The sequence below is a fragment of the Variovorax sp. GW823-FHT02B07 genome, assembly GCF_058797695.1.
On sequence record NZ_JBXAJX010000005.1, the window covers coordinates 275,407 to 330,978 of the forward strand.

A 55,572-nucleotide genomic window follows, 5' to 3' on the forward strand; every position below is an offset into this window, starting at 1 on the left:
GCTTGTCTTCGGTGCCGTAGCGCACATGCTCGATGCCCAGCGCCTCGAGCCGCACGCGCAGCGGCTTGGAGTCGCGCCCGGTGATCACGGCCGGCGTGATGCCGGCCTTGCGCAGCAGCTTGAGACCGTAGCCGTCGAGGATGCTGAAGCGCTTGAGCGTCTCGCCGTGCTCGGTGAAGTACACGCCGCCGTCGGTCAGCACGCCGTCGATGTCGAAGAAGACGATGCGCACGTCTTGCGCGGCCAGCAGGGTCTCGGCCTGGAAATCAAGCGGCATCAGATGACCTTCGCGCGCATCAGGTCGTTGGTGTTCACCGCGCCGACGATCACCCCCGCGCCGTCGATCACGAACAGGCGGGTGATGCCGCATTGCTCCATGAGTTCGGCCGCCTCCACCGCCAGCGCGTCGACGCGGATGGTGCGCGGGTCGCGGTGCATGATGTCGGCCGCCTTGGGCGTGCGCAGGTCTGCGCCGGCCTCGATCAGGCGGCGCAGGTCGCCGTCGGTGAAGATGCCCAGCGCCCGGCCATCGGGCTCGATCACCGCGGCAGCGCCGAAGCCCTTGATGCTCATCGCGCGCATCAGCTCGCTGACCGTGGCCGTCGGCGGCACGCAAGGCACTTCGTCGCCCGAGCGCATGACGTCGCTCACGTGGGTGAGCAGCTTGCGGCCCAGCGCGCCGCCGGGGTGCGAGCGCGCGAAATCTTCGGAGCCGAAGCCGCGCGCGTCGAGCAGGGCCACGGCCAGCGCGTCGCCCATGGCGATCTGTGCGGTGGTGCTCGCGGTGGGCGCGAGGTTCAGCGGGCAGGCTTCCTTGGCGACGCCGGCGTCGATCACGATGTCGGCATGGCGCGCCAGCGTGGAATCGGGGCGGCCGGTCATGGCGATCAGGGGCACGCCCTGGCGCTTGACCACCGGCAGCAGCACGGTGAGCTCGTCGACCTCGCCGCTGTTGGAGATGGCCAGCACGAGGTCGACCGCCTTGATCATGCCGAGGTCGCCGTGGCTGGCCTCGGCCGGGTGCACGAACATCGCGGGCGTGCCCGTGGAGGCGAGGGTGGCGGCGATCTTGCGGCCGACATGGCCGCTCTTGCCCATGCCCATCACGACCACGCGGCCGCGCACTTCGAGGATCTTGCGCACGGCCTCGACGAAACTCGGGCCGACGCGGGCCTTCAGGCCGAGGACGGCTTCGGCTTCGATGTCGAATGTGACGCGTGCCCGGGCCAGGATGGCGTCGGGGTCGACCACGTGGGTCGGGGCGGGGCGGGAGCTCATCGCCGGATTTTACGAGGCGGGCGCGGTCGGGGATCACATGGCCCGGGGAAGCCCGGGGCACGGACATTGCTCTAGCATCGGCGCCTATGTCTTCGTTCGATCTCACGCTGTTGTATCTGTTGGCCGCGGTGATCGGCGTGGTGGCCTGCCGGTCGCTCAAGCTGCCGCCGATGCTCGGCTACCTGACGGCCGGCGTGCTCATCGGCCCGCATGCGCTGGCGCTGGCGCAGAACTCCGAAGGCATCCGCCATCTGGGCGAATTCGGCGTGGTGTTCCTGATGTTCGTGATCGGGCTCGAGTTCAGCCTGCCCAAGCTGCGTGCCATGCGCAAGCACGTGTTCGGGCTGGGTCTGCTGCAGGTGCTGCTGACCATGGCGCTGGCCACCGTCGGCGCGCTGCTGATCGCCACGCAGCTGCCGCCGGCCTGGCAGCTGGGGTGGCAGACCACGCTGGCGCTGTCGAGCGCACTCACCATGAGCAGCACCGCCATCGTGGTCAAGCTGATGGCCGAGCGGCTCGAACTGGAGAGCGAACACGGCAAGCGCGTGATGGGCGTGCTGCTGTTTCAAGATTTGGCCGTGGTGCCGCTGCTGGTGCTGATTCCCGCGCTGGGCGCGCCGCCCGAGGCGCTGGCCAAGGCGCTGGGCTTCGCGCTGGTGAAGGCCACCTTCCTCATCGGCGTGCTGCTGTACGGCGGGCCGCGCATCATGCGCTGGTGGCTCACGCTGGTGGCGCGGCGGCGCAGCGAGGAGCTGTTCATCCTGAACGTGCTGCTGATCACGCTGGGCCTGGCCTGGCTCACCGAGCTGGCCGGCCTGAGCCTGGCGCTGGGTGCCTTCATCGCCGGCATGCTGGTGTCGGAAACCGAATACAAGCACCAGGTCGAGACCGACATCCGCCCCTTCCACGACGTGCTGCTGGGGCTGTTCTTCATCACCGTCGGCATGTCGCTCGACTGGCACATCGTGGTCGAGCGCTGGCTGCTGGTGGCGGTGCTGCTGCTGGTGCCGCTGCTGTTCAAGCTGGGGCTGGTGACGGTGCTGGCGCGGGTGCTGGGCGCGACCTCGGGCGTGTCGCTGCGCACCGGCCTGTACCTGGCGCAGGCCGGCGAGTTCGGCTTCGTGCTGCTGGCGCTCGCGCAGGACCGCAACCTGCTGCCGCCGTGGCTGGCCAACCCGGTGCTGGCGTCGATGGTGCTGTCGATGCTGGCCACGCCCTTCATCATCATGTACAGCAACGCCATCGTGCGAAAGCTGGTGGCCAGCGACTGGCTGCAGCAGTCGCTGCAGATGACGAGCATCGCGCGCAAGACCATCAACACCGCGCAGCACGTGATCATCTGCGGCTACGGGCGCTGCGGCCAGAACCTGGCGCGCATCCTGGAGCGCGAAGGCATCCCCTACATGGCGCTCGACCTCGACCCCGACCGCGTGCGCCAGGCCGCTGCGGCCGGCGATTCGGTGGTGTTCGGCGACGCGGCGCGGCTGCAGGCGCTGATGGCCGCGGGCCTGGCGCGCGCCAGCGCGGTGGTCGTCACCTACCTCGACGTGGGGGGCGCGATGAAGGTGCTGGCCAACACCCGCGCCCACGCGGCGCACGTGCCGGTGATCGTGCGCACCCAGGACGACCACGACCTCGAGAAGCTGCAGGCCGCCGGCGCGACCGAGGTGGTGCCCGAGGCCATCGAGGGGTCGCTGATGCTCGCCAGCCATGCGCTGGCGCTGGTCGGCGTGCCGATGCGGCGCGTGATCCGCGTGGTGCAGGACCAGCGCGACGCACGCTACAACCTGCTGCGCGGCTACTTCCACGGCGCCGACGACGACAACGCCGACGAGATCGACCACGAGCGCCTGAACAGCTTCACGCTCACGCCGGGCGCACGCGCCATCGGCCAGACGCTCGGACGGATTGCGCTGCCGACGCTGGGCGTGCGGGTGGCCAGCCTGCGCCGCCAGGACGGCCAGGCGCGCGTGCCGGCCGACGACACGCTGCTGTCGGACGGCGACACCCTCGTGCTGTCGGGCAAGCCCGCCGCGCTGGCGATTGCCATCGAGCGGCTGCAAAAGGGCTGAGGCCGCCGGCGCGGGCTCAGTTCAAGAGCGACGGGTTGCGCTTTTCTTCTTCGATGCGCTGCTGACGGCGCACCGCTTCGCACTGCGCGTGCGACCTGTACTCGGGCTTCACGCACTGGGCCGCCATGCATTGCGCCTTGGCGATGAAGTTGCGGTCGCCGCATTGGGCCTGCGGGTCGGCGGGAGGAGCCGGTGTCGCGGGCGCGGGTGCCGGTACGGCCGCCACGGACGCCGCGGCGGCTGGGGCCTGGGGCGCCGGTGTGGCGGGCGCCACCGGCTTGCGCGGCTTCGCGACGGGCGTCGGCTTCGGTGCGGCTTCCGCCGGCTCGGCGACCGCTTCCGCGGGTGGCGCTTCGGCCACGGGCGGCGCAGGCTCGGTCGCGGCCGGTGGTGCTTCGACCGCCGGCGGCGTCGCGGCGGGAGCCGGCGCTACGACAGAAGGCGGTGCCACGACCGGCTCGGGCGCCTTGCTGCCGGTCCCGTAGCCCAGCCAGCCCGCGACCACCAGCAGCAGCGCGACCGTGAGCAGCCCCAGCCACAGCCCGATGCCACGCGGGCGCAGCACCGGTTCGGGCGGTTTGATGCGCTTGACCTTGATCCGCGTCCGTGGCCGGTCAGCCCGCGGGGACGGAGGCAAGGCCGATGCGGCGCCCCCACGCCCCGGCGCCACGATCACGGTTTTTTCATCCGCTGCCGGCGGAGGAGGTGGTGGCGGCTCGGGCCTCCAGCCGTTGGACGCCGGCGACGACGCGCGCTTCGACTCGGCAGGATCGAACAGCGGCGCGGGAATGGTCGGCGCGCGCAACTGGGCCGGTGCGGTGGTGGCCCATTCGCGGTCGGAAGGACTGGGCGCCGGGGGCGGCACGCGGTCGGCGGCCGACAGCCGGCCACCGCAGTTCCTGCAGAAATTGGCACCCTCGCGGTTGTCCGCGTCACAGACCGGGCAGATCAAGGCCATGGCTCACCAGCAATTCTCGGGATCGGAAACGAAGACTTGTTCTTGTTGTTGTGCGGCGTCCGGCAGCGCGCGGCGAGCTGGAAGCTCAGCTCAGGTGACGGCCACCCGCTTGGAGCGGTGCGCCATGCGCTTGGCGATCACGGCACCGAGCGCCATTGCGATGTCCAGCGCCATGTTGGGCTGGCGGTTCGACATTTCGGAGAACCGCACGGCGGTGAGGCGCCACACGCGCCCCGCGCCGGTGACCACCACGTTGGCCGCATGCGGCTCGCGCGAGAAGAACGAGCCTTCGCCCACCACCGAGCCCGGCGACAGCACGGCCAGGCGCATCTGCTCCTTGCTGCTGACGCGATGCACGCTGATGGCGCCGCTTTCGACGAAGAACACCGAGCGGTCGTGCGTGCCCTGCGAGATCAGCACGTCGCCGATGGCGGTTTCGATGGGCTGCAGATAACCCGCGAGCGTGTCCCACTGCGCGACGCTCAAGGTCAGCGCGAACGCGTCGGCGCTCAGGTTCTCCGCAATGGAGCGGCTCAGGTTCTGGATGGACATGTTTTTCTCGACCCCCGCAAGTGATCCGAAGTATCCGCGAAGGCCCCGAGGTTCGGCTACAACTGTTTACGCTTTCACCAGCGAAGCGCACGCATGTGTCGCTATTTCCCGATACAGAAGCGCGAAAAGATGACCCCCAGCAGGTCGTCCGCGCCGAACTCGCCAGTGATCTCGTTGAGCGCGTTCTGCGCCAGCCGCAGCTCCTCGGCCAGCAGGTCGAGCAGTTGCGCCTGCGCCGCCAGGTGGGCGGCGGCCAGCGCGAGGTGCGTCTCGACCCGGGCCAGCGCCTGCACATGGCGCGCGCGCGCCAGGTAGACGCCCTCGGGCACGGCCTGCCAGCCGGCCATCGCCAGCAGCTGGTCGCGCAGCGCCTCGATGCCCGCGCCGGTCTTGGCCGACAGGGCGATGCCTTCGGACGGCGGCGCGACCGCCGCCGCCGCGTCCTGCTTGTTCCACACATCGAGCACCGGCACGCTCGCCGGCAGCTTGCGCTGCAGGCCGGCCAGGATCCCGGCGTCGGCGGCGGCGTAGTCGGGCTGGTCGGCGCGCGTGAGGTCGTGCAGGAACAGCACGGCATCGGCGCTTTCGATCTGCCCCCAGGCGCGCGCCACGCCGATCTGCTCGACCTCGTCGGTGCTGTCGCGCAGGCCGGCGGTGTCGGCCACATGCAGCGGCACGCCGTGGATCTGGATGGTCTGCGAGACCACGTCGCGCGTGGTGCCCGCGATGGCGCTCACGATGGCCAGCTCGGCGCCGGCCAATGCATTGAGCAGCGAACTCTTGCCGGCGTTGGGCTGGCCCGCGATCACCACCTTGATGCCTTCGCGCAGCAACGCGCCCTGTTTGGCGCGCTGTTGCACAGCGGCCAGCTGCGCCTGCAACCGTTGCAGCTGGCCGGTCGCGTCGGCTTTCTGGAGGAAGTCGATCTCTTCTTCAGGGAAGTCGAGCGTGGCCTCGACCAGCATGCGCAGGTGGATCAGCGCGTCGCGCAGCGTGTGGATCTCGCGCGAGAAGGCGCCCGACAGCGAGCGCCCGGCGCTGCGCGCGGCCGCCTCGGTGCTGGCGTCGATAAGGTCGGCGATGGCCTCGGCCTGGGCCAGGTCGATCTTGCCGTTGAGAAAGGCGCGCTGGCTGAACTCGCCCGGCTCGGCCACGCGCAGGCCGGGCAGGCGCGGGCGGCCGGTGGCCGGATCGATTTCGGCCGCGGCTTCCAGGCAGCGCGACAACAAGAGCTGCAGCACGACCGGGCCGCCGTGCGCCTGCAGCTCGAGCACGTCTTCACCGGTGTAGGAATGCGGTGTCGGGAAATGGATCGCCAGGCCGTGGTCGACCGGCTCGCCCTGCGCATCGCGAAAGGGCAGGTAGGTGGCTTCGCGCGGCTTGAGCGCGCGGGCGCACAGCGCCTCGACCAGCGGCGCCAGCCGGGCGCCCGACACGCGAACGATGCCGACCGCCCCGCGCCCCGGGGCGGTGGCGATGGCGACGATGGGATCGGTGGTGCGGGCGAGGGTCATGACAGCGCGATTCTTTCAGCAAAAAGCAAAGGGCCGCGGATGCGGCCCTTTGCGGGTGGCGGAGGCCGGCTGGCTTACTTATTTGCCCAGCACGCCCAGTCGCTTGTTGATGAACCACTGCTGCGCGATCGACAGCACGTTGTTCGTGATCCAGTACAGCACCAGGCCGGCCGGGAAGAAGATGAACATCACGCTGAACGCGAGCGGCATGATCCACATCAGCTTGGCCTGCATCGGATCGGGCGGCGTCGGGTTGAGCCAGGTCTGGAACAGCGAGGTGGCCGTCATCACGATCGGCAGGATGTACCAGGGATCGGGTGCCGACAGGTCGGTGATCCAGCCGATCCACGGGGCGTGGCGCATTTCGACCGACGACAGCAGCACCCAGTACAGCGCGATGAACACCGGGATCTGGATCACGATGGGGAAGCAGCCGCCCATCGGATTGACCTTCTCGGTCTTGTAGATCCGCATCATTTCCTGCTGCATCTCTTGCGGCTTGTCCTTCAGCCGCTCGCGCATTTCCATGATCTTGGGGTTGATGGCCTTCATCTTGGCCATGCTGGCGTAGGCCTTGGCGTTGAGCCAGTAGAAGGCCGCCTTCAGCAGCACCACCAGCGCCACGATCGCCCAGCCCCAGTTGCCCAGGATGCCGTGCAGCTGCGTGAGCAGCCAGTACAGCGGCTTGGAGATGATCGCGAAGATGCCGTAGTCCTTCACCAGGTCCAGGCCGGGGGCGATGGCTTCGAGCTTCTTTTCTTCTTCGGGGCCGGCGAACAGCGCGCTGTTCACGACCTGCGTGGCGCCCGGGGCGATCTTCGGCAGCGTGGCGACCATGGCCACGGTGAAGAGGTTGTCGCCCAGGTCCTTCACGCGGAATTCGCGGCGCAGCTGTTCGCTGGCCGGGTCGCCCTTGAGCAGCCAGGCCGACGCGAAGTAGTGCTGCACCATCGCGATCCAGCCGTCGTTGGCCGGCGGCGGCGGCTCGACCTTGCCCTTGGCGATGTCCTTGAAGTCGAGCTTGTGGAACTTCTTCTCGTTGGTGTACGCGGCCGGGCCGGTGAAGGTGTTGGTGCCGAACATGGTGCCGGCGGCCACGGTGCCGTGGCGCAGCAGCTGCATGTACAGCTGCGCGTCGCGCGGCTGGTCGCTCACGTTGACCACTTCGTGGCGCACGCCGATGACGTAGTCGTCACGCTTGAACACGTAGGTCTTGATGTACTTCAGGCCGCCGACCGGGGCGCTTTCGAAGCTCACCTCGAGCGTGTTCTGGCCGTCGGCCATCGTGCGCGGACCGGCCTTGGGCGTCATGGCCGTCAGGTGGTTGGGGAAGGCGTCGCCGGCGACGGGGTTCAGCAGGCCGGTCTGCGCCACGTAACGCGTGGCGGGCGAGCCGTTCTCGAACAGCACGACGCGCTTGGTGCGGTCGGCTTCGTCGTACTTGAGCAGCTCGAGGTGGTTGACCGTGGCGCCTTCGCTGTCGATCGTCGCCTTGAACAGGTCGGATGTCACCACGACCTGCTCGCGCGGCGCGGCCGGGGCCGCCTGCGTGGGCACGGCGCCCGCGGTGCCGCCGGCTGCGGCAGCCGCGGTCGGCACGCCGTTGTTGGCCGCGCTGCCCGTGGCCGGCGCCGTGGCGGCGGGCTTGGTCGACGGCAGGAAGGTCGGCTTGTTGCCGTTGAAGACCTGCCATTGGTCCCACAGCAGCACGAGCGAGAAACCAAAAATCACCCACAGGATCGTGCGGCGGATATCGTTCATGACGAAGACTTCTTGTCGGAGGAGAGAAGAGACGAAAACAGCGATCCTGACTTGTCAGTGCGACGCTGTGATTTCGGTGGAACCGGATCGTGGCCGCCCTGGCACCAGGGCTGGCAGCGCGCGATGCGGTGCAGCGTCAGGTAGCTGCCCTTGAGCGCGCCGTGCACTTCCAGCGCCTCGATCGAATACACCGAGCAGGTCGGCGTGAAGCGGCACGACTGCCCGAGCCAGGGGCTCAGCAGCAGGCGGTAGCCCTTCACGAGGCCGATCAGCAGGCGTTTCATGCGGAAGCAGGTGCGGGGGAGGCGGCAGCCGGTGCCGGCGGACGTCCGGCGCGCGCCAGCAATTGCTGGAGCTCGGCGCGCACGGCGGCCTTGAGCTTGTCCGAGGAGGCGCTCACGAACGCCTTGCGATCGAAACCGGCGCGCAGACGCACCACGTGCGCGGCACGCGGCAACACGACGCCGGGCGCGGCGCTCACGGCGTAGATCTGGCGCTTGATGGCGTTGCGCGTCACCGCGCGGCGTGCCCAGCGCTTGGGCACCATGGCACCCAGCCAGACCTCATCGGACGGAAACAGCGAAGCGGCGCCCGATGGAGAAACATCGAGCGCACAGCGGTGCAATGCGAAATGGGCAGTGCGCGCCACGGTGGCACCTGCGAGGACGGCCTGGAATTGCGCGCGGGTCTTGAGCCGCTGCAAGGAAGCCGGGCCGCGGACGTCGCTGCTGGCGGGGCCAGGCGCAGAGGCTGCAGGAGCCTGCGCGGACGTATCGGCGGCTGACAACGGCAGGTGGGGTGCCGTCAGACGGCCAGGCGCTTGCGGCCCTTGGCGCGGCGTGCGTTGATCACGGCGCGGCCGCCACGGGTCTTCATGCGGACCAGAAAGCCGTGGGTACGGGCGCGGCGGACTTTGGATGCTTGGTAAGTGCGTTTCATGATGGTTTCCTGATTCCCTGTTTGCGCCGGTTTCCGCATGAAGGCATGCAAAAACCCGGCGAGCGCTGGGGGAGCGAGTTTCGGATGGCCCCCGAAAGACGCTGTGAAGGCTTTTCAGGGAAACCCGCAATTATCGCAAACATTGGCCGCCGGAACAATCTTCGACTGGATTTGCGGGCCTTTCCATGTGCAGCGCAGCATGTGGATAAGGTTTTGACAAGTTAGAATGCCCGGCGCCTTCCAGCAGAGAATATCCACAATACCTATACAAGAAATGCCCGAGGGTTCCATCACTTTTTCAAGCGCCCATGTCGACTGACGGCATCGGCGAAAGCCTGTGGCAGGCCTGCGTCGACCAGCTCGCGCAGGAGCTGTCCGAGCAGCAGTTCAACACCTGGATCAAGCCCCTCACCGCGCAGGTCGCCGACGACCTTTCGCGCATGACGGTGTTCGTCGCCAACCGCTTCAAGCTCGACTGGATCCGTGCCCAGTACGCGGGCAAGATCGCGGCCATGGCCGAGAAGATGTACGGCCAGCCGGTCACCATCGAGTTAGCGCTCGCTCCGCGAGAAACCCCCGTCCGTGTTGCACCCATCGCCATCATGGCCGAAACGGATGTGCCGCGCGACGTGGCCGGCCCGGGCGAGGAACCGGCGGCCGCCGGCTTCAAGAACCGGCTCAATTCGGGGCTCACGTTCGACACCCTGGTCGAGGGCACGGCCAACCGCATGGCGCGCGCCGCGGCCATGCACGTGGCCGGCATGCCGGGCCACCTGTACAACCCGCTTTTCATCTACGGCGGCGTCGGCCTGGGCAAGACCCACCTGATGCACGCTGTGGGTAACCGGCTGCTGGCCGACCGGCCCGATTCCAAAGTTCTCTACATCCACGCCGAGCAGTTCGTGTCGGATGTGGTCAAGGCCTATCAGCGCAAGACTTTCGATGAGTTCAAGGAACGCTACCACTCGCTCGATCTGCTGCTGATCGACGACGTGCAGTTCTTCGCCAACAAGGACCGCACGCAGGAAGAGTTCTTCAACGCCTTCGAGGCCCTGCTGGCCAAGAAGTCGCACATCGTGATGACCAGCGACACCTATCCCAAGGGGCTGGCCGACATCCACGAGCGGCTGGTGTCGCGCTTCGATTCGGGCCTCACGGTGGCGATCGAGCCGCCCGAGCTCGAGATGCGCGTGGCCATTCTGATCAACAAGGCCCGCGTCGAAGGCACCGAAATGCCCGAGGAAGTCGCCTTCTTCGTGGCCAAGAACGTGCGCTCCAACGTGCGCGAGCTCGAAGGCGCCCTGCGCAAGATCCTGGCGTACTCGCGCTTCAACCAGAAGGAGATCTCGATCGCCCTGGCGCGCGAGGCGCTGCGCGACCTGCTGTCGATCCAGAATCGGCAGATCTCGGTCGAAAATATCCAGAAGACGGTGGCCGACTACTACAAGATCAAGGTCGCCGACATGTACAGCAAGAAACGCCCGGCCAGCATTGCGCGGCCGCGGCAGATCGCGATGTACCTGGCCAAGGAGCTCACGCAGAAGAGCCTGCCGGAAATCGGCGAGCTGTTCGGCGGTCGCGACCACACGACGGTGCTCCACGCAGTGCGAAAGATTTCGGGCGAGCGCCAGCAGCTCACCGAACTCAACCAGCAGCTGCACGTCCTCGAACAGACCCTCAAAGGCTGAAGCCGAATGTCATCAAGAACGCCCCTCGCGACAGCGGAGAATGGCGTCCTGAAAGCTGATTCAAAGAGATAAGAGAAGAGGAAGAAGACATGATCGTTTTGAAGGCAACCCAAGACAAAGTTCTTGCCGCGCTGCAGTCGGTGGCCGGCATCGTGGAGCGGCGTCACACCCTGCCGATCCTGGCCAATGTGCTGATCCGCAAGACCGGCGGCCAGCTGCAGCTGACCACCAGCGACCTCGAGATCCAGATCCGCACCACCGCCGAGCTCGGTGGCGACGAAGGCAACTTCACGACCACCATCGGCGCGCGCAAGCTGATCGACATCCTGCGCACCATGCCGGCCGACCAGACCGTGAGCCTCGAATCGAGCGCCAGCAAGCTCGTGCTCAAGGGCGGCAAGAGCCGCTTCACGCTGCAGTCGCTGCCCGCCGAAGACTTCCCGCTGGTGCAGGAAGCCGCCAATTTCGGCCCCGTGTTCAGCGTGCCGCAAAAGACGCTGAAAGACCTGCTCTCGCAGGTCTCGTTCGCGATGGCCGTGCACGACATCCGCTACTACCTGAACGGCATCCTGTTCGTGGCCGAAGGCAAGCAGCTGAGCCTGGTGGCCACCGACGGCCACCGCCTGGCGTTCTCCTCGGCCATGCTCGACGTCGAAGTGCCGCGCCAGGAAGTGATCCTGCCGCGCAAGACCGTGCTCGAAATGCAGCGCCTCCTGTCGGACGCCGAAGGCGCCATCGAGATGCAGTTCGCGAACAACCAGGCCAAGTTCAGCTTCGGCGGCATGGAGTTCGTCACCAAGCTGGTCGAGGGCAAGTTCCCCGACTACAACCGCGTGATTCCGAAGAACCACAAGAACACCGTCACGCTCGGCCGCGCGCCGCTCTTGGCCAGCCTGCAGCGCACCGCCATCCTGACCAGCGAGAAGTTCAAGGGCGTGCGCCTGAACATCGAGCCGGGCACGCTGCGCATCGCGTCGAACAACGCCGAGCAGGAAGAAGCCCAGGACGAGCTCGACATCGACTACGGCGGCGACAGCATCGAAATCGGCTTCAACGTCACCTACCTGATCGACGCGCTGTCGAACATGGACCAGGACATGGTCAAGCTGGACCTGGCCGACTCCAACAGCTCGGCCTTGTTAACCATCCCCGAGAACGCATCTTTCAAGTACGTCGTGATGCCGATGCGCATCTAGACCCTGGAAAACACAGCGCCTTGCGCACACGACCCGCGGCCCCCCGCGGGTTTGCGCTTTCAAGAGGCGGCGAATTGAGCTTTTGAGAGCCCGAAAAATCACGGGAAACCCGTGAGAGACAGAGGAATATCCGAATGAGTGCAGAAGAGAACAAGCCCGACGTGCCGCACACCGAGCCGGTCTATACCCCCGAAATCCAGATCGTGGCGCCCGAAGGCGTCCCCGCCGACTCCAGCTACGGCGAAGGTGCGATCACGATCCTCGAAGGTCTGGAAGCCGTGCGCAAGCGCCCGGGCATGTACATCGGCGACACCTCCGACGGCACGGGCCTGCACCACCTGGTGTTCGAAGTGGTCGACAACTCCATCGACGAAGCGCTCGCGGGCCATTGCGACGACATCGTCGTCACGATCCACTCCGACAACTCGATCTCCGTCACCGACAACGGCCGCGGCATCCCGACCGGCGTGAAGATGGACGACAAGCACGAGCCCAAGCGCTCGGCCGCCGAAATCGCGCTCACCGAACTGCACGCCGGCGGCAAGTTCAACCAGAACAGCTACAAGGTCTCGGGCGGCCTGCACGGCGTGGGCGTCTCGTGCGTGAACGCGCTGAGCGTGAAGCTGCGCCTCATCGTGCGCCGCGAAGGCAAGATCCACGAGCTCGAATTCAGCCGCGGCTTCGTGCAGAACCGCCTGCTCGAGACCGTGAACGGCTTCGAGGTCTCGCCCATGAAGGTCATCGGCGACACCGACAAGCGCGGCACCGAAGTGCACTTCCTGCCCGACACGGAAATCTTCAAGGAAAACAACGATTTCCACTACGAAATCCTGAGCAAGCGCCTGCGCGAGCTGAGCTTCCTGAACAACGGCGTGCGCATCCGCCTGCTCGACGAGCGCACCGGCAAGGAAGACGATTTCTCCGGCGCCGGCGGCGTGCGCGGCTTCGTGGAGTTCATCAACAAGGGCAAGACCGTCCTGCACCCGAACTCGTTCTACGCAGCGGGCGAGAAGCCGGCCGACACCTACGGCGGCATCCCCGGCACGCACATCGGCGTCGAAGTGGCGATGCAGTGGAACAGCGGCTACAACGAGCAGGTCCTCTGTTTCACCAACAACATCCCGCAGCGTGACGGCGGCACCCACCTCACCGGCCTGCGCGCCGCGATGACCCGTGTCATCAACAAGTACATCGAAGAAAACGAGTTCGCGAAAAAAGCGAAGGTCGAAGTCACCGGCGACGACATGCGCGAAGGCTTGTGCTGCGTGCTGAGCGTGAAGGTGCCCGAGCCCAAGTTCTCCAGCCAGACCAAGGACAAGCTGGTGTCCAGCGAAGTGCGCGCGCCGGTGGAAGACATCGTCGGCCGCCTGCTCACCGACTACCTGCAGGAGCGTCCGAACGACGCCAAGATCATCTGCGGCAAGATCGTCGAGGCCGCCCGTGCCCGCGAAGCCGCGCGCAAGGCCCGCGAAATGACGCGCCGCAAGGGCGTGCTCGACGGCATGGGCCTGCCCGGCAAGCTGGCCGACTGCCAGGAAAAGGACCCCGCCCTGTGCGAGGTCTACCTGGTGGAGGGTGACTCCGCAGGCGGTTCCGCCAAGCAGGGCCGCGACCGGAAGTTCCAGGCCATCCTGCCGCTGCGCGGCAAGATCCTGAACGTCGAGAAGGCACGCTACGAGAAGCTGCTCACCAGCAACGAAATTCTCACCATGATCACCGCCCTGGGCACCGGCATCGGCCGCGCTGGCGCGACCACCGCGGGCGGCGGCGCGGACGACTTCAACGTCGCCAAGCTGCGCTACCACCGCATCATCATCATGACCGACGCCGACGTGGACGGCGCGCACATCCGCACGCTGCTGCTCACCTTCTTCTACCGGCAGATGCCCGAGCTGGTCGAGCGCGGCCACATCTACATCGCGCAGCCGCCGCTGTACAAGGTGAAGGTCGGCAAGGAAGAGCAGTACCTCAAGGACGGCCCCGCGCTGGACGCCTTCCTGCTCAAGGTGGCCCTGAAGGACGCGAGCATCGAGACCGGCGGTGCCGCCTCGACCACGCTGTCGGGCGACACCCTGGCCGAGCTGGCGCGCAAGCACCAGGTGGCCGAGGCCGTGATTGCGCGCCTGCGCAACTTCATGGATGCCGAAGCGCTGCGCGCCATCGCCGACGGCGTGGCGCTCGACCTCGACACGCCGGCCGCCGCCGAGGCCTCGGCCGTCGCCCTGCAGGCCAAGCTGCGCGAGCTCAACACGACCGGCGTGCCGGCCGAGGTGAGCAGCGAATTCGACGCCCGCACCGACAAGCCGCTGCTGCGCATCAGCCGCCGCCACCACGGCAACATCAAGTCCAGCGTGATCTCGCAGGACTTCGTGCACGGCGCCGACTACGACGCGCTGGCCCAGGCCGCCAACACCTTCCGCGGCCTGCTGAGCGCCGAAGGCGCGCTGGTCAAGCGCGGCGAAGGCGAACGCGCCAAGGAAGAGAAGGTCGACGACTTCCGCCAGGCCATGAAGTGGCTGATCGGCGAAGCCGAACGCGCCACCTCGCGCCAGCGCTACAAGGGCCTGGGCGAGATGAACCCCGAGCAGCTGTGGGAAACCACCATGGACCCGACCGTGCGCCGCCTGCTGCGCGTGCAGATCGACGACGCGATCGAAGCCGACCGCGTGTTCACGATGCTGATGGGCGACGAGGTGGAACCGCGCCGCGAGTTCATCGAGCAGAACGCGCTGCGCGCGGCGAACATCGACGTCTGATCGATCGATCGATGGCGCGGCACCGGCGGTGTCGCGCTGTTCACCAAGGGGGCGCCTGCAAGCGCCCCTTTTTTTGATTCCTCTTACTGCTTGCGCTGCACGAACAGGTTGCGCTTGGCGTCCTCCGGGTACGCGAAGCTGATCTGCCCGTTGCGCACCACGCCCATCACCAGCATGTTGGGCGACAGCGCATCCTTGTCGTTTTCCGAAAACGACTTGTCGTAGGTCGTGACCACGCCGTAGTAGGGCCGCTTGGGCTGCTCGAGCGCGGCCTTGATGAACGGGCCTTCGAGCTTGCCGTTGGGCACGTTGAACATCGCGTGGGCCAGCAGGTAGGTGGCGTCGTAGGCCTGCGCGGCGGCCATCGGCACCGGGATGCGCTTGGTGTTGAATTTCCGCGCGTAGTTGGAAAGAAACGACGAGCGGCGCTCGTTGCTCGGCTCGGCGATGAAGCTCTGCGCCATCAGCGCGCCTTCGGAAGCTTCGCGGGCGCCCTCGATGAAGGACGGGAAGGACAGCGTCCAGGCGCCAACCTGCGGCACCTTCCAGCCGATGGCCTGCCGGCTGCGCGCGATCACGGCGTTCTCGGGGCCTACGGTGTAGCTGAAGATCACGTCCGCGCCGGCCGCCTTGGCCTCCGACAGCTCTTTCGTCAGGTCTTTCACGCCGAGCGGAAATTTCCCCACGTACACGGGCTTGAGGTGCTTGGCCGCCAGCGCCTTCTCGACATCCTTGGCGCCCGCCTCGCCGTAGCCGGTGCTGTCGTGCAGCACGGCAACCCGTTTCCAGCCGCGCGCCAGCAGGTCGTCGACCACGAAGGGGGCCTGGATACTGTCTTTGGGCGAGGTGCGAAATACGTAGCTCGTGGCCGGCGGATAGGTCGAGGTCAGCGGCGAGCCGGTGGCGCAAGGCACGATCAACGGCAATTTCGCGTCATTGAAAACGGCCAATGAATTCATCGCCACGCCGGTATTGCAGAAGCCGATGGTCGCGACCACTTTTTCATTGACGAGGGCCTGGGATTGCGAGCGGCCAGTGTCCGGATTGGCCTGGTCGTCCTTGATCACCAGTTCGAGCGAGCGGCCCAGATACCCGCCCACGGCATTGATTTCGTCCACGGCCATCTTCACGCCGTTGAGCATGGGCACACCGAAATCGGCCGACGGCCCGGTGAAAGGGCCGATGACACCGATGCGGATCGGCACCGGCTGCTCTGCGCTTGCCTGGACGGCCAGTCCCAAACCCATCAGCAAAAAAACGAATCGGCGATTTGAATGAAGCATTTGGTTTGCGCGCTTTGAAAGGAAGCGCCGAGCCTAATTTCTTTGCGCGCCCGCCAATAGCTAGGGAATGCCCAGTCAATTGCGCACCAATTCCGTCTTTTGTTGCCAATTCAGCACAGGCCGCGGGGCCGGCGACGGACCAGAAAGCGCTCGTTCGCGGCGCGCCCGCGAGCCCCGTCTCAGGGTTTCCGATGAAAGACACCCGAAAAGTGGAACTGACGCCCGTCACACGGTCGTCACCAGCTATGAAAACAATAGCATTCACCTACGCAACGCAGAAGCTTCCTCGTAAACGCTATATCTAGCCCGACTCTTGCTAAGCAAAATTCCTGACGGATTTCCTGTCACGCAAGATCGAGGACACACAGAGCAATGAACCCCAAGCGTTTCCAACAGCCCGTGGCTGCACTGGTTCTGGGCGCCGCATCGGTCGCCGCGGCCTTCCTCGTGGCCGTGTCGCCGGCCCATGCGTTCTCGAACCCGCCGATCCAGGTCGCGCAGGGCATCGAATACATGTGCGGCGGTGCCGCCAAGGGCGAAGCCGCCTTCCTGGAAATGGTCGCGCCGCGCTGGGCCGCGACCATCGACTTGCGCGTGAACGACGGCAAGGGCGCACAGCAGGCGGGTTTCCCGGCCAAGGCAGCGATCCAGATCCGCCAGAAGTACACGGGCCAGACGGTGATGGAAGTGCAGACGCAGGCGCCCTACATGCTCGCGCGGCTCGAACCGGGCGCCTACGACGTCAACGTGACGCTGGGCGGGCTCACGCTCACGCAGCAGCTGGTCGTGATCGCCGGCATCCCGGCGCGCGCCTCCTTCGTCTGGCCGTCGAACTTCGACATGGCCTCGGTCGCGCCACCGCTGCCCCAGGCGCTGGCACAAACCGCCGCGCGCTGACCCGACGCGGGCCGCGACGGCCCGCGCGCAGTTAAGTCTTCCTTAAGTCGTGCCCGGCACAGTGCCTTCCTGCGTGGCCTGTCGCCACCACCGCCCGGAAAGGAAGGCTCCGATGTCTCTCACCACCAATCCCCTGTTTCTGTTCTCGCACGCCCGGCCCGTGGCCGCGGCGGCTGGCGCCGCCTTGCTGGTGCTGCTCGGCGGCGCGCTCTCGGCGCAGCCGGCCCAGGCCGCGATGAACCCGCCGATCCACATGGCGCACGGCGTCGAGTACATGAGCGGCGGCATCGGCCAGGACGAGGCGCAGCTGATGGAAACCGTGTCGCCGCGCTGGCCCGCGAGCTTCGAATTCGCGATCAAGGATGGCCGCCGCGCCGACTTCGCGGCCGGCGTGCACGTGACCGTGCGCGACAGCCACGGCACCGCGCTGCTCGACAACGTGGTCTCGGGCGGCCCGTTCATGGTGGCGCGGCTCGAGCCCGGGCGCTACGAAGTGGAGGCTCGCATCGGCGGCCAGACGCTCAAGCAGACGCTGCTGGTGTCGCCCGGTGCGCCGGCCAAGGCGCTCTTCGAATGGCCGGCGGGCACCGACATGGCGTCGGCCGGCACGCGCACGGTGCGGTAAGCGAGGCGGCACCGCGCCGCAGCGGACACCGAAGCGTCGCGCCCGTGGCGCCATAACGCCCGCTATCCGGTTGCCCTGCGCTATAGAAAAAATAGCGACCCAGGCAGCTTTCGACGCCTTGAATGCGCGGCATGCGCCTTGCAGATGACGTGTCCCGGGAAATGCCCGCGTCCCCCCAGTCCTCATGCCGATCCGTCCCCTGAGCGTCCTGACCGCGCTGCTGCACGTCTACATCGCGCTGCGCCTGCTGCCTGCGCTGGCGTCGCTCACGCCTGCGTGGCCGTTGGCGCTCGTGCTGCTGGCGGTGTCGGCGGTCACGATGCCGCTGCCCTTCGTGTCGCGCAGCCACCGCGCCGACCGCAAGGCGAAGCCCGCGGGCGAGACGCTGCACTGGATCGGCCTGATCAGCATGGGCTGGTTCTCCTCGCTGTTCGTGCTCACGCTGGTGCGCGACCTCGGCCTGCTGCTGGCCTGGCTGGCGAACGCGCTCGGCGGCCTGCAGGTGCCCTGGGACAAGGTCGGGCCCTGGAGCGCGCTGGCGGTGCTGGCGCTGGCCACGGGCGTGTCGCTGGTCGGCTTCGTCAACGCGCGCCGCACGGCCGGCGTGAAGCAGGTCGACGTGCCCATTCGCGGCCTGCCCGCGGCGCTGGCCGGCTTCACGATCGCCCAGCTCAGCGACATCCACGTGGGCCCGACGATCCGCAACGGCTACATCCAGCGCATCGTCGACGCGGTGAACCGGCTCGGCGCCGACGCCATCGCGATCACCGGCGACCTGGTCGACGGCAGCGTGCCCGAGCTGCGCGAGCACATCGCGCCGCTGGCAGGGCTGCGCGCACGCCACGGCACCTTCGTGGTCACGGGCAACCACGAGTACTACGCGGGCGCGCACGCCTGGATCGACGAGCTGCGCCGCCTCGGCCTGAAGGTGCTGCTGAACGAGCACGTGGTTCTGCAGACGCGCAACGTGCGCGGCGCGCAGACCGACGAAGAGCTGTTCGAAAGCGCGCTGGTGCTGGCCGGCGTGACCGATTTCACTGCCGGCCACTTCGACGCCGCGCACGCAAGCGACCCGCACCTGGCGCTGTACGACGCGCCACCGCTGGTGCACACGCGCGTGCTGCTGGCGCACCAGCCGCGCAGCGCGCCGGTGGCGGCCGCGGCCGGCTACCAGCTGCAGCTGTCGGGCCACACGCACGGCGGCCAGTTCTTCCCATGGAACCTGTTCGTGCCGATGCAGCAGCCGTTCACGGCCGGCCTGCACCGGCTGCACGACATGTGGATCTACGTGAGCCGGGGCACCGGCTACTGGGGGCCGCCGAAGCGTTTCGGCGCGCCGTCGGAAATCACGCTGGTGACGCTGGTCCCGGCGCAACCCTGAAACGCAGCGGCGTCAGGCCTGCAGTTCGGCCAGCAGTCGCCGCGCGTTCGACGTGGCGGCCGCGTGGATCGGCTTCAGGCCTTCGCGCGCAATGCGCACCGCCACGCCCGTGAGCTGACCCGCCGTGCTGGCACCGCGCGCCGTGGCCTGCACGAGCGCGTCGCCATGCGTGGCCGCCTGCGCCGGCGTGAAACTGCCGGCCAGCGAGAAGAGCGCCGTGGCGCCCTGCAGCCATTGCTGCCACGCGCGCTGGGCCAGCGAGGCCTGGCTGCTGTGCCACTGCCGGGCCATCGCCAGGCCCGACTCGCTCGCCGCGGCGAGCTTTTCGTGGCCCATTAGCTGGAACTCCGCAAGGTCGGCGGCGCTGGGCGTGAGCCCGGCTTTGGCGATGCGCTCGGTGCGCATGCGGATCACCGTGCCGGACGACAGCAGGGTCTCGTGGGTCTTGAGGGCCAGGTCGACCCATTGCATCAGCGGGCTGGCCACGCGGGCGGTGGTACTGAAGGACGACATGGGAAGAGGGCACGTAGGGGAACAGAGGGCCACTATAGGCCTGCAAAGTGAAAATTGTTGCAGTGCAACATTTCCTGACCGTCATTTCACCGATCGATTGCTTTCTGCGGGCAATATTTAACGTTTGTTGTGGTTGTTGCCGGCATCCGCGCGCAAGCGCCGTGCACGCGCCTCGGTGACGAGGTAAGCGACGAGCGCCACGGCCAGCGGCAGCAGGTAATACAGCGCGCGGTAGGCCAGCAGCGCCCCCAGCAACCGGGTGCTGGGCACCTCGTGCGCCAGCAGCGCGACGAACACGGCCTCCAGCACGCCGAGCCCCGCCGGCACGTGCGTGACCACGCCCGCCACGGCCGCGACCAGCAGCACCGCGAGCACCTGCGGATACCCGACCTCGCCCTGCAGCAGCACCCAGATCACGCCGCCGATGAGCGACCAGTTGACGCACGACATCGCCAGCTGCAGCAAGGCCATCGGCAAGCTCGGCGTGCGCAGCGCATGGCCGCGCACGCGCCAGACGTGGCCATCGGAGAACGCGCACAGCGCCAGGTAGGCCAGCGACACCATGAGCAGCACCGCGCCGAGCATGCGCAGGCCGCCGCCGTCGATCTTCCAGTCGGGCGGCAGCGCCATCGGCCAGAAGCAGAACGCCGCGCCGGCCACCACGAGGTAGCCGAGCCAGTTGGTCAGCATGCTGAAGCCCAGCACGCGCGTGATGGTCTCGTTGCCCAGCCCCAGGCGCGAGTACAGCCGGTAGCGGAAGGCCACGCCGCCCACCAGCGAGCCGAAGTTGAGGTTGAAGGCGTAGCTGATGAAGGTCACGCCGACCACCGTGCCCGCGCCGAGCCGGTGCTTCGTGAGGTGGCGCCCCAGCAGGTCGTAGGTGCTGTAGAGCCCGAAGCTGGCGGCGGCCAGCGCGCCGGCCGCGAGCAGCGTGGTGCCCGGCAATGCGCGCAGTGCGGCGAACACCTCGGCCCAGTCGATGGTGCGCGCCTGCTTCAGCAGCAGCCAGGCGATGGCGCCGAAGAAGGCCCAGATCGCCACGCGCCGCGCCCACGGCCACCAGGGCCGGTGCGTGAGGGCGAGGGATGCGCTCATGCCGTCTCCGTGCGCGTCGTGCCCTCGTCGCCGCGCTTCTTCTGCTGCGCCATGAGATCGGTCGCCTCGGCCGGCGTCAGGCGCGGCGCGTGGCGCGGCAGGCGGTTGAGCCACGACGGGTACCAGCGCAAGAAGTGAAAGACGAAGAAGCTGCGCACCAGCCGCCAGCCGCTCCATTCGCTGGCCAGGTCGTGCGTGCCGATCTGCTTGCAGCTGTGCTGCATGAGATGGTCCATGCGCTCCCACAGCACCTTGTTGAACGCGGTGTCGCGCACGACCACGTTGGCCTCCAGGTTGAGCGACAGGCTCAGCGGATCGAGGTTGCTCGAGCCCACGGTGCTCCAGCGGTCGTCCATGAGCGCGACCTTGCCGTGCAGCGGGCGGTCGCAGTACTCGTAGATGCGCACGCCCGCGTGCAGCAGGTGGTGGTACAGCATGCCGGCGGCCGTTTTCACGATCGGCATGTCGGGCTCGCCCTGCAGGATGAGGCGCACATCGACGCCCCGGCGTGCCGCGCGCCGCAGCTCCTTGATGAGCCGGTAGCCCGGAAAGAAGTACGCGTTGGCGATCACGATGCGCTCGCGCGCGGCGCGGATCGCGGCGCGGTAGTGGCGCTCGATGTCGTTGGTGTGGCGGCGGTTGTCGCGCGTGACGAAGATCGCGTCGGCCTCGCCCGCCGCGGCCTGCAGCTGCGACGCGGGCGGTGCCTGCTTCAGCCTTCGCCGGAACCAGCCCACGCCCTTGCCGCCGACTGCAATCGCGCGCAGCACGAACTGATGGATCTCGGCCACGATCGGCCCCGCCAGCTCGACCGCGTAGTCCTGCTTGGCCTTGGGGCCGAAGTCGAGCAGGTGGTCCTCGGAGTAGTTGATGCCGCCCACGAAGGCGCGCTCGCCATCGACCACCACGATCTTGCGGTGCATGCGGCGGAACACGTTGAGCCGCTGGCCCAGGAAACGCTGACCCGGGTCGAACACGCGCACCTTGACGCCGGCCGTGGCCAGGCTTTCGAGGTACTCGTGAGAGAGATCGGGCGAGCCGAAGCCGTCGATCATCAGGTCGACCTTCACGCCGCGCTGCGCCGCCGCGCGCATGGCCGCATGCAACGCCAGGCCCACCTTGTCCTCGAACAGGATGAAGGTCTCGATGATCACTTCGCGCCGCGCCGCGCCAATCGCCTCGAACACGCGCGGAAAGAATTCCTCGCCGTTCTCCAGCAGATCGATGCGGTTGCCGCCGGTCCAGTGGCCGGCGCGCTCGGGGGTGTCGCGCATGGGGGCCTCGCTGCTCACAGGTCGATGTCCGCCACCAGCGGGGCATGGTCCGACAGATGCGACCACGGCCGGCGCGGCAGCACCACGGGCGCGTGCGCGCCCGCGTTGCGCACGTAGATGCGGTCCAGCGGCAGCAGCGGCAGGCGCGCCGGGAAGGTGCGCGCGGCGCGGCCGTGGGCATGCACGAACACCTCGCGCAGCGACGCGCCTTCGGCCAGCACGTCGTGCGCGCGGGCGCGCCAGTCGTTGAAGTCGCCCGCCACGATCAGCGGCGCGTCGGCCGGCACCTCGTCGCGCACGATGTGGCACAGCAACTCCAGCTGCTGCTGGCGGTGCGCCTCGGCCAGCCCGAGGTGCGCGCAGATCGCATGCACGTCGACCGTGCGCCCGGGCAGGCGCAGCACGCAGTGCAGCAGGCCGCGCTTCTCGGGGCCGCTCACCGACACGTCGTGGTTGCGGAAATGCACGATCGGAAACTTCGACAACACGGCGTTGCCGTGGTGCCCCTTCGGATACACCGCGTTGCGCCCGTAGGCGAACTGCGGCCACATGGTGTCGGCCAGGAATTCGTAGTGCGGCGCCTCGGGCCAGTTGTTCACGGTGCGCGAATGGCGCGCGTGCGTGCCCATCACCTCCTGCAGGAACACCACGTCGGCGCCCACGGTGCGCACCGCGTCGCGCAGCTCCGGAAGGATGAAGCGGCGGTTCAGCGCCGTGAAGCCCTTGTGGGTGTTCACGGTCATGACCTTGAGCGAGGCCGGTGCGGCGGCGACGGCGGCCTCGGGCAGCGGGGAAGTGACGGGGGAGGACATCGGTGTTCCCGTTGTACGTGGCCGCGCCCGCGCCGACTGTAGGAACGCGCCACCTTCTTCGCGTGCCTTTCACGCAAGGGCGGCGGGCTCCTACAGGCAGGCCTGCCGCACCCCCACATCACGCCCTAATCGAGGCTCCTACGGTGGTTTCAAAGCCGATGCCAACGCGCTCGTGCTTTGTGCCTTTTTCCATCTGCAAAGGAGCTTTCCATGATGACCACCCTGCAACGCCTGACGATCCCCACCGCGCTGCTCGCCGCCCTGCTGGGCGCGGGCGTCGCCCAGGCCCAGAAACCGGCGCCCGTCGAACCGATGGCGGGCGACAGCTCGATGCCCGTCTCGCGCGAAGCCGTGAAGGCCGAGGCCCGCGCGCAGAACCGCAACAACGCCAACAGCGTGGTACCCAAGGGCGAGGCCAGCACCACCGTGAACCACCAGCCCAACGCGATGCCGTCGCCCACCGGCGAGCGCTCGCGCGCCGAGGTGCGCGCCGAGACGCAGCACGTGAAGCCGCGCTTCGGCCAGCCGGGCGAACGCCCGGCGGTGCCGACCAACCCGACCGAGAAGACGGGCACGCCGCAGTAACACCGCGCGCCCACGAAAAAGCCCGCGATGCTTCACGCATCGCGGGCTTTTTTCTGCCCTTTCCTGGAGGCCGGCTCCCTTCAGCCGGCCGCCCGGTCAGCCTCAGCTCTTGGCAGGCGCTGCACCGTGGTGGCCTTCATGCCCACCGCGATGGAAGCGATGGCCGTGGCCCGCGAACTTCGCGGTCTCGGCATCGAAGGTCTTCTGCTGCTCGGGCGTCAGCGCGGCGTAGAAGGTCTTGGTCGCTTCGGCGCGCTTGGCGAACCGGGCGCTGCGCTCGGCCTGGCGGGCCTGCATGTGCTCCAGGCGCTGCGGCGTGGTCAGCTTGGCGAACTCGGCGCGGTCCATGCGCTGCGGGCGGGCAGCACCGGCCGGCGGCTGGCTGGCCTCGGTGAAGCTGCTCCACGCGCCTTCCTGGGCGCTGGTGAGCTTGAGCTTGTCCTTCAGCGCGGCCAGGCGCTTGGCACGGTGCTCCTTCATGCGCTCCATGCGCTGGGCCGGGTCCATGCGCTTGTGCTGCGCCTTGGGTGCGGCGGTGGCATCGGCGGGGGCCGTGGCGGCCGTGGGTGCAGCGGTCGACGGCGCGGTGGCGGCCGGCGCCTGAGCGAAGGCACCCGAAGAGGCGAGGGCGGCCGAACCCAGCAGGCTGGCCCAGACGATGCGTTGGCGAAGAGAGATCATGAGAGTCGCTTCCTTTCGAAGAAGTCCGCCACCAAAGGGCAGCGGGTGAGACGAAGTGTGGAGCGCCTCTGTAACGCGTCCGTGAGCCGAACGTGAGCGTGCGTAAAGAAGCATGAACCGCAGCGCGGTGCTGCCGCCCGCAGCGTGACTTATTTGGGCCGGGGCGCCTTCAGCCCGCGGTCGGGCGCTTGCAGCTTGCCGGCGCGCAGCGCGGCCACCGCGAGCACCACGGCGCGCGCGACGTTGCGCACCTCTTCCTGCACGTCGGCATCTGCGTCCAGCGCCTCGTGGCTGGTGGCGTAGGGCGCGTAGTAGCCGATGTAGCGGTCCAGCCGCGCCTGCGCGCCGGCGTCGACCAGGCCCATCCAGTCGAGCCAGTCTGTGAGGTTGCGGCGCAGGCCCTCGGGGCCGGCCACGTCGCCGTGCACCACCACGCCGTAGACGCGGCCTTCCAGGTGCTTGGGGTAGCCCCAGCCTTCGAGCTCCAGGGCCTTGGCCTCGTCGGGCTTCTTGCCGTGCGTGCTGGTGGGGTCGGGGTTGCCGCCGTCGGCGCACACGAGGCGGTCGATCATGAGCTTCAGCGGGCTCGCGGCCTGGTACCAGTGCGTGGGCGTGAGCACGATCACGCCGTGCGCGGCCACCCAGCGTTCGTAGATCTCGTTCATCCAGTCGCCGGTCTGGCGCAGTGCGTGGTTGGGGTAGCAGCTGCAGGGCCAGTGGCACAGCGGCATCGCGGTGGAGACGCAACCTTTGCACGGGTGGATGTGGCGGCCGTAGTCCGACGTGAGCCGGCTCAGGTCGAGCACGTCGACCTCGATGCCGCCGCCTTCGAGCACCTCGCGCGCGCACTGCGTGAGGCGCCAGGTCTTGGAAATTTCGCCGGGGCAGGTGCCGTCGTTGCGCGGCGAGCCGTTGACGAGCAGCACGCGCGAGCGCGTCTCGGGCCGGCCCCAGGCGTCCTGCGCCGCGTCGATGCGCGCGCGGGCGTCGAGCCAGTCGACCGAGAGTTCGTAGTCGGGGTCGGCATAGCCCGGCCCGGCGCGGCGCGTCACGGGCGCCTTGCGGCCTTCGTCGTAGGCTTTCCAGGCGATGTCTTCCAGGCGCCGCAGCGCCTCGGTCTCGGCCCGGAACGCCGGGTCGTGGAAGCTCTGCATGAAGCGGTCGTGGAACTCGGCGCGCTGCAGCATCGGCGGCGCCTGTCCCTTGCGTATCGTGGGAGGCATGACCGCAATCTAGGCCGCGCACCCGCCGGCGCGAACCGCACGCGACGCCGACTTGCGGTAGGCGAGCGACTACAGAGGCTTCGGGCTCAACCCAGCTTGCCGTTCTGGAAGTCGTGCACCGCCTGCTTGATCTGCTCGGGCGTATTCATCACGAAGGGCCCGTACTGCGCGATGGGCTCGTTCAGCGGACGGCCCGCGATGAGCAGCGCGCGCGCCGGGCTGTGGTTGCTGGCGCCGGCGCGCAGCACCGTGCCGTCGCTGCCGGGGTCGTTCGCCAGGATGGCCATGCGCCGCGTCGGCACCTCGCTGCCCGCGATCCACAGCGATTCGCGGAACACGTAGACCAGCGCGTTGTGGTCGGGCGGCAGCGGCTGCGCGAACTCGGCGCCGGGCGGCAGCGTGATGTCCAGGTACAGCGGTTGGGTGTGCGCGCGCTGCTCCGCGCCCACGACGCCGTGGCTGGTGCCGGCGATCACGCGCACGTGCGCGCCGCCGGCGGTGGTGAACTCGGGGATCTCGCTGCTGCGGATGTCGCGGTACCAGGGCTCGCGCATCTTGTCTTTCGCGGGCAGGTTGAGCCAGAGTTGAAAGCCTTCCATCAGGCCTTCTTCCTGCTCGGGCAGCTCGCTGTGCACGAGGCCGCGGCCGGCCGTCATCCACTGCACGCCGCCGTTCTCGAGCAGGCCTTCGTGGCCCGCGCTGTCGCGGTGGCGCATGCGCCCGGCGATCATGTAGGTGACCGTCTCGAAGCCCCGGTGCGGGTGGTTCGGAAAGCCGCCGATGTAGTCGCCCGGGTTGTCGCTGCCGAAGGCATCGAGCATCAGGTAGGGGTCGAGCCGCTTCTGCAGCGGCTGCTGCAGCACGCGGGTGAGTTTGACGCCGTCGCCGTCACTGGTGGAAACACCGGCCACGATGTGGTCGATGCCGCGCGGGGTGGCGACGGGATCGGTGGGGTGGTGGTGGGCATGAACGTTCGTCATGCCGCCCATGGTGGCACCAAAGCCCCGACCGCGCCACCGGTGGGGGTGCCCGCCGCCCGGAGCCGTTCAGCTCAGCGCGGCCACTGCTGGCGCTGCCAGTAGCAGTACTGCCAGCGCGTCTCGAAGCCCGCGCGGCGGTACAGCGCCAGCGCCGGCTGGTTCTGCGCATCGACCTGCAGGAACACCCGTTCGACGCCGCGCGCCAGCGCCGCCTGCGCCAGGCCGGCGAGCACGCGCCCGGCCAGGCCGCGCCCGCGCTGCGACTGTTCGGTGCGCATGCCGTGCACGCTGGCCCAGCCGTGGCCGAAGGCCATGGCGCCGGCCGCCACGGTGGCGCCGTTCTCGCGCACGCTGGCAAAGAGCGAGCCCGTGGCGCGCGACAGCGAACGCACGCGGTGCACGCCGTCGACCGGGTCGAAGCCTTCGCCCAGGAACAGCGCGGCCCAGTCCGGATCGGGCGACGCGTCGACGTCGGCCAGCCGCACGTCCGCCACGACGAGGTCGCGCATGCGCCGCGCCGAGCCGGTCTGCACGCAGGTCGGGCTGTCGGCCATGTAGTGCCGGCGCGCGAGTTCGGCGCGCAGCGTGTCGAAGCAGGCGGCGTCGGCCAGCCGCAGCGCGGGCGCGACCTGGCGGCTGTCGCAGCGGTCTTCGATGCGGTCGAGCGTGGCGGCTTCCACCGGGTCGCGGTGCAGCGGCACGGCCGAGCGGGCGCGCTTGACGGTGCCGCGGTCGAAGGGCAGCAGCCAGCCGTCGAGTTCCTCGCAGGCCTCGGGGGCCACCGCCGCCACGGTGGCGCGTTCGATGGCCTCGATGTCGTGAGGGCCAATGCTCATTGCACGGCTTCCGGTGGCGCGTATTTGGCGGCGGCCACGCTCTTGAGCAGCGCCTCGCGCTGGTTGCGGCTGATGCCGCGCACGCTCTCGGCCACCCACTTGGTGCGGTCGGGATCGATCTGGCCGTCGCGCCGCCATTGCTCGAGCACGGCCTGCGGCTTGTGCAGCATGGCCGCGAGCCAGACCGCCTGCGCCGGTTCGAGCGTGCGTGCGCTGCGCTTGAAATAGCGCCGCGCCGCGGCCTCGCCGCCGCAGAGGTTGCCGCCCCACGGGGCGTTGTCGAGGTACAGCTGCAGGATGCGGGCCTTGCCCAGCGTCTGCTCCATCTCGACCGCATAGAGCAGCTCGCGCAGCTTGCGCTCGGCCGTGCGGTCGCTGCCGGTGACCAGCAGCTTGGCCAGCTGCTGCGTGAGCGTGCTGCCGCCGCGCCGGGTCTGGCCGGGCTTCTGGTTGTGGTCGATCGAGGCCAGGATCTCGGTCAGGTCGTAGCCGGTGTGGCTGAAGAAGCGCTGGTCTTCCGCCGCGATGACCGCGCGCGCCAGCCAGCTGTCGTTGGCCAGCTTGGCCGACGGGCCGCAGCTGGTGCGCGCGCCCAGCATGGCCTCGGTGCCCAGCCCTTCGACCGTGAACTGACCGATGGTCGGCTGCACCGCGAAGGTGGCGTCGGGCAGCAGCAGCTGCGCCTGCAGCGCCAGCGTGCCGCCGATGCGGGCGCGCTGCAGCTCGGGCAGCGCCGGCACCAGCACGGCGTACCAGCGGGCGATGGGCGCGTCCTGCACGCGGACGTCGAGCTGCAGGTTCTTCGGCGCGAGGCGGCCGGTCCAGGTGCCCTGCAGCAGGGCGTTGCCGTCGGCCGCCTGCGGCGTGGCCTCGAAGGTGCCGGCCAGCGTGTTGCCGTCGCGCCGCACGGTGGCCACCAGCCGCTCGACCTTGATGGGCTGTGTACCGAGCGCGGGCACGTCGGCGCTGCACGGCGCGCAGCGCATCTGCTGCTGGCCGGTTTTCTCGTCCCAGGTGAAATGCATGGTGCCGAAGCGGGTGTCCAGCGCGTGGCCGTTCAGCCGCGGCGCGAACCAGGACGAGGTGGCCAGGCGCACCGCGGTGGGCACGCCGATCTCGAACGAGAGCGGGCCGGCCTTCACCGTGGTGCTCCATTCGCCCGCCGCCGGCGCAAGGGCGATCTTGGCGATCAGGAAGATCGCCACCAGGGCGGTCAGGACGAGGGCCAGCAGCCCGAAAAGCACGAATCGCAGGGTCTTCTTCACAAACACGTTCTCATCACATCGGTCTTGCCACGGTGACAGCTTGCCACGGACCGTGCGACTGGCCGCTGGCCGCCGCCCAGTACCAGGCCGAAGTGTCGGTGAAAGCCGTGCCTTGGGCGTCGACGATGCGCTCGCAGACGCGGAAATTTGCCGTACCGTGCCGTTGCGCCACAAAACAGCGCCACATCCGCGCCTGCGCGTCGCGTTCCAGCCGCGCCTGCTCGATGCGGTAGCCCAGCGCGCGGTAGCAGTCGGCGGCCGGATGCAGCATGCGCGTGGGCCGGTTCACGGCGCGCATCACCAGCGTCTGCTGGCCGTCGGTCATGCGGCCGATGGCGCCCGGAAAGCGATCGGCAAAGCGCTGCTCGACCTCGCTCAGCGCCAGCGGGCGCAGCGGCACGCCGTCCCACTGGCTGGGCCATTCGTGGGCGCCCACGGCGTCGGCTACTTCGGCCGGCGCGCGCAGCGCCGCGGCGGCCGACCAGAGCACGCACAGCAGCATCGCCAGCGCGAAGGCGCTCTTGTGGCCCACGCGGTTGATGAAATGGTTGGCGAACCAGCGCTCAACGAACGGTATCGACACGGCGGCCTCCTTCGGCGGTGATCAGGCCCGGCAGCGGGCGGTCGAGGTCGATGCGCGGTGCGACGCGCGCCGGCACCATCAGGCGCGCGATGGCGCCGCACACCACGGCCAGCAGCACCAACCCCAGCGCGTTGTGCGCCCACGGCGCGAGCGCGTGGCCGGCGCCTTCGCAGGCGATCAGCACGCTGTTGCGCACGATGTTGCCGGCCAGCACCAGCAGGCCGACGGCCGGCAGGCGGCGCAGGAAGGCGCGGTCGCCACGTCGCGCCCACAGTGCGACCGCGCAGGCCGTGAAGTAGCCCAGCCACACCATCTGCACGCCCGAGCAGGGCGCGTCGACGATCACCAGGCGCCCGTCGACCATCAGCGTGGCGCCTTCGCGCGCCACCTCGAAGCCCGGCGCGAGCAGCCAGCGGCTGGCCTCGGCCGTCACCACGCGCAGCGGGTAGCCGGCATAGAACTGCAGCGACGACAGCAGCGGCAGCGCCAGCACCGACAGCCCGGCCACCGGCAACGCCGCCACGCCGCGCGGCAAAAAGGCCAGCAGCCCGGCCGCGAGCGACAGCACCGCCACCAGGCCCGAGGCCAGCGGCGGCAGCGCGGGCAAGCCACCGAGCCCCGTGCGCAGCAGCGTGGCGAGCACGGTGCCCGCGCCGGCCAGCGCCAGCCAGCCCAGGCGCGGCGAGGCGCGCAGCTCGCGCCGGCACTGCCAGGCGAGCGCGGCCAGGGCGACCAGCGCCACGAGCCCCAGCGGATCGTCGGAACCGTCCTGCAGGCGGCGCGCCATCCAGGCCCAGGTGGGCGCGAGCGCGGCGCACTGCAGCGCGAGCCAGCCGAAGGCCGGCGTGCGGTCGATGCGGATGGCCCAGTCCACGACGCGCGGATGGTGGTGGGCCAGGGTTGCCAGAGACATGGTCGTGCGTCCTGTGGTCAAGCCGTGAAACGACGGGGGTCGTTGCGGCGTGCGCGGCGGCGCAGCATGGCCAGCATCGACAGCACGACGGCGATCGCGCCCAGCGTTTCCGGCTCCGGCGTGCTCGGCACCTCGGCGCCCAGCGCCAGGTCGCTCACGCCCTGGGGCATCGGCAGCGGCTGGTTCACGTCCACGCTGTGCTGCGGCGCCACGTTGCGCACCACCTTGTCCACCGCGATGAAGCTGGTGTACTGCGTGAGCAGGCTGTACTTCAGGCCCAGCTCGGTGATGCGGTCCTTGAAGGCGGCGCTGCCTTCGAGCGCTTCCTGGTCGCTCAGGCTCTGGATGCGGTGGCGCGCCCACAGCGTGCGCAGCGCGGCGGTGTCCTGGCGCGTCTGCGGCGTGATGCGCACTTCCTCGCGGTACGGGCCGGTGGCGCTCTGGCCTTCGATGATCACGCGGCCCTTGGCCTCGCCACGCCACTTGCCGAACACGATCACGGGGCGCTCGCCCAGCACGTCGGGCAGCGCCTGCGGCTCCACGTCGTACACGTCCAGCCCGCCGAAGGTGGCCTTCACGTTCGTGAGCACGGGTGACTCCACCATGCGGCGAAAGCGCGCGGCCTGCTCGGGTGCCTGTACCGGGTCGGTGATGATGAAGGGCTCGCCCATGCCGGCGCGCGCGATGCCTTCCATGAGGCTGCGGTTCACCGACGAGCCGATGCCGAAGGCGAACACGTTGGCCTTCGACAGGTTGTTGCGCACCAGCTCGAAGGCTTCGCGCTCGACCGTCACGTAGCCGTCGGTCACCACCACCACGGTGCGCGACACGTTCGCGGCCTTGGGTTCGGCGTACACGCGCTTGAGCGCCGGGATCAGCTCGGTGCTGCCGCTGCCGCTGTAGTTCTTGATGGTGGCGAGCGCCTGCTCGATGTTGGCGCGCGTGGCCGGCACCGACTGCGGCGACAGCATCTTGTTGCTGCCCGAGAACAGCAGCACGTTGAAGGTGTCGCTGGGGCGCAGGCCGCCGATCAGGCGTTCGAGCACGGTCTTGGCGGTGTCCAGCGGAAAGCCGTGCATCGAGCCCGAGATGTCGACCACGAAGATGTAGTCGCGCGGCGAGATGGCGCTGGCGGTCACGGCCTTGGGCGGCTCGACCATGGCGAGGAAGAAGTTCTCTGCGTTCTCGCCCTGGCCCTTGTAGAGCATGAGGCCCGACTCGATCTTCTCGCCCGCCAGGCGGTAGTCGAGCACGAAGTCGCGGTTGTCGGCGGGACGGCCGTCGGCGCCCAGCGTGATGTCCGCGTGCTGGTCTTCGTCGCGCTTCTTCACGTCGATGGTGTGCGTGGCGGAGCGGATTTCCTTCAGGCCCATCGGCGTGTCGATGCTCGCCGTGAGCTTGAAGCTGGTGGCTGGTGCCACGCCGGCGCGCAGCGTGGGCTGCGCCGGCCATGCGGCCTTGGCGTTCTCCGACTGCGGCGAGTTGTAGCGCGGCCCGACCACGGTCGGGAACACGAACTGGTAGTTGCCCGACTGCGGCACCAGCAGTTCGGTGTAGCGCAGCTCCACCTTCACGTCGTCGCCCGGCAGGATGTTGGCGACGTTCATCTGGAACACGTTGGGCAGGTGCTGCTCGAGCAGCGCGGCGGTCTTGCCTTCCTTCTTGGCGGCGTCGTACTCGATCTTCGCCTGCTGCTTCTCGCGGATCTGCGCCGTGATGAGGCGATCGGCCAGGCGCACGTTGAGGCCGCTCACGGCCGCCTTGGTGGAACCGGGGAACACGTACTTCGCCTCGATGGCGCGCTGGCCTTCGTTGCGGTAGGTCTGCGTGACCGTGACGTCGGCGATCACGCCCGAAATCTTGACCGAGACCTCGGTGCCCTTCAGCGGCAGGCGGTCGACCGAGGGGTCGTCGCTCTTGACGAAGAAGTACGGGCTCTCTGTCTTCAGGCGCGGACCGGCGGGCGCTTCCTGCGCGTGGACCGGGCGGGCGCCCATGGCGATGAAACCCACGGTGGCCAGGCTCACGGTGGCGAGCCAGAGCCAACGGCCGGGGCGTGGGGTGGTGGGGGTGTCCATGGCGGGTGTCCTTCTGCGTGCGAACTTGCACGGCCCTCACTGTCGTGAGCGTGCGAGAAGGCAGTTGGAAGGCGCGTTGAAGTCGCAACCCCCGCAGGCGCCGCTGTGTGAAGTCTGTGTGAAGTGCGCGGCGCCGCGGCTTCATACGGCCTTCGGATCGGCCGGAGAGCATCGGCGCCTCATCACGACAAAACCCGGAAAAGAGGGGAGAAACCCATGCTTCAACTGTTGAAAGCCCTGCAGGCTTCGGTGCTGGTCAAGGTGGCCGGCCTGTTCTTCCTGCTGCTGGTGCTGTGCATTCCGCTGGCGCGCATCGACGACCTGAACCGCGCCCGCGGCGACAGCCAGCAGGAGGCCGCGCGCGAGCTCGCCGAGTCCTATGCCGGGCCGCAGGCCATGGTCGGCCCGCTGCTGCTGGTGCCGTACGTGGAGCGCTGGATGGAGCCGCTGCGCGACGCGCAGGGCAAGGTGATCGGGCAGGCCCCGCAGAGCAAGGAGATGGTGCACGCCGTGTTCCCCGACAAGCTGCACATCGAGGGCGACATGGCGCCGCAGGAGCGCTACCGCGGCATCTTCCGCATTCCGTTCTACACGCTCACGGCCGCGCTCGGCGGCGGCTTCGCGGGCTTCGACCCGCAGGCCGTGCCGCACAGCGAAAGCGGCTCGTCGATCGAGTTCCGCCCGCCGTTCGTCGCCTTCCACGTGAGCGACCTGCGCGGCCTCGACGGCTCGCCCGCGCTCACCGTCAACGGCGAGGCGCTGCGCTTTCGCCAGCGCGTGCCCGGCCTGCCCGACAACGCCACGTACGCCGACGGCATCCACGCGCCGCTCACGGGCGCCGCGCTCGCCGCCTGGCAGACGGGCAAGCCGCTGGCCTTCGACATGAAGCTCTCGCTGGTGGGCCAGGACACGCTCTCGATGGTGCCGATCGCCGAGGAAACCACCGCGCACCTGCGTTCGCCGTGGGCGCACCCCAGCTTCGGCGGTCGCTTCCTGGCCACGCAGCGCGAGGTGACGCCACAGGGCTTCGACGCGCGCTGGCGCGTGTCGTCGCTCGTGACCACGGCGCGCGAGCAGGTGCGCGCCGGCCTGTGGGGCGGCGAAGGCGATGCCGCGCAGAACGCCGCGGCGGCCGTCGTGCGCACCGCGCCCCCGCCACGCCATGCCTCGGGCCCGCTGCAGACCTTCGACGTGTCGCTCGCACAGCCCGTCAACGTGTATTCGATGAGCACGCGGGCCGGCAAGTACGGCGCGCTCTTCATCGGCCTGGTGCTGATGGCGGCCTTCATGTTCGAGCTGTTCCGCAAGCTGCGCCTGCACCCGGTGCAGTACGGGCTGGTGGGCCTGTCGATCGCGCTGTTCTTTTTGCTGCTGCTCGCGCTGTCGGAAAAATTCGCTTTCCACCTCGCCTACGCGGGCGCGGCCGGTGCCAGCGTGGCGCTGCTGGCCGTGTACTTCAGCGCGGTGCTCGGCGGCTGGCAACGCGGCCTGTCGTTCGCTGCTTTCGTGGCGCTGCTGTACGGCGCGCTCTATGGCCTGCTGGCCTCGGAAAGCAACGCGCTGCTGCTGGGCGCGCTGCTGATCTTCGGCATGCTGGCCACGCTGATGCTCGTGACACGCAAGGTCGACTGGTATGCGCTGTCGCGCCGCAGCGACCCCGCCCCGTCCACCCCGGCGGCCACGGTGGACGCATGAGACTGCTGCGCGCCATCCCCGGCGTGCTCGGCTGGCTGCTGCTGGCCGTGCTGTGCGCCTGGGCCTGGCACCTGAAGGACCCGCACCTGCGCTTCCTGCGCGAGGAAGAGCTGCCACTGCTGCTCGCCGCGCTGTGCGCCGCCGCCGCGATCGCCTGGCGCAGCGCGCGCGGCGCGCGCCGTGTGGTGGCGCTGGCCCTGACGGTGGGCGCGACGCTGACGGCGCTGGGCCACGAGCTGGCCTCGCGCCAGCACCGGCTGGAAGTGAACGCGGCCTCGGGCCCGGTGGCGCAGGCGCTGGGCGCGCGTTTCATCGTCGGCTACGACGACGCGAACGACCTGCGCGAGCTGGCCCGCCGGGGCCTGATCGGCGGCATCTTCGTCACCGGCCGCAACGTGAAGGGCCGCAGCGCCGACACGCTGCGCGCGGAAATCGCCAGCCTGCAGGCGCTGCGGCTCGCGGCCGGCCTGCCGCCGCTGGTGGTGGCGACCGACCAGGAAGGCGGCGGCGTCTCGCGCCTGTCGCCGATGGTGCCCCCCCAGCCGGCACTCGCCAGCCTGCTCGAGGTCGACGTGCCCGCACACGAACTGTTGCAACGTGCCCGCGCCTACGGCGCGCAGCAGGGCGGGGCGCTCGCCGCGCTGGGCATCACGCTGAACTTCAGCCCGGTGGTCGACCTGCGCCCCGGCCGCGCCCCGGGCCGCTGGGACCTGCACACCCGCATCGAGGAACGCGCCATTTCCAGCGACCCCGACGTCACCGCGCAGGTGGCGCTCGCTTACGAGCAAGGCCTTGAATCGGCTGGCGTGCGCGGCACGCTCAAGCACTTTCCCGGCCTGGCTGGCGTGACCGAGGACACGCACCACATGGGTGCCGAACTGCGCACGCCCGTGGCCCGGCTGGCCGCGCACGACTGGAAGCCGTTTCAAGACGTGTCGAAACATTCGGATGCCGCGATCATGCTCGGCCATGTCATCCTTCGGGAACTCGACGCGGATGCGCCGGTCTCTTTCTCACGCAAAATCGTGCGGCAGGTGATTCGAGGCGAATGGGGCTTTCAGGGCCTGCTCGTCACCGACGACCTCACGATGGGCGGGGCCTACAACCGAGGTCTTTGCAACGCCACGCTGGGCGCACTCGACGCCGGGGTGGACCTGCTGCTCATCGCCTACGACCACGACAAGTATTTCGATGCCATGCACTGCGCGCTGGAAGGCGTGCGGCGCGGCGCGCTCGATCCCCGGGTGACGGAACGCCCGCGCGCGCCACGGCTCCAACCTCTTCGCTAGCCCCCATCCCATGTCCCAAGAACCTCGCCCTTCCCAACCCGCCGGTGCGCTGCGCCAGCTCCCGTGGAAACGCATCGCCGGCTGGAGCGCCATCGCGGCCGGTGCCGGCGCCGTTGCGCTGCTGGGCGCTGCCATCGTGGGGGTGGTCGCCATCTACCCGAAGCTGCCCGACATTTCCGAGCTGGCCGACTACCGGCCCAAGCTGCCGCTGCGGGTGTACACGGCCGAGGGTTCGCTGATCGGCGAATTCGGCGAGGAGCGCCGCAACCTCACGCCCTTCGCGAACATTCCGAAGGTCATGAAGGACGCCGTGCTGGCCGTGGAAGACGCGCGCTTCTACGACCACGGCGGCGTGGACTACAAGGGCTTCGCGCGCGCGGCCGTGGCCAGCTTCAAGGGCGGGCGCAAGCAGGGCGCCTCGACCATCACGATGCAGGTGGCGCGCAACGTCTACCTGAGCTCGGAGCGCACGCTCAGCCGCAAGGCCTCGGAGATCGTGCTGGCCTTCCGGCTCGAGCAGCAGCTGAGCAAGGACCAGATCCTGGAGATCTACCTGAACCAGATCTACCTGGGCAACCGCGCCTACGGTTTCGCCGCCGCCTCCGAGGCCTACTTCGGCAAGCCGCTGCAGCAGGTGACGATCGCCGAAGCCGCCATGCTGGCCGGCCTGCCGAAGGCGCCGGGCGCCAACAACCCGGTGGCCAACCCGCGCCGCGCGCGGGCGCGCCAGCTCTACGTGATCGACCGCATGCACGAGACCGGCTTCATCACCGCCGAACAGGCGGCCGAGGCCAAGAAGGAGGAGCTGCACCTGCGCGACGCCGCCGACCCGAACCGCCTGCACGCCGAGTACGTGGCCGAGACCGTGCGCCAGATGATGTACGCGCAGTACGGCGACAGCATCTACACCAGCGGCATGAAGGTCTACACCTCGCTGGTGGCGGCCGACCAGGCCGCGGCGTACAAGTCGCTGCGCAAGGGCATCATGGATTACGAGCGCCGTCAGGTGTACCGCGGCCCCGAGAAGTTCGTCGACCTGCCGGCCAGCGGCCAGAAGGAGATCGACGAGGCGGTCGACGAAGCCCTGGCCGAGCACCCCGACAACGGCGACGTGATCTCGGCCGTGGTGCTGGAAGCCAGCGCCAAGGAAGTGACCGCGGTGCGCGCCAACGGCGAAGCCTTCGAGATCTCGGGCGAGGGCCTGAAGCCCGCGCAGTCCGGCCTGGCCGCGAAGGCACCGCCGAACATCAAGATCCGCCGCGGCGCCGTGATCCGCGTCGCCAGGACGCCCAAGAACACCTGGGAGATCACGCAGCTGCCCGAAGTGGAGGGCGCCTTCATCGGCATGGATCCGCGCACCGGCGCCATCACCGCGCTGGTCGGCGGTTTCGACTTCGGCAAGAACAAGTTCAATCACGTGTCGCAAGCCTGGCGCCAGCCGGGTTCGAGCTTCAAGCCCTTCATCTACTCGGCCGCGCTCGAAAAGGGCTTCACGCCCGCCACCGTGGTGAACGACGCGCCGCTGGTCTTCGATGCCGCCGCCAACGGCGGCCAGCCCTGGGACCCGAAGAACTTCGACGGCGGCTTCGAAGGCCCGATGCCGCTGCGCAATGCGCTCATGAAGTCGAAGAACCTGGTCACGCTGCGCGTGCTGCAGTCGATCGGCGCGCCCTATGCGCAAGACTGGGTCACCAAGTTCGGCTTCGACAAGGACAAGCACCCGGCCAACCTGCCGATGGGCCTGGGCGCCGGCTCGGTCACGCCGATGCAGATGGCGGTGGGTTACTCGGTGTTCGCCAACGGCGGCTACCGCGTGAACCCGTACCTCGTGACCCGCGTGACCGACCTCAAGGACAAGGTGCTGATGGAAACCGAGCCCCCGGTGCTCGACGAAAGCCGCCGCGCCATTCCCGCGCGCAACGCCTTCATCATGGAATCGCTGCTGCAGAGCGTGGTCAAGGGCGGCTCCGGCTTCAAGGCCTACCAGGCGCTCAAGCGCGACGACCTGTACGGCAAGACCGGCACCACCAACGACTCCTTCGACACCTGGTTCGCGGGCTTCCAGCCCACGCGCGTGGGCATCGCCTGGGTCGGCTACGACACGCCGCGCCAGCTCGGCGTGCGCGGCGAGACCGGCGGCAGCCTGAGCCTGCCGATCTGGATCGGCTACATGCAGTCGGCGCTGCGCGGCGTGCCCGTGACCCTGCCGGCCGAACCGCCCGGCGTGGTGAGCATCGACGGCGAGTGGTACTTCGACGACTTCACGCCGGGCCACAACGTGGCGAGCCTGGGCCTGGAAAGCGCCGAGCAGCCGATCCAGCCGGTGGAGGTGCTGACAGGCGCGCCGGTGGGCGCCCCGCCCCCGCCCGAGGAACGCAACCGCATTCTTGATTTCTTCCGCTAGCCAGCGGCGAGATCACCCAAAGACGCGGGGGACGCGCGGTGCCTACACTCGGTGCCGCGGCCCCCGCTTCTTTTTTGTCTCTTCTCTTTTCTCCCCTTTTCTCGCATCCATGGAAATTCTCACCCTGGTGGCCCTGATCGCCGCCGGCTTCTACATCCTCAAGTCCAAGGAACAGCGCCAGCGCATCGCGCTGCTCGGTCGCCATCTGGGCCGCTACCAGATCGAAAAGCTGATGGAGAGCCTGACCCAGGGCTACCTGCGCTGCCTCGGCGAAGACGACGCCGAGCGCCGCCAGCAGATCTGGCACCTGCTCGACACCACCGAGGAAAAGCTCGCGGGCCAGTTCGAGACCTTCGCCGCCGAGCTGGCACGCGAACCCGAAGCCGACACGCGCGTGAGCCGGCTGCCCGTGGCCTTGCCGTTCGCCACCACGCTGTTCCCTTCCGCCAGCTTCGACCTGCGCGAGGCATTGCGCATTCATGCGCGCGGCATCGCGGGCGTGGCAAAAAATGCGGCGGGCCGCTCACCGAAATCGAAGGCCTTCACGATGTCGGCCGAGCTGTTCCTGATGCAGCACACCTGCCACTGGTTCTGCAAGTCGAAGGCCGTGGCGTCGGCGCGCATGCTGGCGCGGCATCAGACTTCGTACGATCAGCTGCTCGACGCGGTGAGCCCCGAGACGCGCGAGGCGTATCGCGCGCTCGTGGGTCAGTGATGGGTTGACAGCAGCGGCAGCGTGAGCGTCGCCACGGCGCCGCCGCGCGTCGCGTTGCCCAGGTCGATGCGGCCCCGGTGCAGGGTCGCGATCTCCTTCACGAACGCCAGGCCCAGCCCCGTGCTCTTCTTCTGGCTGTGCGGCCGGGCGAGCGAATAGAACTTCTCGAAGACTTTTTCCTGCGCGTAGTCCGGAATGCCCGGGCCGTGGTCGCGCACGTTGATGCGCGCCAGGCGCGAGGTGGTTTCCAGCGTCAGCAGCACCTCGCTGTCGGGCGGTGAAAAGTCGAGTGCGTTGTCGAGCAGATTGCTGATCGCGCGGCGCAGCAAAAACGGATCGCCCTCGACGCGCGCAGGCTCTCGAATATTCACGATCAACCGGATGTTGCGTCGCGACGCAGCGGGTTGCGCGCTGGCGGCAATGTCTTCGATGAGCGGCCCCAGCGCCACGGGTTCGGTGCGGTCGAGCGTGCGCCGCGTCTCGAGCGCGGTGAGCTCCATCATGCGGTCGACGATTTCCTGGATGCGCTGGGTTTCGCGTTCGATGTTCTTCAGGAAACGCTCGCGCTGGTCGTGCGGCATCTGCGGTTCCTGCAGCAGTTCGGCCGCGCCGCGGATCGCCGACAGCGGGCTCTTCACTTCGTGCGTGAAGGTCTGCACGTAGTCGGCCACGTAGTTGCGCCCAGTGAGCGCGTCGCGCATTTCGCCGAAGCCCGTGCGCACCGCATCGACCGCGCGCCGCGCCATGCGCGACAGGCTCAGGCTGCGCTGCGCGCGCACCCAGGTCCAATAGTCGCGGATCAGGCCGAAGGGCCGCACCAGCCAGACCGAGACGATCACGGTGAGCAGCAGCAGCGCCAGCGCCGAACCCACGCCGACCCAGATGGTGCGCACGCGTGCGTCCTCGACGAACTGGCCGAAGCTCTGCACCGGCTTGCCGACGCTGACGACGCCGACGATCTCGTCGTTCCAGCGGATCGGTGCGCCGACGTACATCACCGAGGTGCGCGGGTCGCCGTCGACGTCGCGCGAGGTGCGAGCGCCGTACAGGCCGCCGAGGGTGCGTTTCACGTCGCTCCACTGCGAGTAGTCGTTGCCCAGGTGGCGGCCAAGCGAATCGAACATCACGCGGCCGGTGCGGTCGGTGACGTACACGCGCAGCTCGACCCGGCTCTTGTGCAGGTTGTAGATCTGGGCCGAGAACTCACGCGTGTAGACGCTGCGAAAGAGCGGCTCCAGCCGTGCCGTGTTGATGGCGCCGGCGATCACGTCCTGCTCGACCAGGCTGGCCATGAGCTGCGAGGTCTCGACCAAGGATTCCTCGGCCGACTCGCGGTAACGCGGGTCGATGTCGGAAACGACGCGGTACAGCAGGAAGGCGATGCCCGCCGTGTAGATCAGCAGGATGCCGATGAAGATCCGCGTGCGCCGCGTCATTCCTTGCTGGCGGGCAGATCTTCGTGCAGCGCGTAGCCGGTGCCGCGCAGCGTGCGGATCGGCTCCACCTCCGGCGCGATGGTCTTGAGCTTGGCGCGCAGCGTCTTGATGTGCGCGTCGACCGTGCGGTCGAAGCTGTCGCTGGCGTCGTCCCAGACGAGTTGCAGCAGTTCGTCGCGCGTGAACACGCGCCCCGGGCGCTGGACCATGAGTTTCAGCAGGCCGTATTCGTAGCGCGAGAGTTCGAGCAGCCGTCCGTAGTACCGGATCTGCATGCGCTCGCTGTCGAGCGCAAAGGGGGTTGCAGGGGTCTGTGGCGCCGCTGGAGGCGGCGCTGGCGCGTTTTGATGGGGTACCCCATGAATCGGCGCTGCGGCCACTGGCGGGCTTCCTGCGCCGTTTCTGGCGCTGCGCCGCAGGATGGTTCGCACGCGGGCGACCAGCTCGCGGGGTGAAAACGGCTTGGCAATGTAGTCGTCCGCACCCAGTTCGAGGCCCACCACGCGGTCTATTTCGTCGCTGCGGGCCGTCAAAAACACCATCGGTACCTCCGGGCCGCCCATCGACTGGTTCAGCGCCTGGAGGCGTTTGAAGAGCTCGAAGCCGTTCAGGTCGGGCAATCCGATGTCCAGGATGGCGAGCGCGGGGCGCTCCTGCGCGAACTGCGCGATGGCTTCTTCGGCCGTGGCGCACCAGATCGGCTGGAAACCGTCGCTGCTCAGAACGTACTGGAGCGTGTCGGCGATGCCCGATTCGTCTTCGGCAATCAGGATCCGGGGTTTGAAGCTCATCCGGCGATGTTAGCGAGGGCCACGGACCACCCGTGCCCGGTTTTCCGCCCGAGGCGCCGGCGACCGGCGCGGCCTTTCGCGGCTTTTTTTTCGGGCGCGGCTTTTCCTCTTCCTGTCTTCTTATTCTTCTTATTCAAATTAGTAGTAGTAGATAAGGGTCGCACCGGTCTGTGGAAAGGTCGCTTTTTCCTTGACGTGACAACGACTTGTCATGCCCGCGTCACTGTGCGCACCCGCGCTTCCGTGGTGTACCCGCAACTTGGACAACATGGGGTAACCCGCCGGCCCTGTGGATAACCGATGGCTTGTGCAAAAACTCTCCCCAGAGTTGTCCTTTGACAGCCTTCCGGAATTCTGCGAAAGGCGGTTTTCGGGTCGAGAAATTCATTGCCTGTTAATTGAGCAGGTTGTAGATTTCCCTTGCAAATCAATGACTTGCAACGCCCCTACAGAGCAGTGCCGGGGTTATCCACAGAGTTGCCCCAGTTTTGTGGGGAGAACGCGTGGAGGAACCTTCGGGCGCTGCGCGGACCCAATCGGCTCCTTCACATGACGAAAAAACTCGAACATGACACCTTCTGAAACAAAAGCGATCGTCACCTTGAGCCTGCTGGCGGCCTTCGTCGATGGCGAAAAGCACGAGCGCGAGCGTGCCGAGATCAAGCGCATTGCCGAGGGCCTGTCGCAGGCCGACGGCGTGAACCTGCCGACGATCTACCAGGACGTGCTGATGAAGCGGGTGTCGCTGGCTTCGGTGGCTGGCGAGCTGAAAAGCGCCGAGTCGCGCCAGCTGGCGTACGAGATGGCGGTGTGCATGTGCGACGCCGACGGCGTGCAGTCGGAGCCGGAGCGGCTCTTTTTGATGGACGTGCGCAGCTCGCTCGGCCTGGACGCCTCGGCGGCGCAGTTTTCGCAGCGGGCGGAAGACATTGCCGCCGCGGTGCCAGCGGCGGTCGCGGTGACGGCCGGAGCGGCCGCAACGGCCACCGCCCCCGCAGCGCCGCAGGCGCCCGACAGCACCGAGCTCGACCGCGCGATCCTCAACGCCGCCATCCTCAACGGCGCGCTCGAGCTGCTGCCCGAGACGCTGTCGACCATGGCGATCATTCCGCTGCAGATGAAGCTGGTCTACCGCATCGGGCAGGCGCACGGCTACCAGCTGGACACCGGCCACATCAAGGATTTCCTGGCCACCGTGGGCGTGGGTCTGACCTCGCAGTACCTGGAGCAGGCGGGGCGCAAGCTGCTCGGCGGCCTGCTGGGCAAGGTCGGCGGCGGTTTGCTGGGCGGTCTGGGCAAGCAGGCCGTGAGCTCGGGCATGAGCTTCGCGTCGACCTATGCACTGGGCCACGTGGCCAAGCGCTACTACGCGGGCGGGCGCACGCTCTCCACGCAGATGCTGAAGGACGCGTTCTCCAGCGTGGTGAAGGAAGGGCAGGGCCTGCAGACGCAGTACCTGCCGGCGATCCAGGAACGGGCGCGCACGCTGGACACGAGCCAGGTCTTGTCGCTGGTCAAGAACGCCTGACTTTTTTCAGGGATACCGTGGAACCGGCTTTGCCGGGCCACCGGTATCGCCCCCAGCGAGGGGGTTGGCGCAGCGACACGAAGTGCGCGAAGCCTGGGGGAGTACTTAGACCTGGCTCAGGTCGTCGAGGATGGGGCAGTCGGGCCGCGCATCGCCGTGGCAGCAATGCACGAGGTGCGCAAGCGTGCTGCGCATCGACTGCATGTCGGCGATGCGCTGTTCCAGTTCACCCAGGTGCTTTTGCGCGATGCGCTTGACGCTCGAGCTGGCGCGGCGGCGGTTGTGCCACAGGCCGACCAGTTCGGCGATTTCCTCCATCGAGAACCCGAGATCGCGCGAGCGCTTGATGAAGCGCAGCGTGTGGATGTCGGCGTCGTTGTACTGGCGGTAGCCGCTCTCGGTGCGCGCCACCGCGGGCAGCAGGCCCAGGCCTTCGTAGTGGCGCACCATGCGCGCCGACACACCCGACAGCCGCGCGGCCTCGCCGATGGCCACCTGGCGGCCGTGGGCCGTGGTCGCCGTCATCATTGAACGGTGTAGCCGGCGTTCTCGATCGCGACCACGATGTCCTGGCGCGGCTGCTGGCTCAACACGTCCACATGACCGGTTTCGAGATCGACCGTGACCTGCGCGTGCGGGTCGACCGTCTGTACCGCGTCCTGCACCGCCTCCACGCAGTGGTTGCAGCTCATGCCGGAGACCTGGAATTTCTGGCTCATCGTCGTTGCTCCTTGTCGGAATGAATGAAGGGTGGAAGGATTGAACACCCGAATCGGGGACAACGCCAGTTTCAACCCTCTCACGATGTCAACGTCCAGCCAAGGGCTTTGAAGCCACCGCGCTTGACCTTGCCATGGTGTCAGGCTTTAGCCTCGGGACCATGGAACACATTCAGCCTCAACCTTCCGCGGCCGCCGCCACGCTGGACCTCTCGGTCGGCGGCATGACCTGCGCCTCGTGCGTGATGCGCGTGGAGCGCGCGCTCAAGAACGTGCCCGGCGTGCAGAACGTGAGCGTCAACCTCGCGACCGAGTCGGCCCGCATCGTGGCCACCGGCGGCGAGGACATGGCCCTGCTGCTGCGCCGCGCCGTGCGCGCCGCCGGCTACGAACCGCGCGCCGAAAGCACCGCGCAGGACGAGGCCGCCGCGCTGTCGCCCTGGCACGGCTTCATGCCCGTGGCCATCGGCCTGGCGCTGTCGATCCCGCTGATGGCGCCGATGCTCGGCGACCTGGTCGGCCAGAGCTGGATGCTTCCGCCCTGGGTGCAGCTGCTGCTGGCGACGCCGGTGCAGTTCTGGCTCGGCGCGCGCTTCTACCGCGCGGGCTGGCACGCGGCCAAGGCCCGCACTGGCAACATGGATCTGCTGGTGGCGCTGGGCACCAGCGCGGCCTTCGGCCTGTCGCTGTGGCTGTGGTGGCGCGCCGCCACCGGCGAGCATGCCGGGCATGGCATGGTGCCGCACCTGTATTTCGAAGCCTCGGCGGTGGTGATCACGCTGGTGCTGCTGGGCAAGTGGCTCGAGGCGCGCGCCAAGCGCCAGGCCACCTCGGCGATCCGCGCGCTGCAGCAGCTGCGGCCCGAAGTGGCGCACCTGATCAACGCACGCGGCAAGGAAAGCGACGTGCCGCTGGCCGAGGTGATGGTCGGCGACCGCCTCGCCGTGCGTCCCGGCGAACGCGTGCCGGCCGATGCGCGCGTGCTCGAAGGGCAGTCCGAAGTCGACGAATCGATGCTCACGGGCGAACCGCTGCCCGTGGCCAAGAACCCCGGCGACGTGTTGACCGGTGGCGCCGTGAACGGCGACGGCCGCATGGTGATCGAGGTGCGCGCGGTCGGCGCCGAGAGCGTGCTGGCACGCATCATCCGGCTGGTCGAGGACGCGCAGGCCGCGAAGGCGCCGATCCAGCGCATGGTCGACCAGGTGGCGGCGGTGTTCGTGCCGGTGGTGCTGGTGATCGCGCTCGTCACCTTCGCGGGCTGGATGGTCGCGGGGGCCGGCGTCGAGACCGCGCTGATCCATGCGGTGGCGGTGCTGGTCATCGCCTGTCCCTGTGCGCTGGGCCTGGCGACGCCGGTGGCGGTGATGGCGGGCACGGGCGTGGCCGCGAAGCACGGCATCCTCATCAAGGACGCACGGGCGTTGGAAATTGCACACCGCGTCGACACCGTGGCCTTCGACAAGACCGGCACGCTGACGGTGGGCCGCCCCGTGCTCACGGCGCTGCTGCCCGCGGCAGGTGCACTGGCCAATGAGAACGACCTGCTCGCCACGGCCGCCAGCCTGCAAGGCGGCAGCGAGCATCCGCTCGCACGCGCCGTGCTCACAGCCGCTGCCGAACGCGGCGTGCAGGCGCCGCCGCTCGGTGCGATGCAGGCGATGCCGGGGCGCGGCGTGCGCGGCGAAGTGAACGGCGCGACCTGGGCCATCGCGAGCTTGCGTTGGTGTCGCGAACTCGATGCGATGCCGGCCGAGGCCGACATCGAGCGCCTGCAGTCGCAGGGCGCCACGGTGTCTGCCCTGCTGCGCTTCGACGATGCCGGCTCTGCGCATGTGCAGGCACTGTTGGCCTTCGCCGACGAGCCGAAGCCGCAAGCCGCCGAAGCGATCCGCACCTTGCGCGGGCGCGGCCTGCGCGTGGTGATGATTTCGGGCGACAACCTGCGCGCGGCGCAGGCGATGGCGGCGCGCCTGGGCATTCCGGCCGAGGACGTGCGCGCCGACGTGCTGCCGGCCGACAAGGCCGAGCAGGTGAGTGCGCTGCGCAAGAACGGCCACGTGGTCGCGATGGTCGGCGACGGTGCAAACGACGCGCCCGCACTGGCCGCGGCCGACGTGGGCATCGCGATGGCGCCGTCGGGTGGCGGCACCGACGTGGCGATGGAGGCGGCCGGCATCACGTTGATGCGTGGCGACCTCGCGCTCGTGGCCGAAGCGCTCGAACTTTCGGGCCGTACGGTGGCGAAGATCCGGCAGAACCTGTTCTGGGCCTTCGCCTACAACGTGGCCGGCATCCCGCTCGCGGCCTTCGGTTTGCTGAGCCCCGTGGTGGCCGGTGCGGCGATGGCGCTGTCGAGCGTGAGCGTGATGGCCAATGCGCTGTTGCTGCGGCGCTGGAAGCCCAAGCACCCACAACACCACTGACCGAACCGCGGATCAGTCGAACAGCAGCGCCATCAGGTGCTCGTCGATGAAGTCCGCTTCACCGGCCCGGCGGTAGAACTGGCGTAGCGTGCCTTCCTGCACGAAGCCCAGCCGGGCATAGAAACGCAGGGCCGTGGCGTTGTCGCTCTCGGCCATCAGCTCGACGCGGCGAACGCCTTCGGCCTTCAGCCGCGCGAGCACGTCGCTCACCATGGTCTGCGCGATGCCGCGGCCATGCAATGTGGGATCGACCGCGAGCGTGCCGAGGCTCGCCACATGCTGCGCACGGCCCGGGTAGCGCGTGACGCGGTAGAAGCCGGCGACCTGGCCATCGACTTCGAAGATGAAGAACGCACCGCTGTCGAGCAAGCCCTGGAAGATCGGGCGAAAGTCGTCGCGCGGCATCGGGTCGTAGCCCAGGAAGGGCACGACCCGCTCGTGCATGTAGAGATCGAAGACGGCGTCGAAGTCCGAGGGGGCGGCAGGGCGGTGCAGGGGCATGTCGCGCTTCTTCCGTGAGGTCTGCAGGGCAGGATGCGGCCGAGCATAGCAAGGCGGTGCCGACGACCGCACCGCTTTTGTCCTCCCCCGAAGCTCAGCCCTCCGAGACGCGCCGGCTCGCAACGATCACCGCGTTGGTGCCGCCGAAGGCGAAGGAATTCGACAGCACATGGCGCAGCCCCCGCGCCTCGCGCGCCGCGCCGCGCACGAAGTCGACGTTGCCGAACGCAGCATCCGGCGTGTGCAGGTGGGCGATGGGCGGCAAGGTCTCGCGGGCCAGTGCGCGCAGTGCGGCCACGAGTTCGATGGCGCCGCCGCCGCCGAGCACGTGGCCATGGATCGCCTTGGTCGCGCTGACGGGCGCGGCGTTGCCGAACAGCTCGCCGATCGACGCGGCCTCGGCGGCATCGCCCGCGCTCGTCGCCGTGCCGTGGGCGTTGATGTGGCCGATGTCCGAGGGCACGAGCCCGGCGTCGCGCAGCGCGGCACGCATCGCGCGCACCTGGCCGGCCGGGTCAGGGTTGGTGATGTGCGTGCCGTCGCAGTTGCTGGCGTAGCCGCTGAGCACGAAGGGCTGCGCGCCGGCGCCACGGGCGCGTGCATGGGCTTCCGATTCGAGCACCAGTGCCGCCGCGCCCTCGCCGATGGCAAAGCCCGCGCGGTCGCCCGAGAACGGACGGCAGGCGGTGGCGGGCGCATCGGCCGGCGGCGGGGCCATGACGCGCATCGCGTGCCAGCTGGCCATCACGCCGGGCGTGAGCATGGCGTCGTGGCCGCCGACGATGGCGATGTCGATCCAGCCGCCGCGGATGGCGCGCATGGCTTCGCCGATGGCCACTGCGGACGAAGCACAGGCGCAGGCATAGGCCAGCGCCGCGCCGCGCGCGCCGAAGTGCAGCGCCAGTTCGGCGACCGCGGCGTTGGGCATCACGGTGAGCACGGTGGTGGGGCGCATGCGGCGCTGTTCGCCGTAGAGCGCGCGCGTGGTGGCGTCGAAAGTGCCGGCGCCGGCCAGGCCGCTGCCCCAGAAGACGCCGAGGCGGTCGCGGTCGATGGCGTCGAGGTCCAGACCGGCATCGGCCGCGGCGTCCTGCGCGGCGGCCAGGGCCATCGCGGTGCCGCGGTCGAGCGGCAGGCGCGAGGCGCTGCGCACGCTGCTGGCGTCGAAGTCGCAGGTGGCGGCGGCGATGGCCATCGGGTCCATGCCGGGAATCTCGAGGGTCTGCGCGCGCACCGCGGAGCGGCCGGCGAACAGCGCATCGTCGAAGGCCTCGATGCTGCGTCCGAGCGGCGTGATGAAACCGAGCCCGCTCACGTGCACGGGTGCGGCGGCGGTGTGGGCCGTGGCGGTGGCCGCGAGCACGGCATGGGCGGCGCCGCTGCTCATGCGGCCGCTGCCATGGGCTCGGCGCGTGCGGCGGCGGCTTCGCCCTCGGCGTCGATCACTTCGCACAGCCGCTGCAGCGTGATGCCGGCTTCGCGCGGGTCGAGCCGGTCTTCGGGAATGCGCAGGTGGAAGGCGTCTTCCACCGCGAAGACGAACTCCATGAGCGCCAGCGAATCGAGGCCGAGGTCCGACAGCGCGGTGGCCGGCGAGATGGCCGTGCGCGCGACGCGGAAGTCGGTCTCGAGGATGGTGGCGATGCTGTTGAAGGTGGGAGAGGACGACATGGGCGGGTTCCTTTCGGTCTGGCCTGGGGTCAGGCGTGGAGAACAAGTCCGCGGACGCGGAACACGGGTTCGGGCACCGGGCCGTGGGCCACGGTCTCGGCGAAGGCGAGGGTCTCGCGCACGACCTGCTGGCGGTCGTTGTCGATGCTGATCATGTGGTAGCTGTTGTTCAGGACCACGGTGCGCAGCGAGGCGCAGCGCAGCCCGCGCACCAGCAGGTCGAGGTTGGACAGGCTGGCCACCTCGTCCTCGCGGGCATGCAGCGCCAGCACCTGTTCGCACTGCACGTCGTTCAGGCGCCGCCGCACGTGGCGGATCAGCCGGTCGTGCTCGCGCAGGTGGCCCACGCCGATCACCGCGCTGCCGGCGCGCGAGACCTGGCGATGCCGCAGCTCGCGCTCGATCCAGGTGCGCACGCGCTCGTTCTTCACGCCGTAGGGCGGGCGCTCGCGGTATTGCCAGAGGCGGCCCAGCGGTGTGTAGAAGGCCAGCGGCAGCAAAAAGCGCGTGCGCGGCACGGCCCAGCCGTCGAAGCGCAGCGTGGTCGACATGAGCACCAGCGCGTCCACCTCGCGCCCGCAGCGGATGGCGCCGCCCAGGGCCAGCGACGCACCCGCCGAGATGCCGACCAGCATCACGCGGTCGTGCGTGCGCCGCAGCGTCTTCACGTGCGCCTCGAGAGTGTCGAGCCAGCGCTCGAAGGGCACGGCCTGCTGCAGCGGCGCGGCGGCGTCGAACGAGTAGCCGGCGATGCACAGCGGCTGCACCGCATACCCGTGGCGCTGCAGGGTCGATTGCACGGTCAGCAGCTCGTCAGGCGTGCTGCATAAACCATGCAGCAGAACCACCGCGGTGCGCTGCACGGCGGGGGACACCAGGCTCAAGGGATCGGAGGGATCGCGTGCACTCATCGGAAGGTGTGTCGTATGCTCATGTCGCGTTTATCGCGGTGAGCGACTGACCGGCCGCTGACGCGTCCATCGCCAGGGCAGACCCACAAATCACCCACCACTCATTCACTCACCATGCGAATCCTGCTTGTGGAAGATGACACCGTGCTGCGCGACGTGATGCTGCGCAGCCTCGCCGACGCGGGCCACCGGGTCGACGTGTCGACCAACGTCGAGGATGCCGACCACCTGTGGCGCGTGCAGCCCTTCGACGCCGTGCTGCTCGACCTCAACCTGCCCGCCACCGCCAGCCCCACCAGCGGCCTGGCGAGCGGCCTCACGGCATTGCGACAGGCGCGTGCGCGCGGCGATCGCACGCCGGTGCTCGTGCTCACGGCGCGCGGGCGCACCGAAGAACGCATCGCCGGGCTCGACGCCGGCGCCGACGACTACCTGGGCAAGCCCTTCGATCTCGCCGAGGTGGAGGCACGGCTGCGTGCATTGGTGCGGCGCGCCAAGGGCACCGAAGACATCGTGGTGCTCGGCCAGCTCAAGCTCGACCGCAAGGCGCGGCGCTTCGCGGTCGCGAACGCACCGCTCGACCTGCCGGCGCGCGAGTTCGAGGTGCTGTGGGAACTCATGAGCCCGCCGGGCCGCACCGTGAGCAAGCGGGCGCTGTCGGACAAGCTCTCGGGTTTTGACGAATCGCTGGGCGACAACGCGCTCGAGGCCTTTATCTCGCGCCTGCGCAAGAAGCTGCTCGGCTCGGGCGCGGGCATCCGCACGCTGCGCGGCATCGGCTACCTGCTCGAAGCCGAGGTGTGAGAAGCGACCCGTGAGCGAGGCCACCACCCCACCGGTCACGCGCACTGCACCTTCGCTCACGCGGCGCGTGCTGCGCAACGTGCTGGTGCCGCTGGCGCTGACCTGGATGGCCGGTGCGGTGATCGCACTCGTCATCGCCAACTATTTTTCGGAACAGGCCTTCGACCGCGGCATGCTCGACGACGCCTATGCGCTGTCGGCCAACGTGCAGGCCGGCGAACGCGGCATCGAGCTGCTGCTCACGCCGCGCGAGGTGGCGACCGTGCTGTTCGATCAGACCGACAAGGTCTACTTCTCGGTGCAGCGGCTCGACGGCACGCTCATCTCCGGCAGGGGCGACCTGAAGGCGCCGTTGCCCGACGAAGGTTCGCGCTACCGTTTTTCCGACATCGACTACGACGGCAATGTGCTGCGCGCTGTGGTGCTCGACCACGACGCCGAGCCCGGCCTGCACATGCCCTACCGCGTGATCGTGGCCCAGACCACGCTGAGCCGCGCCGCCCTGGTGCAGCGGCTGCTGTTCTACGCCATGGCGCCGCAGGTGCTGCTGCTCGTGCTGCTGGCCGTGTGGCTCTGGCATGGCATCCGACGCGATCTGCGACCGCTCGGCGAGCTGCAGCGCGCACTCGACACTCGCGATGTGCGTGACCTCTCGCCGGTGACCGTGGCGCAGACCTCGAAAGAGTTGCAGCGCCTGGGCGATGCCGTCAACGCGCTGTTCGACCGGCTGCGCCACAGCGTGCGCGCGCAGCGCGAGTTCGTGGGCAACGTGGCACACGAGTTGCGCACGCCCCTCGCGGGCATTCGCGCGCTGGCCGAGTACGGGCTCGCGCAGCACGACACCGAGGTGTGGCGCGAACAGCTCACGCGCGTGTCCGAACGGCAGGCGCGTGCGAGCCACCTGATCGACCAGCTGCTGGCGCTGGCATTGGCCGACGAGGCGCGCACCGACCTGCAGCGCACGCCCGTGTCGCTCGACATGCTGGCCGAGCAGACCGTGCTGCGCCACCTGGCGCGCGCCGACGCGCGCGGCGTCGACCTGGGCGCGCGCGGCCTCGACGACGGCGTGACGGTGCTTGCGAACGAAGCACTGGTGGAGGGCATCCTCGACAACCTGATCGACAACGCGCTGCGCTACGGCGGACGCACCATCACCGTCGAACTCGCGGGCCGCACGCTGAGCGTGATCGACGACGGACCCGGCATTCCGCTCGAGGCACAGCGCGACCTCATGCAACGCTGGGCGCAAGGCCCCGCGGGCCAGAAGCTGGGGCAGGGCGCGGGGCTGGGGCTGTCGATCGTGGCGCGCTATGCCGAACTGCTCGGCGCCGAGTTGCGGCTCGATGCTGCAGAGCCCACCGGTCTGCGTGTGAGCGTGACCTTCGGGGACGACGCCTGACAGTTCACGCGCTTGTCAGTGGCTTGCGCAGATAGACGCGCGTGCGCCCGTCGAGCGATTCGCGCCGGAACTCGACATAGCCGATGCGCTGGTAGAGCGCGAGGTTCTCGGTCATCTTCTCGTTCGTGAACAGGTAGATCGATGCGTGGCCCTGGCGCAGTGCCTCGCGCTCGGCCATTTCAAGCAGCGCGCGGCCCGCGCCGCTGCCCTGGTGGTCGGGGTGCACCGCGATCACGTCGATGAGGAAGCCTTCGTCGGTCACGTCGAGCAACAGCGCCGCGCCGACCTGCGAACCCTTGCGCTCGGCCACCCACACCTGCAGGTGCGCGATGGCCTGCGCGTAGTCGCGCGTCATCGGCCGCGGCGTGAGGCCCAGGCGTGGGATGTAGGTGCGGAAGGCCTCGACGGCGCACGCAGTGACGGCCGCCACGTCAGCGGCGATTGCGCGGCGCAGTTGCCAGGGTGCTGCTTTGTCGCTCACGCGTCGAACTCGACCTCGCCCTCGATCTCCACCGGGATGCCGAAAGGCAGCTCCGCCATGCCCACGGCGCTGCGCGCATGGGCGCCGACCTCGGGACCGAAGAGTTCGAGGATCAGGTCGGAAAACCCGTTGATGACCGCCGGCTGCTGCTGAAAGCCGGGTGCCGAAGCGACCATGCCGAACACGCGCGTCCATGCGGTGATGCGGTCCAGGTCGCCGAGTGCGCGCTGCAGGCTGCCGAGCATCGCGAGCCCGGTGAGGCGCGCGGCGGTGTAGCCCTGCTCGACGGTCAGTTCGGCACCGAGTTTTCCGAGCGGAGCGGCGATGCGGCCGTCGGCATCCAGCGGACCATGGCCCGAGACGATGGCGCGCCGGCCGACGAGGCGGACGAACTGGAAGGGGAGGACCACGCCGGGTGGGGGCGTCACGGGGGGTGGAAGGACGAGGCCCAGGGCGTGGAGGCGTTCGGCAATGCGCGTCATGGTGAGGATGCGTGCGGCAAATGACCAAGGGTACGCGCGGCGTGCTGCGAAGGCAATTTGGTCGTTTTGCGGCTCACAGTGGGGAGACACTGCCGTGGGTGCGGCCAAGAGCACCGGCTATCGAGTGCCCATCCAGTTGCTGCCGAGTGACAGGTCCTTGCTGAAGATCAGGAGGGTGCCCCAAAGAAGAAAAGAGGCACAAAGCAGGCAGATGATGAAGATCAGAGCGCCTGCGAAGCTCGCAAATCCTGCCTTGTCTCGTGCCATCTTGAACCCGAGCACGATGCCACCCACTAGCAACCCAAGAAGAAGCCATGGGATGCCGCATAGAAGAAGGAAAAATGGATCTGCAAAGCAGCCAGTCATGTCGGTTCAATGTGGCAGCCGTCGAGCTTGCACATGCCTATTCTCTTGGCGTGGGGGCGGTTCATTGCGGCAGCTTGATGTTGGAGCCGTCGAGCTTGAGACCGCTCAGCTTCTTCAGGTCGGTGCCGCCGGTTTTCTGGAATTCATGGACCTGGGTGTTGGACAGGTCCAGGGTCAAGGCAAAGACGGCCGAGCTCAGTTCCAGCTTGCCGATGCGGGCATCGTTCAAGCGCACGGAGTTCGCTTCGAATTCCTCCAGAAGCAGATGCGCCGCATGGGCGTACTGCAGGTCAAGCCGGGTGAACTTGCTCTTTCGAAAAACAAGGGACTCGGTATGTGGGCCGCCGCCGATGTCCACGAGGATGTTGTCGCCAAGGATGGAGGTGTTCTCGATCAGCACCTCCTGGGCGTCATTGCTGGCGAGGCTGAAAGCGAACTTTTCGCCTGATGCGGGAGGCGTGAACTGGCTATCTCGCACGGCGAGGCGTTTGGCGCCTTTGACTATCGCCTCGACGGTCCCGCCACGCACTCGCTCCATCGAGAGTCCCTCCTTGATAGTGGCGCCGGTCAAGTCGAGCGTGTCGATGACGGTGTCACGGATGGTGAGAGATTGGATTGAACTCGCGACCATATTGAAGGTGCCGCGCAACTTGCTGCGTTCTATCAAAACCGGCGCATGCACATTGGCCACCTCTCTAGGGTCATGCTTGCTCGAAACGGCTTCGAATTCACAGTCCCGAATCATCAACTTGGTGAGTCCGCTCAAGTCAAACCATTTGCCCTTGCATCTCACGAACTCTGCTTCTCCATAGCCGCCCACTGCACCCCAGTGATTGCGGTTGCTGTCCGTACCGACGAAATTGCATCCATCGAACACTAGGCGCTTGCTGTCCGAGTAGCCCATCACATAGGTTTCTCCGCCAAAGGCACAGCGATGAAGGGTCACGTCCACCATGTCGCCAAAACCGTGGATGCCGACAAACTTGCAGTTCTCGAAAGTGCTCTTCTCGAGTCGATCGAGCTTGATTTCATAGGCACCCGCAAAGTCGCAGTTCACGAATTTCACATGGCGCCACACCAGTCCTTGAAGATTGAGTCCACTGAACTCCGCGCCTTCGATGGTCAGCAGCGTATCGCCCGTTTCACGAGTGCGTAGAGCCGGATCCTGCAGATAGCGGTAGATCCTGCTGAAATTCTTGATGTTGGGTTTGCTGCTCATGGAGCATCCGGTCAAAGGGAAGAAAAGGGAGGCTGCGGTCAAGCCGAAGGTAGAGAGGAAGTCGCGTCGTTGCATGGGCTATCTATCGCACGGGGTCCTTGTTGACCCAGATGGCGGACTTCTTGTCGACATATCCTTTGCTCAGGAAGTTATCGGACAAGAAATCCCAATCCGGCACTTCCCCACGCTCTCCCAACGGTCGTCCAAAGTGCCACACCGCGTTCTTCGGACGCGCCGGGTCCGACTTGTCCAGGCTGAACCCGCCCATGTTCACATTGCCGTCGATGAGTGCGATGTCCAGAGGAAACACCCACGGGTCTGCATGGAGCACGTCTTTGCCCCAGTTTTCGCCCGCGTCGGTCAGGCTGGGTTCTTTCAGCGTCACTTCGCAGAAGGCCTGAACCAGTCGCTGGCGGAGCGTCACGTACTCGGTATTGGGGTAGTTCTCGACCACTGATCGGGGACTCCACGCCATTGCCAGGACACCGTTGGAACTCACAGTCTTGGAACTCATCATCGACAAAAGCATTGCCGTGTCTTCATCCTTGAAGCTCAGTGTGGTGCCTTTCAAGCTGGGCGTGATGGGATGCCAGGTCTTGGTTTCGCCGCGCGAACCATCGGGACGCTTTGGATTGTTCTTCTCGAACACCCACAACGTCACGTTTGTCACACACCCCAGTTTGCGCACTTGCTCGCTCAAGACCAGTTCCAGCTGACCGCTCCTGCCGAAGTACCCAGGCTTGAAGCGCAATGGCACGCGGATGTTGCCTTTCTTGGGCAAGCCGCTCATGGCGTGCAGGTAGTCGAGTGCCACCGCCAACCGCGGTTTTTCATTGAAGCCCTTGCCCTGGAATTCGCCCTGGACGTGGCACCGATCGGTCTTCACCTGCCGGATCTCGCCCGTTGTGGGGTCAAGCGCGGTCCCCGCGGGCGGGCGGCCGGTCCAGGCGCTGAGTTCGCCGTCCAGGTTTTGGTAGCCGATGGGCCCGCCGCAACTGGATACGATCAGCGCCGTCACGGTGTTCGGCTTGACTGTTTGCGTGTTGTGGATGCCCGGGTCCTTGGCTTCTCGCACCTCGACGCGCCAGCCATCCGACGCATAGATGTCACGGGAGTCCCAACCGAGCTTGTAGACGCCCGAGCGATGGCTGTGGCCCGACAGATGCCAATCCACCTTGGGGCGGCTGGGGCTGGTCTTTGCCTGATCCATCGGCTGAATGTATTGGGCCAGGTAGGTGGCCTGGTTTTTTTCGCAGGTGCCCACGTTGACGTGGTTCAGCGCAGCCTTCATGCCCCAGATGCCGGTGGCGCCGTCGAGTGGGTGGAAGAAGACCCGTTCCTTCTTCTTGGCGACGTTGCTGTAGGGCTCTGGTTCATCGAAGCTCACGATGGTGAAGTGCGTAGCAACGGTGAGGGTGCTCTTGCTCGCGGCCTTGTAGCTTCGGGCCTGTGTCAGAAGCTTCAGCTGGTCATGGCTGAAGGACTCGGTGGCACGTGGGAGTATTCCCGAACCTTGGCGGTCTGCCCCCGCCTCTGCAACGCCCAGCAAGTTCTTGAAGTTCTCGTCGATGCCCCAGCCCAGCGCTGCAATCACCTGTCCGGCTTTGGCGCCCGGCTTATCGGTGCTGTCCGCGCCGTAGGCATACACCACGTCCGCGAGCGGCGTGAACAACGCATAGAACCAGTCGAACTGGCCGCCGTCGAAGTTGTAGCCCGTCAATGCATGGCCGTAGGTGGGACCATAGGCGAGGCACGCCTCGTAGATGGTCATGTTGTGGTCGCGGCTCATGCCTTCATTGGCTTTGCCGCGCGTCCACGCGCTGGCGGCCTCGAACTGGGCGCGATGGCGCTCCACGGCATCGGGCTGCGCGAGGGCTCGCTGCGCCCGCCGCGCCTCGGCCGGGACTTTGCCGTCGGGCCAGGACGTGCGGGCGTTGTCTTCCATGCGTTTGCGTGCATCGCGGCTGTTGGGCGTCGTGGTCTCGAGCACGCCGAGCATGAACGCCCAGTTGTGCTGGTCGCCAGCCTCCACGCGTGCGCTGATGCCGTAGGGCACCTGGTAAGCCTCGTGGTTGCCGCTGGTCATGATGATGGGTACCTGGTACTTAGGATTGCGGTACATCTCGCGCACCAGGCTGAAGACCATCATGTCGTCCAGGCCCCTCGGATAGAGGCGGCGGCCTTTTTCCTTGTCGAAAACGTTGCCCAGCAGGTTGAAGGCTTTCCACTGCTGGCCAATCCTGCCCGGGCCGCCGGGTTCCGCCATGGGATTGAAGTTGCGGTTGTAGTCGATCAGGTCTCCCGTGAGCAGCACGGCATCGACCTGGTCGCTGCCCGTGGCCATCGTCTCGAACAGCTTCTTGAGAGCCTCGAAGCTGTTGCAGACTTTGCTGCCGACGGGCCGGTTCCAAGCTGCGTCGGCCTCCTCGAGCACTTTGGCATCGCTGCGGCCCATGGCGTTCTGACGCACGTTGATATGAACGTCGGAGAGATGCCCCAGCTTGAGGCGCGGCTTGGTCATGCGCTTGACGGGGTGCCAGCTCTTGAGGAGGGTATCCAGCTCGGGTTTCTGGCCGGGCTTGCTCCAGCTGAACGGGACATCGGGTGGCGGCATGGCGAATTCGTGGAGCTTGTCGAAGTGCCAGGGATCGCGTGCGGCTTGCTGTTGCAGGAAGCGTGTGATGGCAAGGTCTTGGGCCTCGGCGTACTTGACGCACTTGAAGGCTTCGAGCTTTCTGTCTTCGGTGCTCAGCCGGGTCATCCAGGCAAGGCTTTTCATGGCACCGGGCTTCTGCAGATCGGCGAAGGGCGGGGCCGACAAATCGATCTCGATCTCGTAGACGTCCTGCACCTTGGTGTAGATCAGGGCCGCTGCGGGGGCGATCGTGGCGAAGGGGCGGCCGTGCCGATCGCTGACGAGTGCCCCAGGTCCGAAAGGGCCGACGAGCCAGGCCTTGATGCAAGGTTTGGCGAGAGCACATGTCGTGCCGTCTCCGA

General features: G+C 68.1%; 51 protein-coding genes (2 of these 51 cut by a window edge). 16 read left to right on the forward strand and 35 right to left on the reverse strand.

All coding sequences use genetic code 11. The annotated features are described in order from the left end of the window. Both AC1RGU_RS24835 and AC1RGU_RS24840 read right to left on the reverse strand, forming a co-directional pair. Window positions 1-277, reverse strand: partial view of a KdsC family phosphatase gene (locus tag AC1RGU_RS24835; RefSeq protein WP_062473615.1) — the 5' portion only. Its footprint begins 272 nt before the window's first position; only the first 277 of its 549 coding nucleotides appear in the window; it begins with the start codon at window positions 275-277; its stop codon lies beyond the left edge, outside the window. Continuing rightward, window positions 277-1,278: a KpsF/GutQ family sugar-phosphate isomerase gene (locus tag AC1RGU_RS24840; protein WP_492698558.1), complete on the reverse strand. Its 1,002-nt coding sequence runs from the start codon at window positions 1,276-1,278 to the stop codon at window positions 277-279. The genes AC1RGU_RS24835 and AC1RGU_RS24840 overlap by 1 nt, the downstream gene beginning before the upstream one ends. A gap of 86 nt (window positions 1,279-1,364) precedes the next feature. On the opposite strand from AC1RGU_RS24840, the gene AC1RGU_RS24845 reads away from it, so the two are divergent. Further along, window positions 1,365-3,350 carry a monovalent cation:proton antiporter family protein gene (locus AC1RGU_RS24845; protein ID WP_492698560.1) on the forward strand — a complete coding sequence of 662 codons (1,986 nt, stop codon included), beginning with the start codon at window positions 1,365-1,367 and terminating at the stop codon, window positions 3,348-3,350. 16 nt (window positions 3,351-3,366) lie between these two features. Here the strand turns inward: AC1RGU_RS24845 and AC1RGU_RS24850 are convergent, their stop codons facing one another. The 7 genes from AC1RGU_RS24850 to rpmH all read right to left on the reverse strand — a co-directional run bounded on the left by AC1RGU_RS24850 (window position 3,367) and on the right by rpmH (window position 9,074). Beyond that, window positions 3,367-4,308 (reverse strand): zinc ribbon domain-containing protein, encoded by a 942-nt coding sequence (locus AC1RGU_RS24850; protein ID WP_492698562.1) that lies wholly within the window; start codon window positions 4,306-4,308, stop codon window positions 3,367-3,369. Between the two features lie 90 nt (window positions 4,309-4,398). Next, window positions 4,399-4,860 carry a Crp/Fnr family transcriptional regulator gene (locus tag AC1RGU_RS24855; RefSeq protein WP_070063366.1) on the reverse strand — a complete coding sequence of 154 codons (462 nt, stop codon included), beginning with the start codon at window positions 4,858-4,860 and terminating at the stop codon, window positions 4,399-4,401. A 101-nt stretch (window positions 4,861-4,961) separates the two neighbouring features. Then, window positions 4,962-6,374: a tRNA uridine-5-carboxymethylaminomethyl(34) synthesis GTPase MnmE gene (gene mnmE, locus AC1RGU_RS24860; RefSeq protein ID WP_492698564.1), complete on the reverse strand. Its 1,413-nt coding sequence runs from the start codon at window positions 6,372-6,374 to the stop codon at window positions 4,962-4,964. A gap of 78 nt (window positions 6,375-6,452) precedes the next feature. Beyond that, complete coding sequence (yidC, locus tag AC1RGU_RS24865; protein WP_095948401.1) at window positions 6,453-8,135, reverse strand: membrane protein insertase YidC; 1,683 nt, start codon at window positions 8,133-8,135, stop codon at window positions 6,453-6,455. Then, window positions 8,132-8,419 (reverse strand): membrane protein insertion efficiency factor YidD, encoded by a 288-nt coding sequence (gene yidD, locus AC1RGU_RS24870; protein WP_056574909.1) that lies wholly within the window; start codon window positions 8,417-8,419, stop codon window positions 8,132-8,134. The genes yidC and yidD overlap by 4 nt, the downstream gene beginning before the upstream one ends. Continuing rightward, a complete protein-coding gene (locus AC1RGU_RS24875; RefSeq protein WP_062480416.1) occupies window positions 8,416-8,838 on the reverse strand; it encodes a ribonuclease P protein component in 423 nt (140 codons plus the stop codon). The genes yidD and AC1RGU_RS24875 overlap by 4 nt, the downstream gene beginning before the upstream one ends. A gap of 101 nt (window positions 8,839-8,939) precedes the next feature. Further along, a complete protein-coding gene (gene rpmH / locus AC1RGU_RS24880) occupies window positions 8,940-9,074 on the reverse strand; it encodes a 50S ribosomal protein L34 (protein ID WP_007834827.1) in 135 nt (44 codons plus the stop codon). Window positions 9,075-9,382: 308 nt separating this feature from the next. Here rpmH and dnaA point away from each other — a divergent pair, with 308 nt between their 5' ends. The 3 genes from dnaA (at window position 9,383) to gyrB (ending at window position 14,714) form a co-directional block, all read left to right on the forward strand. Further along, window positions 9,383-10,762, forward strand: a complete 1,380-nt coding sequence (dnaA, locus tag AC1RGU_RS24885; RefSeq protein ID WP_492698567.1) for a chromosomal replication initiator protein DnaA — start codon at window positions 9,383-9,385, stop codon at window positions 10,760-10,762. An 89-nt stretch (window positions 10,763-10,851) separates the two neighbouring features. Continuing rightward, window positions 10,852-11,958 (forward strand): DNA polymerase III subunit beta, encoded by a 1,107-nt coding sequence (dnaN, locus tag AC1RGU_RS24890; RefSeq protein ID WP_056574900.1) that lies wholly within the window; start codon window positions 10,852-10,854, stop codon window positions 11,956-11,958. 134 nt (window positions 11,959-12,092) lie between these two features. Then, entirely contained in the window at window positions 12,093-14,714 is a 2,622-nt protein-coding gene (gene gyrB, locus AC1RGU_RS24895) for a DNA topoisomerase (ATP-hydrolyzing) subunit B (RefSeq protein WP_159279089.1), read from the forward strand. An 83-nt stretch (window positions 14,715-14,797) separates the two neighbouring features. Here the strand turns inward: gyrB and AC1RGU_RS24900 are convergent, their stop codons facing one another. Beyond that, complete coding sequence (locus AC1RGU_RS24900; RefSeq protein ID WP_492698569.1) at window positions 14,798-15,961, reverse strand: ABC transporter substrate-binding protein; 1,164 nt, start codon at window positions 15,959-15,961, stop codon at window positions 14,798-14,800. A gap of 408 nt (window positions 15,962-16,369) precedes the next feature. Here AC1RGU_RS24900 and AC1RGU_RS24905 point away from each other — a divergent pair, with 408 nt between their 5' ends. The 3 genes from AC1RGU_RS24905 (at window position 16,370) to AC1RGU_RS24915 (ending at window position 18,900) form a co-directional block, all read left to right on the forward strand. After that, on the forward strand, window positions 16,370-16,894 hold the full coding sequence (locus AC1RGU_RS24905) for a hypothetical protein (protein WP_492698571.1): 525 nt from the start codon (window positions 16,370-16,372) through the stop codon (window positions 16,892-16,894). Window positions 16,895-17,006: 112 nt separating this feature from the next. Beyond that, window positions 17,007-17,519, forward strand: coding sequence for a hypothetical protein (locus AC1RGU_RS24910; RefSeq protein WP_139702960.1), 513 nt, complete (start codon window positions 17,007-17,009; stop codon window positions 17,517-17,519). Between the two features lie 184 nt (window positions 17,520-17,703). Continuing rightward, on the forward strand, window positions 17,704-18,900 hold the full coding sequence (locus tag AC1RGU_RS24915) for a metallophosphoesterase (protein WP_492698573.1): 1,197 nt from the start codon (window positions 17,704-17,706) through the stop codon (window positions 18,898-18,900). Between the two features lie 12 nt (window positions 18,901-18,912). Here the strand turns inward: AC1RGU_RS24915 and AC1RGU_RS24920 are convergent, their stop codons facing one another. The 4 genes from AC1RGU_RS24920 to AC1RGU_RS24935 form a co-directional block, all read right to left on the reverse strand. Further along, window positions 18,913-19,413, reverse strand: coding sequence for a polyhydroxyalkanoate granule-associated phasin (locus AC1RGU_RS24920; protein ID WP_307695328.1), 501 nt, complete (start codon window positions 19,411-19,413; stop codon window positions 18,913-18,915). A gap of 117 nt (window positions 19,414-19,530) precedes the next feature. Further along, window positions 19,531-20,508, reverse strand: coding sequence for a lysylphosphatidylglycerol synthase domain-containing protein (locus tag AC1RGU_RS24925; protein WP_159279084.1), 978 nt, complete (start codon window positions 20,506-20,508; stop codon window positions 19,531-19,533). Next, window positions 20,505-21,782: a cardiolipin synthase ClsB gene (gene clsB / locus AC1RGU_RS24930; RefSeq protein ID WP_492698575.1), complete on the reverse strand. Its 1,278-nt coding sequence runs from the start codon at window positions 21,780-21,782 to the stop codon at window positions 20,505-20,507. Before clsB ends, AC1RGU_RS24925 begins: the two co-directional genes overlap by 4 nt. Window positions 21,783-21,796: 14 nt before the next feature. Continuing rightward, window positions 21,797-22,594: an endonuclease/exonuclease/phosphatase family protein gene (locus tag AC1RGU_RS24935; protein ID WP_307695331.1), complete on the reverse strand. Its 798-nt coding sequence runs from the start codon at window positions 22,592-22,594 to the stop codon at window positions 21,797-21,799. 210 nt (window positions 22,595-22,804) lie between these two features. Between AC1RGU_RS24935 and AC1RGU_RS24940 the strand changes: the two genes are divergently transcribed. Continuing rightward, entirely contained in the window at window positions 22,805-23,179 is a 375-nt protein-coding gene (locus tag AC1RGU_RS24940) for a serine/threonine protein kinase (RefSeq protein ID WP_240531255.1), read from the forward strand. Window positions 23,180-23,281: 102 nt separating this feature from the next. Here the strand turns inward: AC1RGU_RS24940 and AC1RGU_RS24945 are convergent, their stop codons facing one another. The 8 genes from AC1RGU_RS24945 to AC1RGU_RS24980 form a co-directional block, all read right to left on the reverse strand. Then, complete coding sequence (locus AC1RGU_RS24945) at window positions 23,282-23,860, reverse strand: Spy/CpxP family protein refolding chaperone (RefSeq protein WP_095743018.1); 579 nt, start codon at window positions 23,858-23,860, stop codon at window positions 23,282-23,284. 149 nt (window positions 23,861-24,009) lie between these two features. Beyond that, complete coding sequence (locus tag AC1RGU_RS24950) at window positions 24,010-25,083, reverse strand: flavodoxin family protein (RefSeq protein ID WP_492698577.1); 1,074 nt, start codon at window positions 25,081-25,083, stop codon at window positions 24,010-24,012. Window positions 25,084-25,169: 86 nt separating this feature from the next. Then, window positions 25,170-26,063, reverse strand: a complete 894-nt coding sequence (locus AC1RGU_RS24955) for a pirin family protein (RefSeq protein WP_307695334.1) — start codon at window positions 26,061-26,063, stop codon at window positions 25,170-25,172. A gap of 71 nt (window positions 26,064-26,134) precedes the next feature. Next, entirely contained in the window at window positions 26,135-26,899 is a 765-nt protein-coding gene (locus tag AC1RGU_RS24960) for a GNAT family N-acetyltransferase (protein WP_492698579.1), read from the reverse strand. Continuing rightward, window positions 26,896-28,164 carry a biosynthetic peptidoglycan transglycosylase gene (locus AC1RGU_RS24965; RefSeq protein ID WP_492698580.1) on the reverse strand — a complete coding sequence of 423 codons (1,269 nt, stop codon included), beginning with the start codon at window positions 28,162-28,164 and terminating at the stop codon, window positions 26,896-26,898. The genes AC1RGU_RS24960 and AC1RGU_RS24965 overlap by 4 nt, the downstream gene beginning before the upstream one ends. 13 nt (window positions 28,165-28,177) lie before the next feature. Continuing rightward, complete coding sequence (locus AC1RGU_RS24970; protein ID WP_492698581.1) at window positions 28,178-28,747, reverse strand: hypothetical protein; 570 nt, start codon at window positions 28,745-28,747, stop codon at window positions 28,178-28,180. Continuing rightward, window positions 28,728-29,660, reverse strand: a complete 933-nt coding sequence (xrtQ, locus tag AC1RGU_RS24975; RefSeq protein WP_492698582.1) for an exosortase Q — start codon at window positions 29,658-29,660, stop codon at window positions 28,728-28,730. The genes AC1RGU_RS24970 and xrtQ overlap by 20 nt, the downstream gene beginning before the upstream one ends. 17 nt (window positions 29,661-29,677) lie before the next feature. Continuing rightward, window positions 29,678-31,738 carry a VIT and vWA domain-containing protein gene (locus tag AC1RGU_RS24980; protein WP_492698584.1) on the reverse strand — a complete coding sequence of 687 codons (2,061 nt, stop codon included), beginning with the start codon at window positions 31,736-31,738 and terminating at the stop codon, window positions 29,678-29,680. A gap of 216 nt (window positions 31,739-31,954) precedes the next feature. Here AC1RGU_RS24980 and creD point away from each other — a divergent pair, with 216 nt between their 5' ends. From creD to AC1RGU_RS25000, 4 genes are all read left to right on the forward strand, one after another. Beyond that, complete coding sequence (gene creD, locus AC1RGU_RS24985; protein WP_492698586.1) at window positions 31,955-33,433, forward strand: cell envelope integrity protein CreD; 1,479 nt, start codon at window positions 31,955-31,957, stop codon at window positions 33,431-33,433. Continuing rightward, entirely contained in the window at window positions 33,430-34,722 is a 1,293-nt protein-coding gene (locus AC1RGU_RS24990; RefSeq protein ID WP_492698588.1) for a glycoside hydrolase family 3 N-terminal domain-containing protein, read from the forward strand. The genes creD and AC1RGU_RS24990 overlap by 4 nt, the downstream gene beginning before the upstream one ends. 10 nt (window positions 34,723-34,732) lie before the next feature. Then, on the forward strand, window positions 34,733-37,126 hold the full coding sequence (locus tag AC1RGU_RS24995) for a penicillin-binding protein 1A (protein ID WP_390347627.1): 2,394 nt from the start codon (window positions 34,733-34,735) through the stop codon (window positions 37,124-37,126). A 109-nt stretch (window positions 37,127-37,235) separates the two neighbouring features. Then, a complete protein-coding gene (locus AC1RGU_RS25000; RefSeq protein WP_492698590.1) occupies window positions 37,236-37,841 on the forward strand; it encodes a hypothetical protein in 606 nt (201 codons plus the stop codon). On the opposite strand, the gene creC is transcribed toward AC1RGU_RS25000, so the two are convergent. Both creC and creB read right to left on the reverse strand, forming a co-directional pair. Next, window positions 37,835-39,277 (reverse strand): two-component system sensor histidine kinase CreC, encoded by a 1,443-nt coding sequence (gene creC / locus AC1RGU_RS25005; protein WP_062473809.1) that lies wholly within the window; start codon window positions 39,275-39,277, stop codon window positions 37,835-37,837. The two genes, AC1RGU_RS25000 and creC, sit on opposite strands and share 7 nt — an antisense overlap. Next, window positions 39,274-40,068, reverse strand: a complete 795-nt coding sequence (gene creB, locus AC1RGU_RS25010; RefSeq protein ID WP_492698592.1) for a two-component system response regulator CreB — start codon at window positions 40,066-40,068, stop codon at window positions 39,274-39,276. The genes creC and creB overlap by 4 nt, the downstream gene beginning before the upstream one ends. 568 nt (window positions 40,069-40,636) lie before the next feature. Between creB and AC1RGU_RS25015 the strand changes: the two genes are divergently transcribed. Then, window positions 40,637-41,596, forward strand: coding sequence for a YcjF family protein (locus AC1RGU_RS25015; protein WP_492698594.1), 960 nt, complete (start codon window positions 40,637-40,639; stop codon window positions 41,594-41,596). A 105-nt stretch (window positions 41,597-41,701) separates the two neighbouring features. On the opposite strand, the gene cueR is transcribed toward AC1RGU_RS25015, so the two are convergent. Continuing rightward, window positions 41,702-42,121: a Cu(I)-responsive transcriptional regulator gene (gene cueR, locus AC1RGU_RS25020; protein WP_095948420.1), complete on the reverse strand. Its 420-nt coding sequence runs from the start codon at window positions 42,119-42,121 to the stop codon at window positions 41,702-41,704. Then, on the reverse strand, window positions 42,121-42,315 hold the full coding sequence (locus AC1RGU_RS25025; RefSeq protein WP_062473802.1) for a heavy-metal-associated domain-containing protein: 195 nt from the start codon (window positions 42,313-42,315) through the stop codon (window positions 42,121-42,123). Before AC1RGU_RS25025 ends, cueR begins: the two co-directional genes overlap by 1 nt. A gap of 161 nt (window positions 42,316-42,476) precedes the next feature. Here AC1RGU_RS25025 and AC1RGU_RS25030 point away from each other — a divergent pair, with 161 nt between their 5' ends. Continuing rightward, a complete protein-coding gene (locus AC1RGU_RS25030) occupies window positions 42,477-44,741 on the forward strand; it encodes a heavy metal translocating P-type ATPase (protein WP_492698596.1) in 2,265 nt (754 codons plus the stop codon). A 12-nt stretch (window positions 44,742-44,753) separates the two neighbouring features. Here AC1RGU_RS25030 and AC1RGU_RS25035 read toward each other — a convergent pair whose 3' ends face one another. The 4 genes from AC1RGU_RS25035 to AC1RGU_RS25050 form a co-directional block, all read right to left on the reverse strand. Beyond that, the gene (locus AC1RGU_RS25035; protein WP_492698598.1) at window positions 44,754-45,242 is read right to left on the reverse strand and encodes a GNAT family N-acetyltransferase; all 489 of its coding nucleotides are present in this window, start codon (window positions 45,240-45,242) and stop codon (window positions 44,754-44,756) included. A gap of 94 nt (window positions 45,243-45,336) precedes the next feature. Continuing rightward, entirely contained in the window at window positions 45,337-46,629 is a 1,293-nt protein-coding gene (locus AC1RGU_RS25040; protein WP_492698600.1) for a beta-ketoacyl-[acyl-carrier-protein] synthase family protein, read from the reverse strand. Next, window positions 46,626-46,913: a phosphopantetheine-binding protein gene (locus AC1RGU_RS25045; RefSeq protein WP_095948423.1), complete on the reverse strand. Its 288-nt coding sequence runs from the start codon at window positions 46,911-46,913 to the stop codon at window positions 46,626-46,628. Before AC1RGU_RS25045 ends, AC1RGU_RS25040 begins: the two co-directional genes overlap by 4 nt. Before the next feature lie 29 nt (window positions 46,914-46,942). Next, entirely contained in the window at window positions 46,943-47,824 is an 882-nt protein-coding gene (locus AC1RGU_RS25050) for an alpha/beta hydrolase (RefSeq protein WP_492698602.1), read from the reverse strand. Window positions 47,825-47,938: 114 nt separating this feature from the next. Between AC1RGU_RS25050 and AC1RGU_RS25055 the strand changes: the two genes are divergently transcribed. Next, on the forward strand, window positions 47,939-48,628 hold the full coding sequence (locus AC1RGU_RS25055) for a response regulator transcription factor (RefSeq protein ID WP_056574813.1): 690 nt from the start codon (window positions 47,939-47,941) through the stop codon (window positions 48,626-48,628). Window positions 48,629-48,638: 10 nt separating this feature from the next. Next, window positions 48,639-50,027, forward strand: a complete 1,389-nt coding sequence (locus AC1RGU_RS25060) for a sensor histidine kinase (protein ID WP_159274242.1) — start codon at window positions 48,639-48,641, stop codon at window positions 50,025-50,027. A gap of 4 nt (window positions 50,028-50,031) precedes the next feature. On the opposite strand, the gene AC1RGU_RS25065 is transcribed toward AC1RGU_RS25060, so the two are convergent. The 5 genes from AC1RGU_RS25065 to AC1RGU_RS25085 form a co-directional block, all read right to left on the reverse strand. Beyond that, the gene (locus tag AC1RGU_RS25065) at window positions 50,032-50,508 is read right to left on the reverse strand and encodes a GNAT family N-acetyltransferase (RefSeq protein WP_492698604.1); all 477 of its coding nucleotides are present in this window, start codon (window positions 50,506-50,508) and stop codon (window positions 50,032-50,034) included. Then, window positions 50,505-50,990, reverse strand: coding sequence for a RidA family protein (locus tag AC1RGU_RS25070; protein WP_492698606.1), 486 nt, complete (start codon window positions 50,988-50,990; stop codon window positions 50,505-50,507). Before AC1RGU_RS25070 ends, AC1RGU_RS25065 begins: the two co-directional genes overlap by 4 nt. Window positions 50,991-51,107: 117 nt before the next feature. Further along, window positions 51,108-51,356, reverse strand: coding sequence for a hypothetical protein (locus tag AC1RGU_RS25075; protein ID WP_062473785.1), 249 nt, complete (start codon window positions 51,354-51,356; stop codon window positions 51,108-51,110). Between the two features lie 61 nt (window positions 51,357-51,417). After that, on the reverse strand, window positions 51,418-52,575 hold the full coding sequence (locus tag AC1RGU_RS25080) for a pentapeptide repeat-containing protein (RefSeq protein WP_492698608.1): 1,158 nt from the start codon (window positions 52,573-52,575) through the stop codon (window positions 51,418-51,420). A gap of 82 nt (window positions 52,576-52,657) precedes the next feature. Continuing rightward, window positions 52,658-55,572, reverse strand: partial view of a metallophosphoesterase gene (locus AC1RGU_RS25085; protein WP_492698610.1) — the 3' portion only. 298 nt of this gene lie beyond the right edge of the window; the window shows 2,915 of its 3,213 coding nt (coding positions 299-3,213); its start codon lies off the right edge, out of view — the gene reads right to left on this strand; the stop codon is at window positions 52,658-52,660.

Excerpts from the sequence above, each read along its gene's own strand:
- AC1RGU_RS24840 (WP_492698558.1), bottom strand. The coding sequence starts at position 1,278 with ATGAGCTCCCGCCCCGCCCCGACCCACGTGGTCGACCCCGACGCCATC.
- AC1RGU_RS24845 (WP_492698560.1), top strand. The coding sequence starts at position 1,365 with ATGTCTTCGTTCGATCTCACGCTGTTGTATCTGTTGGCCGCGGTGATC.
- AC1RGU_RS24850 (WP_492698562.1), bottom strand. The coding sequence starts at position 4,308 with ATGGCCTTGATCTGCCCGGTCTGTGACGCGGACAACCGCGAGGGTGCC.
- AC1RGU_RS24855 (WP_070063366.1), bottom strand. The coding sequence starts at position 4,860 with ATGTCCATCCAGAACCTGAGCCGCTCCATTGCGGAGAACCTGAGCGCC.
- mnmE (WP_492698564.1), bottom strand. The coding sequence starts at position 6,374 with ATGACCCTCGCCCGCACCACCGATCCCATCGTCGCCATCGCCACCGCC.
- yidC (WP_095948401.1), bottom strand. The coding sequence starts at position 8,135 with ATGAACGATATCCGCCGCACGATCCTGTGGGTGATTTTTGGTTTCTCG.
- yidD (WP_056574909.1), bottom strand. The coding sequence starts at position 8,419 with ATGAAACGCCTGCTGATCGGCCTCGTGAAGGGCTACCGCCTGCTGCTG.
- rpmH (WP_007834827.1), bottom strand. The coding sequence starts at position 9,074 with ATGAAACGCACTTACCAAGCATCCAAAGTCCGCCGCGCCCGTACCCAC.
- dnaA (WP_492698567.1), top strand. The coding sequence starts at position 9,383 with ATGTCGACTGACGGCATCGGCGAAAGCCTGTGGCAGGCCTGCGTCGAC.
- dnaN (WP_056574900.1), top strand. The coding sequence starts at position 10,852 with ATGATCGTTTTGAAGGCAACCCAAGACAAAGTTCTTGCCGCGCTGCAG.
- gyrB (WP_159279089.1), top strand. The coding sequence starts at position 12,093 with ATGAGTGCAGAAGAGAACAAGCCCGACGTGCCGCACACCGAGCCGGTC.
- AC1RGU_RS24900 (WP_492698569.1), bottom strand. The coding sequence starts at position 15,961 with ATGGGTTTGGGACTGGCCGTCCAGGCAAGCGCAGAGCAGCCGGTGCCG.
- AC1RGU_RS24905 (WP_492698571.1), top strand. The coding sequence starts at position 16,370 with ATGAACCCCAAGCGTTTCCAACAGCCCGTGGCTGCACTGGTTCTGGGC.
- AC1RGU_RS24910 (WP_139702960.1), top strand. The coding sequence starts at position 17,007 with ATGTCTCTCACCACCAATCCCCTGTTTCTGTTCTCGCACGCCCGGCCC.
- AC1RGU_RS24915 (WP_492698573.1), top strand. The coding sequence starts at position 17,704 with ATGCCGATCCGTCCCCTGAGCGTCCTGACCGCGCTGCTGCACGTCTAC.
- AC1RGU_RS24920 (WP_307695328.1), bottom strand. The coding sequence starts at position 19,413 with ATGTCGTCCTTCAGTACCACCGCCCGCGTGGCCAGCCCGCTGATGCAA.
- AC1RGU_RS24925 (WP_159279084.1), bottom strand. The coding sequence starts at position 20,508 with ATGAGCGCATCCCTCGCCCTCACGCACCGGCCCTGGTGGCCGTGGGCG.
- clsB (WP_492698575.1), bottom strand. The coding sequence starts at position 21,782 with ATGCGCGACACCCCCGAGCGCGCCGGCCACTGGACCGGCGGCAACCGC.
- AC1RGU_RS24935 (WP_307695331.1), bottom strand. The coding sequence starts at position 22,594 with ATGTCCTCCCCCGTCACTTCCCCGCTGCCCGAGGCCGCCGTCGCCGCC.
- AC1RGU_RS24940 (WP_240531255.1), top strand. The coding sequence starts at position 22,805 with ATGATGACCACCCTGCAACGCCTGACGATCCCCACCGCGCTGCTCGCC.
- AC1RGU_RS24945 (WP_095743018.1), bottom strand. The coding sequence starts at position 23,860 with ATGATCTCTCTTCGCCAACGCATCGTCTGGGCCAGCCTGCTGGGTTCG.
- AC1RGU_RS24950 (WP_492698577.1), bottom strand. The coding sequence starts at position 25,083 with ATGCCTCCCACGATACGCAAGGGACAGGCGCCGCCGATGCTGCAGCGC.
- AC1RGU_RS24955 (WP_307695334.1), bottom strand. The coding sequence starts at position 26,063 with ATGACGAACGTTCATGCCCACCACCACCCCACCGATCCCGTCGCCACC.
- AC1RGU_RS24960 (WP_492698579.1), bottom strand. The coding sequence starts at position 26,899 with ATGAGCATTGGCCCTCACGACATCGAGGCCATCGAACGCGCCACCGTG.
- xrtQ (WP_492698582.1), bottom strand. The coding sequence starts at position 29,660 with ATGTCTCTGGCAACCCTGGCCCACCACCATCCGCGCGTCGTGGACTGG.
- AC1RGU_RS24980 (WP_492698584.1), bottom strand. The coding sequence starts at position 31,738 with ATGGACACCCCCACCACCCCACGCCCCGGCCGTTGGCTCTGGCTCGCC.
- creD (WP_492698586.1), top strand. The coding sequence starts at position 31,955 with ATGCTTCAACTGTTGAAAGCCCTGCAGGCTTCGGTGCTGGTCAAGGTG.
- AC1RGU_RS24990 (WP_492698588.1), top strand. The coding sequence starts at position 33,430 with ATGAGACTGCTGCGCGCCATCCCCGGCGTGCTCGGCTGGCTGCTGCTG.
- AC1RGU_RS24995 (WP_390347627.1), top strand. The coding sequence starts at position 34,733 with ATGTCCCAAGAACCTCGCCCTTCCCAACCCGCCGGTGCGCTGCGCCAG.
- AC1RGU_RS25000 (WP_492698590.1), top strand. The coding sequence starts at position 37,236 with ATGGAAATTCTCACCCTGGTGGCCCTGATCGCCGCCGGCTTCTACATC.
- creC (WP_062473809.1), bottom strand. The coding sequence starts at position 39,277 with ATGACGCGGCGCACGCGGATCTTCATCGGCATCCTGCTGATCTACACG.
- creB (WP_492698592.1), bottom strand. The coding sequence starts at position 40,068 with ATGAGCTTCAAACCCCGGATCCTGATTGCCGAAGACGAATCGGGCATC.
- AC1RGU_RS25015 (WP_492698594.1), top strand. The coding sequence starts at position 40,637 with ATGACACCTTCTGAAACAAAAGCGATCGTCACCTTGAGCCTGCTGGCG.
- cueR (WP_095948420.1), bottom strand. The coding sequence starts at position 42,121 with ATGACGGCGACCACGGCCCACGGCCGCCAGGTGGCCATCGGCGAGGCC.
- AC1RGU_RS25025 (WP_062473802.1), bottom strand. The coding sequence starts at position 42,315 with ATGAGCCAGAAATTCCAGGTCTCCGGCATGAGCTGCAACCACTGCGTG.
- AC1RGU_RS25030 (WP_492698596.1), top strand. The coding sequence starts at position 42,477 with ATGGAACACATTCAGCCTCAACCTTCCGCGGCCGCCGCCACGCTGGAC.
- AC1RGU_RS25035 (WP_492698598.1), bottom strand. The coding sequence starts at position 45,242 with ATGCCCCTGCACCGCCCTGCCGCCCCCTCGGACTTCGACGCCGTCTTC.
- AC1RGU_RS25040 (WP_492698600.1), bottom strand. The coding sequence starts at position 46,629 with ATGAGCAGCGGCGCCGCCCATGCCGTGCTCGCGGCCACCGCCACGGCC.
- AC1RGU_RS25045 (WP_095948423.1), bottom strand. The coding sequence starts at position 46,913 with ATGTCGTCCTCTCCCACCTTCAACAGCATCGCCACCATCCTCGAGACC.
- AC1RGU_RS25050 (WP_492698602.1), bottom strand. The coding sequence starts at position 47,824 with ATGAGTGCACGCGATCCCTCCGATCCCTTGAGCCTGGTGTCCCCCGCC.
- AC1RGU_RS25055 (WP_056574813.1), top strand. The coding sequence starts at position 47,939 with ATGCGAATCCTGCTTGTGGAAGATGACACCGTGCTGCGCGACGTGATG.
- AC1RGU_RS25070 (WP_492698606.1), bottom strand. The coding sequence starts at position 50,990 with ATGACGCGCATTGCCGAACGCCTCCACGCCCTGGGCCTCGTCCTTCCA.
- AC1RGU_RS25075 (WP_062473785.1), bottom strand. The coding sequence starts at position 51,356 with ATGACTGGCTGCTTTGCAGATCCATTTTTCCTTCTTCTATGCGGCATC.
- AC1RGU_RS25080 (WP_492698608.1), bottom strand. The coding sequence starts at position 52,575 with ATGAGCAGCAAACCCAACATCAAGAATTTCAGCAGGATCTACCGCTAT.